Origin of the sequence: Bradyrhizobium ottawaense (genome assembly GCF_900099825.1) — a bacterium.
Lineage (GTDB): Bacteria > Pseudomonadota > Alphaproteobacteria > Rhizobiales > Xanthobacteraceae > Bradyrhizobium > Bradyrhizobium ottawaense_A.
In genome coordinates, this window is sequence record NZ_LT629693.1 from 1,707,915 (window position 1) to 1,765,585 (window position 57,671).

General features: G+C 60.5%; 54 protein-coding genes and 2 pseudogenes (2 of these 56 cut by a window edge). 21 read left to right on the top strand and 35 right to left on the bottom strand.

Annotation, left to right across the window (positions count from 1 at the left end):
• Positions 1–138, top strand: partial view of a hypothetical protein gene (locus BLR13_RS07985; RefSeq protein WP_074825693.1) — the final stretch only. 405 nt of this gene lie to the left of the window's left edge; the window shows 138 of its 543 coding nt (coding positions 406–543); its start codon lies beyond the left edge, outside the window; it ends in the stop codon at positions 136–138.
• Here the strand turns inward: BLR13_RS07985 and BLR13_RS07990 are convergent.
• The 3 genes from BLR13_RS07990 to BLR13_RS08000 form a co-directional block, all read right to left on the bottom strand.
• On the bottom strand, positions 44–973 hold the full coding sequence (locus tag BLR13_RS07990) for a LysR family transcriptional regulator (protein WP_074825691.1): 930 nt from the start codon (positions 971–973) through the stop codon (positions 44–46). The genes BLR13_RS07985 and BLR13_RS07990 overlap by 95 nt on opposite strands.
• A gap of 127 nt (positions 974–1,100) precedes the next feature.
• Positions 1,101–1,745, bottom strand: a complete 645-nt coding sequence (locus BLR13_RS07995; RefSeq protein WP_074825688.1) for an FMN-binding negative transcriptional regulator — start codon at positions 1,743–1,745, stop codon at positions 1,101–1,103.
• Positions 1,723–2,091, bottom strand: coding sequence for a hypothetical protein (locus BLR13_RS08000; RefSeq protein WP_079586527.1), 369 nt, complete (start codon positions 2,089–2,091; stop codon positions 1,723–1,725). Before BLR13_RS08000 ends, BLR13_RS07995 begins: the two co-directional genes overlap by 23 nt.
• Positions 2,092–2,204: 113 nt before the next feature.
• Here BLR13_RS08000 and BLR13_RS42545 point away from each other — a divergent pair.
• The 4 genes and pseudogenes from BLR13_RS42545 to BLR13_RS42205 form a co-directional block, all read left to right on the top strand.
• Positions 2,205–2,336 (top strand): annotated as a pseudogene (locus BLR13_RS42545) (SDR family NAD(P)-dependent oxidoreductase); the annotation flags it as partial.
• Positions 2,327–2,590: pseudogene (locus BLR13_RS41620) on the top strand (SDR family NAD(P)-dependent oxidoreductase); the annotation flags it as partial. The pseudogenes BLR13_RS42545 and BLR13_RS41620, both read left to right, overlap by 10 nt.
• Positions 2,591–2,709: 119 nt before the next feature.
• Positions 2,710–3,969, top strand: a complete 1,260-nt coding sequence (locus tag BLR13_RS08010; RefSeq protein ID WP_244525118.1) for an epoxide hydrolase family protein — start codon at positions 2,710–2,712, stop codon at positions 3,967–3,969.
• Between the two features lie 1,101 nt (positions 3,970–5,070).
• The gene (locus tag BLR13_RS42205; protein WP_256379182.1) at positions 5,071–5,193 is read left to right on the top strand and encodes a hypothetical protein; all 123 of its coding nucleotides are present in this window, start codon (positions 5,071–5,073) and stop codon (positions 5,191–5,193) included.
• A gap of 122 nt (positions 5,194–5,315) precedes the next feature.
• Here the strand turns inward: BLR13_RS42205 and BLR13_RS08020 are convergent, their stop codons facing one another.
• From BLR13_RS08020 to BLR13_RS08065, 10 genes are all read right to left on the bottom strand, one after another.
• Complete coding sequence (locus BLR13_RS08020; protein ID WP_074825679.1) at positions 5,316–6,317, bottom strand: formate dehydrogenase subunit gamma; 1,002 nt, start codon at positions 6,315–6,317, stop codon at positions 5,316–5,318.
• Positions 6,318–6,362: 45 nt separating this feature from the next.
• On the bottom strand, positions 6,363–6,959 hold the full coding sequence (gene fdh3B, locus BLR13_RS08025; RefSeq protein WP_074825676.1) for a formate dehydrogenase FDH3 subunit beta: 597 nt from the start codon (positions 6,957–6,959) through the stop codon (positions 6,363–6,365).
• 12 nt (positions 6,960–6,971) lie between these two features.
• Positions 6,972–9,923, bottom strand: a complete 2,952-nt coding sequence (locus BLR13_RS08030; RefSeq protein ID WP_074831787.1) for a formate dehydrogenase subunit alpha — start codon at positions 9,921–9,923, stop codon at positions 6,972–6,974.
• A gap of 11 nt (positions 9,924–9,934) precedes the next feature.
• Complete coding sequence (locus BLR13_RS08035) at positions 9,935–10,144, bottom strand: twin-arginine translocation signal domain-containing protein (RefSeq protein WP_074825672.1); 210 nt, start codon at positions 10,142–10,144, stop codon at positions 9,935–9,937.
• A 29-nt stretch (positions 10,145–10,173) separates the two neighbouring features.
• Positions 10,174–10,944: a molecular chaperone TorD family protein gene (locus tag BLR13_RS08040; protein ID WP_074825670.1), complete on the bottom strand. Its 771-nt coding sequence runs from the start codon at positions 10,942–10,944 to the stop codon at positions 10,174–10,176.
• Positions 10,945–11,060: 116 nt separating this feature from the next.
• Positions 11,061–11,717, bottom strand: a complete 657-nt coding sequence (locus tag BLR13_RS08045; protein ID WP_074825668.1) for a DUF3306 domain-containing protein — start codon at positions 11,715–11,717, stop codon at positions 11,061–11,063.
• Complete coding sequence (locus tag BLR13_RS08050; protein WP_074825666.1) at positions 11,714–12,229, bottom strand: DUF3305 domain-containing protein; 516 nt, start codon at positions 12,227–12,229, stop codon at positions 11,714–11,716. Before BLR13_RS08050 ends, BLR13_RS08045 begins: the two co-directional genes overlap by 4 nt.
• Positions 12,226–13,233 carry a DUF6352 family protein gene (locus BLR13_RS08055; RefSeq protein ID WP_074825665.1) on the bottom strand — a complete coding sequence of 336 codons (1,008 nt, stop codon included), beginning with the start codon at positions 13,231–13,233 and terminating at the stop codon, positions 12,226–12,228. The genes BLR13_RS08050 and BLR13_RS08055 overlap by 4 nt, the downstream gene beginning before the upstream one ends.
• Positions 13,230–13,769: a DUF6505 family protein gene (locus BLR13_RS08060; RefSeq protein WP_074831785.1), complete on the bottom strand. Its 540-nt coding sequence runs from the start codon at positions 13,767–13,769 to the stop codon at positions 13,230–13,232. The genes BLR13_RS08055 and BLR13_RS08060 overlap by 4 nt, the downstream gene beginning before the upstream one ends.
• Positions 13,766–14,473, bottom strand: a complete 708-nt coding sequence (locus BLR13_RS08065) for a biotin/lipoate--protein ligase family protein (protein WP_074831784.1) — start codon at positions 14,471–14,473, stop codon at positions 13,766–13,768. Before BLR13_RS08065 ends, BLR13_RS08060 begins: the two co-directional genes overlap by 4 nt.
• A 208-nt stretch (positions 14,474–14,681) precedes the next feature.
• Here BLR13_RS08065 and BLR13_RS08070 point away from each other — a divergent pair, with 208 nt between their 5' ends.
• Both BLR13_RS08070 and BLR13_RS08075 read left to right on the top strand, forming a co-directional pair.
• On the top strand, positions 14,682–16,652 hold the full coding sequence (locus tag BLR13_RS08070) for a 4Fe-4S binding protein (RefSeq protein WP_074831782.1): 1,971 nt from the start codon (positions 14,682–14,684) through the stop codon (positions 16,650–16,652).
• Positions 16,653–16,741: 89 nt separating this feature from the next.
• Positions 16,742–17,044: a hypothetical protein gene (locus BLR13_RS08075; protein WP_244525119.1), complete on the top strand. Its 303-nt coding sequence runs from the start codon at positions 16,742–16,744 to the stop codon at positions 17,042–17,044.
• A 6-nt stretch (positions 17,045–17,050) separates the two neighbouring features.
• Here the strand turns inward: BLR13_RS08075 and BLR13_RS08080 are convergent, their stop codons facing one another.
• A complete protein-coding gene (locus BLR13_RS08080) occupies positions 17,051–18,346 on the bottom strand; it encodes a c-type cytochrome (protein ID WP_074825663.1) in 1,296 nt (431 codons plus the stop codon).
• Between the two features lie 495 nt (positions 18,347–18,841).
• Here BLR13_RS08080 and BLR13_RS08085 point away from each other — a divergent pair, with 495 nt between their 5' ends.
• Positions 18,842–19,081 carry a hypothetical protein gene (locus BLR13_RS08085; RefSeq protein WP_074831779.1) on the top strand — a complete coding sequence of 80 codons (240 nt, stop codon included), beginning with the start codon at positions 18,842–18,844 and terminating at the stop codon, positions 19,079–19,081.
• A 142-nt stretch (positions 19,082–19,223) separates the two neighbouring features.
• Positions 19,224–19,481, top strand: coding sequence for a DNA methyltransferase (locus tag BLR13_RS08090; RefSeq protein ID WP_079586524.1), 258 nt, complete (start codon positions 19,224–19,226; stop codon positions 19,479–19,481).
• A gap of 1,153 nt (positions 19,482–20,634) precedes the next feature.
• Here BLR13_RS08090 and BLR13_RS08100 read toward each other — a convergent pair.
• The 11 genes from BLR13_RS08100 to BLR13_RS08150 form a co-directional block, all read right to left on the bottom strand.
• Positions 20,635–21,726 carry a hypothetical protein gene (locus tag BLR13_RS08100; protein ID WP_074825657.1) on the bottom strand — a complete coding sequence of 364 codons (1,092 nt, stop codon included), beginning with the start codon at positions 21,724–21,726 and terminating at the stop codon, positions 20,635–20,637.
• 34 nt (positions 21,727–21,760) lie between these two features.
• Positions 21,761–23,155, bottom strand: coding sequence for a Dyp-type peroxidase (locus BLR13_RS08105; protein WP_083387628.1), 1,395 nt, complete (start codon positions 23,153–23,155; stop codon positions 21,761–21,763).
• A gap of 202 nt (positions 23,156–23,357) precedes the next feature.
• Positions 23,358–24,206, bottom strand: a complete 849-nt coding sequence (locus BLR13_RS08110; protein WP_074825656.1) for a hypothetical protein — start codon at positions 24,204–24,206, stop codon at positions 23,358–23,360.
• Positions 24,207–24,225: 19 nt separating this feature from the next.
• Complete coding sequence (locus BLR13_RS08115; RefSeq protein WP_143039778.1) at positions 24,226–24,471, bottom strand: hypothetical protein; 246 nt, start codon at positions 24,469–24,471, stop codon at positions 24,226–24,228.
• A gap of 84 nt (positions 24,472–24,555) precedes the next feature.
• The gene (locus BLR13_RS08120; protein ID WP_074825653.1) at positions 24,556–24,840 is read right to left on the bottom strand and encodes a hypothetical protein; all 285 of its coding nucleotides are present in this window, start codon (positions 24,838–24,840) and stop codon (positions 24,556–24,558) included.
• Between the two features lie 103 nt (positions 24,841–24,943).
• The gene (locus tag BLR13_RS08125) at positions 24,944–27,391 is read right to left on the bottom strand and encodes an arylsulfatase (RefSeq protein WP_079586520.1); all 2,448 of its coding nucleotides are present in this window, start codon (positions 27,389–27,391) and stop codon (positions 24,944–24,946) included.
• A 165-nt stretch (positions 27,392–27,556) separates the two neighbouring features.
• Entirely contained in the window at positions 27,557–29,266 is a 1,710-nt protein-coding gene (locus tag BLR13_RS08130) for an arylsulfatase (protein ID WP_244525121.1), read from the bottom strand.
• Complete coding sequence (locus tag BLR13_RS08135; RefSeq protein ID WP_074825649.1) at positions 29,263–30,237, bottom strand: formylglycine-generating enzyme family protein; 975 nt, start codon at positions 30,235–30,237, stop codon at positions 29,263–29,265. The genes BLR13_RS08130 and BLR13_RS08135 overlap by 4 nt, the downstream gene beginning before the upstream one ends.
• Before the next feature lie 544 nt (positions 30,238–30,781).
• Positions 30,782–32,623, bottom strand: a complete 1,842-nt coding sequence (locus BLR13_RS08140; RefSeq protein ID WP_171944986.1) for a sensor histidine kinase — start codon at positions 32,621–32,623, stop codon at positions 30,782–30,784.
• A gap of 205 nt (positions 32,624–32,828) precedes the next feature.
• Positions 32,829–33,194 (bottom strand): response regulator transcription factor, encoded by a 366-nt coding sequence (locus BLR13_RS08145; protein ID WP_074831774.1) that lies wholly within the window; start codon positions 33,192–33,194, stop codon positions 32,829–32,831.
• Between the two features lie 244 nt (positions 33,195–33,438).
• On the bottom strand, positions 33,439–34,095 hold the full coding sequence (locus BLR13_RS08150; RefSeq protein WP_171944985.1) for a hypothetical protein: 657 nt from the start codon (positions 34,093–34,095) through the stop codon (positions 33,439–33,441).
• 370 nt (positions 34,096–34,465) lie between these two features.
• On the opposite strand from BLR13_RS08150, the gene BLR13_RS08155 reads away from it, so the two are divergent.
• The 12 genes from BLR13_RS08155 (at position 34,466) to tnpA (ending at position 45,716) form a co-directional block, all read left to right on the top strand.
• The gene (locus BLR13_RS08155; protein ID WP_074825641.1) at positions 34,466–34,807 is read left to right on the top strand and encodes a DUF3302 domain-containing protein; all 342 of its coding nucleotides are present in this window, start codon (positions 34,466–34,468) and stop codon (positions 34,805–34,807) included.
• The gene (locus tag BLR13_RS08160; RefSeq protein WP_074825639.1) at positions 34,804–35,985 is read left to right on the top strand and encodes an HlyD family secretion protein; all 1,182 of its coding nucleotides are present in this window, start codon (positions 34,804–34,806) and stop codon (positions 35,983–35,985) included. The genes BLR13_RS08155 and BLR13_RS08160 overlap by 4 nt, the downstream gene beginning before the upstream one ends.
• Before the next feature lie 70 nt (positions 35,986–36,055).
• Positions 36,056–37,705 carry an efflux transporter outer membrane subunit gene (locus BLR13_RS08165; protein WP_244525122.1) on the top strand — a complete coding sequence of 550 codons (1,650 nt, stop codon included), beginning with the start codon at positions 36,056–36,058 and terminating at the stop codon, positions 37,703–37,705.
• 255 nt (positions 37,706–37,960) lie between these two features.
• A complete protein-coding gene (locus tag BLR13_RS08170; protein ID WP_079586517.1) occupies positions 37,961–38,326 on the top strand; it encodes a response regulator transcription factor in 366 nt (121 codons plus the stop codon).
• Between the two features lie 631 nt (positions 38,327–38,957).
• A complete protein-coding gene (locus tag BLR13_RS08175) occupies positions 38,958–39,230 on the top strand; it encodes a hypothetical protein (RefSeq protein ID WP_143039777.1) in 273 nt (90 codons plus the stop codon).
• A 152-nt stretch (positions 39,231–39,382) separates the two neighbouring features.
• The gene (locus tag BLR13_RS08180) at positions 39,383–40,747 is read left to right on the top strand and encodes a TAXI family TRAP transporter solute-binding subunit (protein ID WP_074825636.1); all 1,365 of its coding nucleotides are present in this window, start codon (positions 39,383–39,385) and stop codon (positions 40,745–40,747) included.
• Positions 40,748–41,157: 410 nt separating this feature from the next.
• Positions 41,158–41,901: a DUF4239 domain-containing protein gene (locus BLR13_RS08190; protein WP_074825634.1), complete on the top strand. Its 744-nt coding sequence runs from the start codon at positions 41,158–41,160 to the stop codon at positions 41,899–41,901.
• 169 nt (positions 41,902–42,070) lie between these two features.
• Positions 42,071–42,265 carry a hypothetical protein gene (locus BLR13_RS08195; protein ID WP_074825632.1) on the top strand — a complete coding sequence of 65 codons (195 nt, stop codon included), beginning with the start codon at positions 42,071–42,073 and terminating at the stop codon, positions 42,263–42,265.
• A 1,244-nt stretch (positions 42,266–43,509) separates the two neighbouring features.
• Positions 43,510–43,836: an acyl-CoA dehydrogenase family protein gene (locus BLR13_RS41625; protein WP_074825625.1), complete on the top strand. Its 327-nt coding sequence runs from the start codon at positions 43,510–43,512 to the stop codon at positions 43,834–43,836.
• 78 nt (positions 43,837–43,914) lie between these two features.
• Positions 43,915–44,130, top strand: coding sequence for an acyl-CoA dehydrogenase family protein (locus BLR13_RS42210; RefSeq protein WP_074825622.1), 216 nt, complete (start codon positions 43,915–43,917; stop codon positions 44,128–44,130).
• On the top strand, positions 44,114–44,281 hold the full coding sequence (locus BLR13_RS42215; protein ID WP_283806843.1) for an acyl-CoA dehydrogenase family protein: 168 nt from the start codon (positions 44,114–44,116) through the stop codon (positions 44,279–44,281). Before BLR13_RS42210 ends, BLR13_RS42215 begins: the two co-directional genes overlap by 17 nt.
• Positions 44,282–45,182: 901 nt before the next feature.
• Entirely contained in the window at positions 45,183–45,716 is a 534-nt protein-coding gene (gene tnpA / locus BLR13_RS08210) for an IS66 family insertion sequence element accessory protein TnpA (RefSeq protein ID WP_074825620.1), read from the top strand.
• 322 nt (positions 45,717–46,038) lie between these two features.
• Here the strand turns inward: tnpA and BLR13_RS08215 are convergent, their stop codons facing one another.
• From BLR13_RS08215 to BLR13_RS08265, 10 genes are all read right to left on the bottom strand, one after another.
• Positions 46,039–47,445, bottom strand: a complete 1,407-nt coding sequence (locus BLR13_RS08215; protein WP_074825618.1) for an amidase family protein — start codon at positions 47,443–47,445, stop codon at positions 46,039–46,041.
• Between the two features lie 103 nt (positions 47,446–47,548).
• The gene (locus tag BLR13_RS08220) at positions 47,549–48,247 is read right to left on the bottom strand and encodes a cyclase family protein (RefSeq protein ID WP_074825616.1); all 699 of its coding nucleotides are present in this window, start codon (positions 48,245–48,247) and stop codon (positions 47,549–47,551) included.
• A gap of 2 nt (positions 48,248–48,249) precedes the next feature.
• Positions 48,250–49,008: an ABC transporter ATP-binding protein gene (locus BLR13_RS08225; protein WP_074825614.1), complete on the bottom strand. Its 759-nt coding sequence runs from the start codon at positions 49,006–49,008 to the stop codon at positions 48,250–48,252.
• The gene (locus BLR13_RS08230; protein WP_074825612.1) at positions 49,005–50,792 is read right to left on the bottom strand and encodes a branched-chain amino acid ABC transporter ATP-binding protein/permease; all 1,788 of its coding nucleotides are present in this window, start codon (positions 50,790–50,792) and stop codon (positions 49,005–49,007) included. Before BLR13_RS08230 ends, BLR13_RS08225 begins: the two co-directional genes overlap by 4 nt.
• Positions 50,789–51,664, bottom strand: a complete 876-nt coding sequence (locus BLR13_RS08235; protein WP_074831770.1) for a branched-chain amino acid ABC transporter permease — start codon at positions 51,662–51,664, stop codon at positions 50,789–50,791. The genes BLR13_RS08230 and BLR13_RS08235 overlap by 4 nt, the downstream gene beginning before the upstream one ends.
• Before the next feature lie 177 nt (positions 51,665–51,841).
• Complete coding sequence (locus BLR13_RS08240) at positions 51,842–53,023, bottom strand: ABC transporter substrate-binding protein (RefSeq protein WP_074831768.1); 1,182 nt, start codon at positions 53,021–53,023, stop codon at positions 51,842–51,844.
• A 661-nt stretch (positions 53,024–53,684) separates the two neighbouring features.
• Positions 53,685–55,190, bottom strand: coding sequence for an amidohydrolase family protein (locus BLR13_RS08250; RefSeq protein WP_074831767.1), 1,506 nt, complete (start codon positions 55,188–55,190; stop codon positions 53,685–53,687).
• Between the two features lie 21 nt (positions 55,191–55,211).
• Entirely contained in the window at positions 55,212–56,300 is a 1,089-nt protein-coding gene (locus BLR13_RS08255; RefSeq protein ID WP_074825606.1) for an ABC transporter ATP-binding protein, read from the bottom strand.
• Between the two features lie 31 nt (positions 56,301–56,331).
• A complete protein-coding gene (locus BLR13_RS08260) occupies positions 56,332–57,126 on the bottom strand; it encodes an ABC transporter permease (protein WP_074825604.1) in 795 nt (264 codons plus the stop codon).
• A protein-coding gene (locus BLR13_RS08265) for an ABC transporter permease (protein WP_079586509.1) crosses the window boundary here: on the bottom strand, positions 57,123–57,671 show its 3' portion. The gene runs 327 nt beyond the window's last position; 549 of the gene's 876 nt are visible here — the last part of the coding sequence; its start codon lies off the right edge, out of view; its stop codon occupies positions 57,123–57,125. The genes BLR13_RS08260 and BLR13_RS08265 overlap by 4 nt, the downstream gene beginning before the upstream one ends.

A 57,671-nucleotide genomic window follows, 5' to 3' on the forward strand; every position in this document is an offset into this window, starting at 1 on the left:
GAAAAATCGGTAAAGGCAATTGAGGCCCGAAACAGTTCTTCGGTCAAGCGCGTTCAGTCTGGCGATCAGGCGTCTTTAGCTCCGCGAGGACCCGCTTTAGCCGTGGCGCCGCGAAATCGAGAAAGGCGCGCACCTTGATCGGCAAAAACCGATCGGCTGTGTAGACCAGGTTGACCGGCAATGTCGGCGGTTGGAACTCATCCAGCAGAGTTATCAAAGACCCGCACCTCAGTGCCGCGTGGAAGTGGTGCGAGAGGGCGACCGTAATTCCGATGCCCGCACACGCCGCGTCACAGGCAGCCTCGGTGTTACTAACAATGAGCCGCGGGTGCATTGGCACCGCGACGGGCGTCTTGCCGACCACCAATGTCCAAACATCGGGCGACGCAATAGCCGGATAGCTGATGCAGTCGTGGCCGGCCAGATCATCTGGCGTGCGCGGTGTTCCGCGAGCCGCGAGGTAAGCAGGACTGGCGCAAACCACGGGCCGTGTCGTCCCCACCCTCACCGCTATCAGGCTGCTGTCCGGCAGCGTGCCGATGCGCAAGCCTACGTCGACCTGCTCTTGAAACAGGCTCAGCACACGATCGGTCAGGATCAAACTGGTCTTGATATCAGGGTAGGTCTTGAGAAAGTCCGCCAGGATGGGGATGAGGTGCGTACGCCCAAGGCTAACCGGAGCCGTCACCGTCAGCTCGCCCGTTGGCGCGGTATATTCGCCAGACGCCATACGCTCGGCCTCGGTTACGTCCGCGAGGATACGTTTGCAGGCAGCCAGATAGGAGCTGCCTGCATCCGTGAGCGCCAACTGACGGCTCGACCGGTTGAACAGCTTGATCCGCAGATGCGACTCAAGCTCTGAAACCTTGCGGCTGACCGTTGTGAGCGGCGTCCTCATTTGACGCGCCGCAGCCGACAGGCTGCCGGCCTCCACCACAGCCAGGAAGGTCGACATCGCTTCGAGCCGATCCATCGAACACCTCTTCCAAAATCCGGAAGGAAAGGTCTCAACTCTGCCATGTCTCTGCAATTTTTGTAAGACCGTTTCAGAGACTTCCTAGGTAGCCGTTGAATCCGCGCGGCGAATGGCTTGATGGACGTTACGGGCGACGTGACGCCCCGGCAGGCTGAATGAGCGTGGCAACCTCCCGGTCCTGCGGGTCCTCACTTGCCGCAAGCCCAGCCATAACGCCGACACGGTCAACCTCAGTACGGTTTTGGCTCATCTTGCGCTTGCCTTCAAACCGCGCGACTGGGATCCGCACGCCAACGATGCCTCGCAATTGCGCGGCGATGTAATCGGCGGGCGCGTCAGCAACAACCCATGGATTGGCCCGCGGCCGCTCATGCTTGTTGGTCAGGCGCGTCACCACATCTCGCAGACGTTCGGACTCCTGGAAAAACTCGACTGGGCCGTAGGCATGCACTGCGACATAATTCCAGGTAGGCACGACTTTTCCGGTTTGCTGCTTCGTTGCGTACCAGGATGGTGTGACATAGGCCTCCGGCCCCATGAAGATCGCCAAACCGTCGCCAACTGGCGGAAGACGCCATTGCGGATTGGCCCTCGCGATGTGCCCATACAGAACCCCGTGCTCACATTCGTTTTCGTCGAGAAAGAGCGGAAGTGGTGTTGCAATCGGGCCGTCAGCGGTTGCCGTTACTAGATTGGCCAGGCGCGCGGCATGAATGGTCGCACGGATGCTCTCAACATCATCGTTCTTAAATGCGGGCGGCACGTACATCGCGTTTCTCCGTCACGTCTCCGGAGAGAGTCCAGAACCGGCACACAGTATGAGACAATATGTAGCTATCCAGATCGAGAGACAACGGGTTGCTTTCTTTCCTGGAGGGGCAGGTTTCGGCGGCCCCCTCGGTAAGGATTCGCTTCGCCGCGGCGACGGAGAAACGACCGCGTCGGTCGGTACTAGTACGCGCCTCGAGCGATCGAATAGCTTGGTCCGAAGCTGCGCTTCGAGGTCCCAGACCGTCCGGCTCATGGTTGCGAGCGACGTTTTTGTGCGCGGCAGCGTACAGGCTGTCAGCCTCAGCAACCGCCGGCATCGTCGACGTTGCTTCAAAACGATCCATGTCTGTTTCCGTTTTTTGGAAGGATACATCTCGATTTTGTCAGATACCGAATAACTGAGCAGAGTCTATCTCCAGCCTCCACAACGTAGTCGCTTAACGCACGGGAGACGGACATGAACACGACAGGAACGAAGGGCATCGCACTCATTACCGGCGCATCGAGTGGTATCGGGGCGGTCTACGCCGACCGGCTGGCAAAGCGCGGCCACGACCTCATTCTGGTTGCTCGCAACATGGATCGGCTTGCATCGAATTTTGGGACATTGCCGGCAAGCCGGTTCACCAACTGCCCGCGGAGATCGTGATGTCAGCTGACGACATGGTCGACGCAGCATTGGCAGGCCTCGATCTCGGCGAGACCGTGACTATTCCCTCGCTGCCCACGCAGGCGGAATGGGATCGCTATGAGGTGGCTCGCCGCACCATGAACGGCAAGCTTTCGAGTGCAGTCCCGGCGCCTCGGTACAACGTGCGCCAACACGAGCGCCTAAACGTCTAACCAGCACTCCGCGTATTCACACCAAATATTGCTATTGAAATCAGGAGCGTGTCATGAAGAACATCATAACCACTGAAGTAATCGACCAGGATCGTCGCGGACTTTTGGGTGCGGCTGCGATGGGCATCGTCCTTGCCGGTACCGCAAGCCTGCTTCCGTCGCCCTTGTCCGCAGCGCCCGCCGACGCCATCCGTCCCTTCCACGTCAATGTGCCGGAAGAGCGACTCTCTGATCTCCGCCGACGCGTCTTGGCGACGCGATGGCCGGATCGGGAGACGGTCGGCGATGCGTCGCAAGGCGTTCAGCTTGCGACGACAGAAAAGCTCGCGCGCTATTGGGCAACCGAATATGACTGGCGCAAGGTTGAGGCGCGGCTCAACGCCCTGCCGCAATTCGTCACTGAGATCGACGGCCTCGATATTCATTTCATTCACGTTCGCTCGAAGCACGAAGACGCGCTGCCGCTCATCGTCACGCACGGCTGGCCGGGCTCGATCATCGAGCAGCTGAAGATCATCGAACCGCTGACCAATCCCACCGCTCACGGCGGCAGCGCCTCCGACGCCTTCCACGTTGTGATTCCGTCGTTGCCCGGCCATGGCTTCTCGGGCAAGCCGAAGGCGCCTGGCTGGACTCCCGTCACCATCGCCCGTGCTTGGGCGACGCTGATGCAGCGCCTCGGTTACGCGAAGTATGTCGCACAGGGCGGCGACTGGGGGAACGCTGTGTCGGAGGTGATGGCCCTGCAGCGGCCAGCAGGACTGCTTGGCATCCACACCAACATGGCAGCCACGGTTCCGGCCAATATCTCAAAGGCGCTTGCGTATCACGAGACGCCGCCCGCCGATCTCACCACGGAGGAACGCAAAGCGTGGGATCAACTGGCCGATTTCTACGGAAAGGGGCTTGCGTACGCCTTGGAGATGTCAAACCGTCCGCAAACCCTGTACGGCATCGCGGATTCGCCGGTTGGGCTCGCCGCGTGGATGATCGATCACGACATCCGCAGCTATAAGCTCATCGCGCGTGTCTTCGACGGAGAAACTGAGGGCCTCACGCGTGATGACATCCTCGACAACGTCACGCTCTACTGGCTGACGAACACCGCGGTCTCGTCTGCGCGCCTCTATTGGGACACCACGCAGATCTCGACCGGAGGGGGCTTCTTTGATGTCCGGGGCGTCAAGATCCCCGTCGCTGTGAGCGCCTTCCCCGACGAGATTTATCAAGCCCCGCGGAGCTGGGCAGAGCGCGCCTATCCGAACCTGATTCACTACAACAAGCTCGAAAAGGGCGGCCACTTTGCGGCGTGGGAACAGCCGCAGGTCTTCTCGGCCGAACTGCGCGCTGCGTTCAAGCCGCTGCGGCAAACCCAGTAGAGCAGCCGCCGGCGCATGCACCGCCAGCACCGGCTTTTCATGACGGGCGTAGTTGAACAGCCGAGGGGTTGAACATGAGCACGATCCAAGAGCAGAGCGGAGCTGCAACCAAGACTTCGCAGGCACGGAAAGCCGATTTGAAGCTTGAGGCCGTTGTCATCCCGGTGTCGGAGGTCGATCGCGCACCCTTGGGAGATCGGCTATGCCGATGGCGCAAAGGATCATCACACAACTCTCATCATTCCAACGCGTGATAGCGCCGGCTCGACACACGGCAATGAGTATCTTCAGCTTTATCGGCGTATCGATGATGCTCAGGGAGGTGAATATGCGCGTTTGGGCAGGTGGCCATATCGCATCGGCAGCGCTCTTATGGGCCTTGTCGTCCGCGCGTCCGGATACGACAACTGTCCCAACGGTCTCTTGCTGGCGGGCCTTGGACGCAGTATCGCGAGATCGCGCGGGACGACAGGGAGACCTTAGACGACGAGGACGGAGAGGCTCTGGCTCCTCGCTGGGGACCAGCGCAGGTTCAAATCTGGGATGCGCAACCACCGATACCGACACTCGCTGGCCGTGGAGATTTGAACTCGAGACCCCCCGATATTCAAGTTAGATCCATAAATTATGAGGCCGCCTGACACGCGGGTCCGCAATGGCAAGGAGATGGCGCTTGCCGCCCAAAATCGAAAAACTTCCGGAGCGGGTGTGAGACAATTCACATCGCCGTGGCGCATTTCGGCCTAGTCCAATTGTCTGGGGGGACGACCTGAAACGTATGGAGATGACGCATGACGCGCCTTGTCCCTTCCGTGATTGCCGTCCTGGTTGCGATAGGTGCGGCGACCAGTGTCCTCAAATCTCACTCGCTCTTCCCCTTCGGCGGGACAGGCATGCCCCCAGTCCAAGAGATCCGAAACACGGATCAGTTGGGCAGGCTTCCGGTCCAGGACTTCGATGACCGCTCGTTGGTCTTTCCGAGGGACTCCACCCAATAGCCAGGGACGACACAACCCGCAGCGAGCCTCCCGCGACCCCTGTTGTGCGCGCGGCCAGCCATCATATAATTGCGATGGTGACGTCGTGTACCGGGAGATTGCCATGAAGGCGTTTGTGCTGGCTTGCGCGGCTGCCATCGTTATCGCGTCCGCCGGCGTGGTGGTGCTCAATGGGCTGCAAGAGCCTGTTCAACAGGCGTTCTCCACGTCGGCAGTCCGCCTGTAATCGAATCCGGCCCAGCGCAGCTTCGAGATTCGGAGCAGGATGCAGATTTTTTGCGGCTTGAACGTCCGCCGCCGCGATGGGCGGCGCGGTCGGCGGATCGTCGACGTCTTGCAGTCCGGCTCTTATTCCGCTGCCGTCGCCGGTTGCGGTTGGGCGTCATTGGGCCCGGTTCGGGCGCTCTGCTCTTCGAACCACAGGCTGTGGTGCTCCTTTGCCCAGTTCACGTCGACGGTGCCGGTGCCCATGGCTTCGAACGCACCTTCCATGCCGATGGTGCCGATGTAGATGTGCGCCAGCATCACCGCGACGAACAGTACGGCCACGGTCGAGTGCACGACCTGGGCGAGCTGCATGCCCTCGATGCCGGACACGTAGAACGGAAACATCAGCTGATAGCCGGTGACCGCCACCGCCGATCCGCCGATCACGACGATCCAGTAGACCGCCTTCTGGCCGGCATTAAATCGATAGGCCGGAGGATGATCGTGGCCGACCATGCCCCCGCCCTGCTTGAGCCACTGGATATCCACCTTGTTTGGAATGTTGCCCCCGATCCACATTAAGAAGATCAGCACGACGCCGATGGTGAAGGGGAAGCTCAGATAGTTGTGGGCATATTTCGCCCATTGCGACCATTCGGAGAACGCTTCGAAGCCGATCAGCGGCAGCAACAATGGACGGCCGAAGGTGATGTTCAGGCCCGAGACCGCCAGGATGATGAAACAGGTCGCCGTCATCCAGTGCACGAAGCGCTCAAAGGCAGAAAAGCGCTCCACCGTGCGGCCGGATCTGCCGCCCTGCAGCCGCACCATGCCGCGGCTGAGGTAGAAGACGACGAGCAGTGCCAGCATGCCGAGGATGGCGACGCCGCCGACCCAGCGCAGCGTCACGTTGCGGAATTCCCGCCAGTCGCGGCCCGCCGGCTGCTCGAGCACGCCCGAACGCTGATCGGGTATGCTGACGCGGCCCTGGATCCGGCTGAGTTCCTGGAGAAGCTGCTGCTCCTTCACCGAGCTTGCGGTCGGGTTGACCTGCTGCGCGGCCGCCGGCATCGACACGGCAACGAGCAACACGAACGCCCAGGCGCCGAGTGCCAGGCGGACATATCTTCCAAAAGACGCCATCAGCCTCCTCCTCCTCGATATTGCCGCGCCCTGCCGCGCCGATTGTCAGGACTCGATCGTCTCGCGGTAGGCGGTCTTCCAGCCCCAGGCGCCGGAGCCGTAGCCGCGCCTGGTGACACGCTCCTTATAGATCTGGGCGATGATTTCGCCGTCGCCGGCCAGGAGCGATTTGGTAGAGCACATCTCGGCACAGAGCGGCAGCTTACCCTCGGCAAGGCGGTTGGCGCCGTATTTCTCGTATTCCGCCTTGCTGCCATCGGGCTCCGGGCCGCCGGCGCAGAAGGTGCACTTGTCCATCTTGCCGCGCGAGCCGAAGTTGCCGATCTTGGGATATTGCGGTGCGCCGAACGGACAGGCGTAGAAGCAATAGCCGCAGCCGATGCACAGGTCCTTGGAGTGCAGCACCACACCGTCGGCGGTGGTGTAGAAACAGTTCACCGGACAGACCGCCTGGCAAGGCGCGTCCGTGCAATGCATGCAGGCCATCGAGATCGAGCGCTCACCGGGCTTGCCGTCATTGATGGTGACGACGCGGCGCCGGTTGATGCCCCAGGGCACCTCGTGCTCGTTCTTGCAGGCGGTCACGCAGGCATTGCACTCGATGCAACGGTCGGCGTCGCAGAGAAACTTCATCCGAGCCATGGTCGTTGCTCCTTATGCCGCTGCGATCTGGCAGAGAGTAACCTTGGTCTCCTGCATATTCGTCGCAGGATCGTATCCGTAGGTGGTGATCGTGTTCGCACTCTCGCCGAGCACGATCGGATCGGTGCCCTTCGGGTAGTTGCCACGAAGATCCTTACCCGCGAGCCAACCGCCGAAGTGGAAGGGCATCCAGGCAACGCCCTTGCCGACACGCTCGGTGACGAGCGCTTTCATCCTGGCCCGGGAATTGTTCTCGGCGCCCGTGACCCAAACCCAGCCGCCGTCCTTGATACCGCGCTCGGCGGCATCGGCCGGGCTGATCTCGATAAACATGTCCTGCTGCAATTCGGCCAGCCACGGATTGGTGCGCGTCTCCTCGCCGCCGCCCTCATATTCGACGAGACGTCCCGAGGAGAGGATGAGCGGAAACTGCTTGGCGATCCCCTTCTCCACGGCTGCCTTCTGTACGGAGAAACCTATGTTGGGTATTCGGAACTGCTTGGCATCCGGCAAGGTCGGATATTTGGAGACGAGATCGACGCGTGGCGTGTAGATCGGCTCGCGGTGAACCGGAACGGGATCCGGCAGTCCGAACGCATTCATGCGCGCCTTTCCGTTGCCGTATGGCACGCAGCCATGCTTCAGCGCGACGCGCTGGATGCCTCCGGAAAGATCGAGCGACCAGGACACCGTATCGGGGTTGGCGGGACTGATCTTCGTGATCGTGGCCATTTCGGCCTCGGTGAGATCCGTGTCCCAGCCGAGCTTCTTCAGGCTCGCCAGGGTGAATTCCGGATAGCCGTCCTTGATATCGGAGTCCTTCGAATAGGAGCCGTCGGCGAGCAGGCTGACCTTGCGCGTGGTGCCGTCGGGAAGCTTCTCCTCGCGCTCGATGCCGAAACGGGGCCGGAACGTCCCGCCTCCGTCCATCACCGGGAGATTGGTGTTGTAGAGTAACGGCGTGCCGGGGTGCCGCACTTCGGGCGAGCCCCAGCACGGCCAGGGCAGACCATAATAGTCACCGCCGACTTCAGGATCGTCCTTGGGCGCCCGCATCGTCAGCATGTCGAACTTGGCCTGGTTCTTCATATGCGCCTTGAGGCGCTCCGGCGACTGCCCGCAATAGCCGGTCGACCAGCTGCCGCGGTTCATCTCGCGGAGCACATCTTCCGCTTCAGGCAGATTGTTCTCGACCTTGATGTTCTTGAACATCTGATCGGCGAAGCCGAATTTCTTCGCCATCAGATAGATGATCTCCAGGTCGTCCTTCGACTCAAAGATCGGCTTGACGATCTGCTCGCCCCATTGCAACGAACGGTTCGAGGCGACGCGCGAACCTTTGCACTCGAACTGCGTGGCAACCGGAAGGATGTAGACGCCGTCCTTGCGCCCGGCCTCTACGGCAAGCGATGCCCAGGTGGTCGGATGCGGGTCCGCGATCACGAGCAATTCGAGCGCCTTCAGACCGTTCAGGGATTCGGGAATGCGGGTGATGCTGTTGCTGGCGTGTCCCTGCACGAACACCGCCCGCACATTGTCCTTCTGCGCGACCTGATCTTTCGGCAACGTCACCGCCTCGAACCAGCGCGTGAGCGGGATGCCGGGGGTTTCCATGGTCTGCTTGGATTCGAAGTGCGACTTCAGGAAGTCATAGTCGACCTCCCAAACCCGAGACCAGTGCTTCCAGGCGCCCTCCGCCAGACCGTAATAGAACGGCAGCGTGACGATATCGAGCCCGACGTCGGTTGCTCCCTGTACATTGTCGTGGCCACGGAAGATGTTGGCGCCCATGCCCTCTCCGCCGACATTGCCGGTCAGCAAAAGCAGGATGCAACTCGCCCGCACGTTGGCGGTGCCGACGGTCTTCTGGGTCTGGCCCATGGCCCAGATCAGCGTTGACGGCTTCTCCGTGGCGAACGTCTTGGCGACGCGCTTGAGCTGTTCGCCCGGAATGCCGCTCACACGCTCGACTTCTTCCGGATTCCATTTCTCGACTTCCTTGCGGAGATCGTCGAAACCGTAGACGCGCTGCTTGATGAACTCCTTGTCCTCCCACCCGTTTTGGAGGATGTGCCACATCATGCCATAGAGCACCGGGATATCGGTGCCCGGCCGCATCCGCACATATTCGGTCGCGTGGGCCGCGGTGCGCGTCAGGCGGGGGTCGATGACGATAAAGTTGGCCTTTTGGAGTTCCTTGCCCTCGAGCAGATGCTGCAACGATACCGGATGCGCCTCGGCCGGATTGCCGCCCATGATCATCTGGGTCTTGGCATTGCGGATATCGTTGAAGCTGTTGGTCATCGCGCCGTAGCCCCAGGTATTGGCCACGCCGGTAACGGTGGTCGAATGGCAGATACGCGCCTGATGGTCGGTGTTGTTGGTGCCCCAGAATGCGCCGAGCTTGCGGAACAGATACGCGCCTTCATTGGTCATCTTGGCCGAGCCGAGCCAATAGACGGAATCTGCGCTCGATTTCTCGCGAATCTGCAACAGCTTGTCGCCGATCTCGTTGACCGCGGTATCCCAGGAGACGCGGGTCCATTTGCCGTCCACAAGCTTCATCGGATAGCGAAGCCTTCGGTCGCTGTGGACGAGCTCGCGCACCGAGGCGCCCTTGGCGCAATGTGAGCCACGATTGATCGGCGACGCCCAGCTCGGCTCCTGTCCGATCCAGACGCCGTTGAGGACCTCCGCCGTCACGGTGCAGCCGACGGAGCAATGCGTGCACACGCTCTTGCGGACGGTCGCCCCCGAGGTGAGTGGACCGGCCATTGCCGCTTCCGCTTGGCGCACGCTACCGACCGGCAGCGTGCTCAGTGCGGCGAGACCGCCGCCGACGAGGCCCGATCGACGCAGGAAGGCACGGCGGTCAAGACCGCCGCCTTGCGCCGAAAGCGACTCGGCGATCGATCCGCGGGATTGCGCTTCGGAACGCTGGCGTTGTGTTCGCTTGATCAGCACGGCCGCCTCCCTCAAGCAGGATAACGATTGACGCGGTAGTACTCCTTCACGTCATCGGTCTCCCGATAGCGCGCCTTTCGTTTCTCATCCTCGCTCTCGCTGTCCGCCTGCGCGGATGAGATCAGCGGCGTCGCCAGCGTCGCCCCGGCCCCCACCGTGCCGACGCCGACCTTGCGCAGGAAGTCACGCCGACCGAACTTCGCTTCCTTTTCGTTGCTCATCGCATCTCTCCCGGACTATCCGCCTCAGGTCAGTTCGCGATCGTAAATGCCTCAGCCTCGATTTCCATAAACAGACGGCCGAGCGCGCCGACCGACCGATAGAATCTTGCGTTCTCCGCAGTCTCCATGTCGGCAAACAGACGGCCCATCCACGGCGACACATGTTTCTCGAAGAAGGCGCGCTGCGCGTCCGCCGACGCATCGAACCGCCCCTCGGCAAGGCCCGCCATGATTTCGCACAGTGTCGCCGCGTGATCCTCGGGCTCGAAATTGTCCTCGACGCGCTCGATGCCGAGTGCTGCGAGGTCATCGCGCAGGCGCGACAGTGGACGCGCGTTGAGAAAGCCGGTCAGATAATAGGATGCATAGGGCAACAACTCGCCACGCCCAAGGCCGACGAAGAGATCCGAATATTCGCGTTTGACGTCAGACGCGATGGCCCTCGATGCGGCCTCCGCCACGGCGGCGTGGGCACGTCCAAGTCGCGTCGCATTGTCGGAGAGCCGGGCGATCTGGTCGAGCAATGCCTTCGGCGGTGCCGATGACAGCAAGGCGGCGAGCAGCGCATATTCCTGGCCGCGCGCGGCATCGACGGGATCGTCCGGCATGGCGCTTTCGCCATAGAGATCGGGCCGCAATTCCACGCGCGATACGCCGCTCGCCGTTTCGACGGCAATCACTCGCTGGGCAGGTACTCGGCTCCAGTTCGATACCGACGGCTGCGCAACGCCGATTTTGCGGGCCAGCTGAGCTACACCGCCTGCCGCATCGATAGCACGAGTAAGGCCCGCATCGCGCAACTGGACCTCCCATCCCTGGTGCCAAAGCGCTCATTTTTGAACTATTCAAAGACTAGACCTCGGCGGGGAACCGGTCAATTGATCGCATAGCCTGAGGCTATCGCGTTTGGTCGGGGCTAACGCGGCAACGCACCTCCATGGGTGCGGCGCCCCTTCGTGCCGTCGCTGCTCGCGACTTCGTCGGGCGTTTCCGATTGCACCGCAGCAAGAGCTTCAGGCAATTCGCGGGTCGAAGCTTCATCGGAAGCGCCGTGCGCGGAAATCGCCTCCGGCTGCTGCGGCGGCGTGCGCTCGGAATCGTCCGGTTGTCGGCTGCTGCCCTGCCCGGCCGGTGCATCCACAAGGTTCTCGGCAACGCTGCGCGCGCTGCCGATGACGCGGCCGATCAGGGCCTGAAGTTGCTCCGCTGAGCAATCCAGCGGCCCGAAACCCGGCATCGCATTTGGATCGTTGAAGTCCCACGCGTTCTCCGCGAGGCCTATGAAGTCGCGGATCGCGGGATCGGCGCTCCAGGCGCGGCGAAGCGCCGCACGGCTCAATTCCTGGGGAATGCCCTTGCGCAGGAACGCCGTGATGTCGGTCGCCGCGTCAATCGAATCGATCGGCGGCAGGCTCGCCAGATCCACTGCCTCCGGCGCGGGATCTACCGCCGCAGCCGGCGGCGGTGCTGCAAGCTGCGGCTCGGCCTGCGGGGATGGCAGTGAGGCGTCGGCAGCGCCCCTCGCCTCCCGCTTGCGGCGGGACCAGCGCGCAAGGAATTCCTCGTCGCTCATTCGTGACCACCTTCATGCGTGCGCCGTGCCAGCGCCTCCGGATCGGCGCGGCGCCGCTCGCGTTTGACGAACTCCCGTTCGACGTGGTGCTCGGCAATGAAACTTTCAATCGTTTCGCGCAGCGCTTCCGGCATCGGCACCGCCTCGACCAGATTGGTCCCCGACTCGGTGAACGCCTCGCCTTCCGCCGGATCGGCGGTGACAGCCGAGACCACATAGGGCCAGGCGCCTTCGGAAGGACTTAAGACAATCCAGATGCCGGGGCTGCCGGACGCCATGTTCTCGCGATAACGCTCCGTTTCGGAGCGGTAGAGATCGACCACTGCACGACCGGCATAATATAGCGTCGCCTCGTATTGCTCGCGCAGCACCGTCCACGGCGCCATCTCCGGCTCGTCGGGCAACACGCCGACGCCGCGCCAGACGAAATCGATCCAGGGCGAATCCGCCTTGCGGCGCTCGACCACGACGCCCACCGGAATGCGCAGCAAGGGAACGGCGGCGGGACTCAAGTTGCAGCCTCCAGATGCTTGATCGGCAATCCCGTCAGGAGATTCTGCGGCTTCATCCGCAAGCTTTGATCCGATGAGAGCGCCATGATGAGATATACCGGCTCCTGCCCGACAGCATCGGCGAGCACCGCGGGATCGGAAAAGTCGAGATGGAACAGCGCCAGCAGGCGTCCCGCGGTCCTCTCGTCGAGCGTTTCGCCATGCCAGAGGCGGTCGCCAATACGCGTGCCTTCCGCGTCTAAACCAACATACCAGCTGAGCTTTGCGTCGCGCAATTGGCTCAGAGGCTCGATCACGACCTCGATCCCGAGCAAGTGGGAAACCCAGCGTCTCATCGCCTCGCCGAGCGCTTTCGCGACCCTCCGGCCCTCGCCAAGATCGAGCCCCAGGTCGAAATGATCGCTGCGTTGCCAATAGCTGTCGGCGTTCTCGTCCGACAGGATATCGATTTGGGCCTCATTGGGTGCGTCCAGCATCGACATCAACGACAGCACCGGCGTCGGACTGAGCCCGCCAAGGACTTCCTCATCGCCGAGCAGCAACAAGCGCTCGTGCGGTATGATGCGCTGCGGCCGGAAGAACAATTCGGCCGCGCGCAGCACGAACGGGTCGTCGCAGCCGTCCAGCGCGTTGCGCAGGATCACGTGGACGAGTTGGTTGACGAACAGCGGCGGCAGATGGATGGCACCGGAACGGACCAGCGCAAGATAGGCGGCCTCCAGCGTCGGATGGCGCAGCAGGAGGTCACGAAATGCCAGCACGAATTGCCAGTTCTCCCTGGCATCGGCGTCGGCCATCTCAGCAACTTCCTGCGCGCCGACCGGCCGACGCGGATCGGCGAGCAATTCCCGGTGCAGCCTCAGTTCAATGGCGCAGGCGTCCGCCGGCGGCATCAGTTCGGGACGCGCGAAATAGGCTTTCAGATACTCGTCGGTGACCATCAGCCCGCCGTTCGGATTGCGGTCGAGCAGATGGTGGCCGCAGGATATCCAGAAGTCCTTCATCGGCGCTCCGGCTCCGTGCTCAGGTCAGCAATATTGACGTGTCCGTCAGGCTCGGTGTCGTCTTCAACCTCCATGAACGAGAAGGCCTTGCTGTGTCGCTGCCCTTCGCGCAGTCGCAGCCTGCGGAATGATTCCCGCACCTCGCCGTCACCAGCCGAGCGATGGACCGCAACGAGCGTGCTGACCGGATGGGTGCAGAGCTGCTCCGCAAAGGCGACTTCTTCCTCCGCCGCGAGGCGCGCACTTGCAAGATCCGGCGCGCCGAACCGCTCCATCAGCTGTGTGGACAGAAGTTCCACCAGCGTCCGCCGATCATCCTCCGTGGCGTGCACGATCTGCACCAGGGTCGACCAGCCCCAAGACCGCACGCCGAGAAAGCCGCTGCGAAAGGCCACGCGGTCCTTGCCCGTCAGCATGGCCGGGTCGCGGTCGCAGAAGCGGAACGCGCCCGACACCGCCCATTCGCCGGGTTCGGCGGCCACGTCGAACACGAAAGTGTCGGACGGATCGAGCGCGATGGTGCGCAGCAGCTTCACGGCCACGGTCCTCCTGTCTGTGGATCGAACCAGGAAGGCGTGGCCAGCGCCTTTACGAGCTCGCATCGTTCCGTGTTGCCGGTATCGACGCGATGCAACAGGAGATCGCCGTTGTCATCGATCCGGCGGCTGACCTGCCGCTCACGCGCCGTCCTGCCGAGATATTCGCGCGCCACCGCTTCGAAGCCGTCAGACTGCCAAAGGTCGGTCACCACCATCAGATGCCGGGAAAAGCTTTCCGTCACCTGAACGGCGCCGGCATCGCCAAAGCCCTCCTGCTCCAGCGCGGAGGAAAGCGGATGGATGCCGGGTTCGGCATCGGTCACCGAGACGGTCCGGATCATGGCGCCGAACACCAGCCAGCGCGGCGGCTCATCCTCCGGCGCCGCGGACGGCCAGCCGAGCCGTCCGCCGCCGACGAGACCGCCATCGATACGGATCGCATCCGGCCAGTCGATGGTCACGGGCTTGTTCGGCGGCGCATAGGCGCGGAGCGCATCGGTCAAGGCCACCATGCCGGCGTAGAAGGCGCGGCGCGCGCGGCGCAGGGGCTCGTCGGGTTCGAGCACCACCGCGAACTCGGCAAGGTCAAAGCGCCCGACATAGACCAGCGTGCCGGCTCCGCTCGCGTCTGCGAGGCCGAGCGCATGGTTGAAGGCGTCACCGCTTTCACGCAGCCGCACCAGACGATAGGGCGGCGGCAAAACGAGCGGCCCCGATACGAACGCATGCGTACGCAAAATCGGCGACAGGTGGTCCTCCCATTTCCCTTTCTTCCCTATTTGGAATAAATATACGAGCAGGACGGTCGGCGCGAGTCCGCTCGCCGCCGCTCCGTTAGTCTTTAGGAGTGCGTAGCCAGGCATGGCCCATCCACCAAAGACGATCCTGATGTGCTCGTGCGAGGACACGATGCGACTCGATCCGGCTGCGGTTCAGCGTGGATGCCGCAACAGCGAGATCGCCACGTTCCGCCAGCTCTGTCGCGCCGAACTCGATCAGTTTCGCAACGCGGCAAAGGCGGGGGGATCACTGGCAGTCGGCTGCACCCAAGAGGTCGCGCGCTTCACCGAGGAGGCCGGCGAACGCCCGGAGCGGATCGATTTCGTCAACATTCGGGAAACCGCTGGCTGGTCCAGCGAAGGGAGCGCGGCGGGACCGAAGATGGCGGCGCTGCTTGCCGCCGCGGCCGAGACGGCCCCCGATTTCCCGCTCGTCACGCTCTCGAGCGAGGGCGTGATCCTGATTTATGGCCGCGACGAGCGCGCGATCGAAGCCGGCGGGCTGCTGGCCGATCATCTCGACGTGACCGTGATGATCCGCCGGCCGACGCAGATCGAACCGCCGGCTGCGACCTCGTTCCCGATCGTCCAAGGCACGATCCGCAACGCCCAAGGCCATTTTGGCGCATTCGAACTCACCATCGACGACTTTGCTGCGCCCCGGCCTTCCTCCCGCGACCATTTCGTCTTCGAGGCGCCGCGCAACGGTGCGACCTCGCGCTGCGATCTCGTGCTCGATCTGTCGGGCGATGCACCGATGTTTCCCGCGCATGATCTGCGCGATGGCTATCTGCGGGCCGATCCGCGCGATCCAGCGGCGATGCTGCGCGCCGTGCTGAAGGTGCGCGATCTCGTCGGAAGCTTCGACAAGCCGAAATACATCAACTTCACCACCGAGCTTTGCGCCCATTCACGCTCGAAGCTGATCGGGTGCCACCGCTGTCTCGATCTGTGCCCGACCGGAGCAATCACGCCGGACGGCGATCATGTCAACGTCAACGCCGAAGTCTGCGCCGGATGCGGGCAATGCGCCGCCGCCTGTCCAACCGGGGCAGCCTCCTATGCACTGCCGCCGGCGGATACACAGTTGCACCAACTGCGCGCAATGCTGCTGGCCTATCGCGACGCCGGCGGAGACCGGCCCGTCCTGCTCGTTCATGACCGCCAACACGGCAGTCCGCTGATCGACGCGCTGGCGCGCCATGGCGGGGGTTTGCCTGCAAACGTGCTCCCCTTTGCCGTCAATGAAGTGACGCAGCTTGGGCTCGAAGCCATCGTGGCGGCCTTTGCCCACGGAGCGGCGAGCGTGCGCTTTCTGTTGCGGGCAAAGCCGCTGCACGACCTGACCGGGCTGTCGCAGACCATCGCCACGGCCGATGCCATTCTGGCCGGCCTCGGATTTAACGGGGATCGCGTCGCGACGATCGAGACGGACGATCCCGATGCACTCGATGGGCATTTGCGAACCATTGCGCCATTTGCAACCGTCACTCAACCCGCAACATTCAGGACGGTCGGCAAACGGCGCGATCTGCTGCGATTTGCCTTGAGCGAATTGCACCGCATCGCCCCGAGCCCGACCGACGTGATCGCCCTGCCCGAAGGCGCACCACTTGGCGCCGTCAGCGTCGACACTGACGGCTGCACGCTGTGCCTGTCCTGTGTCTCGGTCTGCCCTACCGGCGCACTGCGCGACGATCCGGAGCGTCCGGTCCTCAAATTCGTCGAGGACGCCTGCGTGCAATGCGGATTGTGTCAGAGTACCTGTCCCGAAAAGGTGATCACGCTCAGGCCGCAGATCGACTTCCGCGCGGCCAGGGCGCCGGCGCAGGTGATCAAGGAGGAGGAGCCCGCACTTTGCGTGCGATGCGGCAAGCCGTTCGGCGTCAGGAGCACGATCAATCGCGTCGCAGCAAAGCTCGAAGGCCGGCACTGGATGTATCCGGCCGGCGACAAACGCCTCGACGCCTTGCGAATGTGCGCCGATTGCCGAGTCATCACGATGAGCGAGCAGCAGTTCGATCCGTTTGCCGGCGTGCCCGAGCGCGCCCCGCCGCGTACGACTGACGACTATTTGCGCCAACGAGACGACAAGAATTAGACTGTTTGCGTTGGCGCGCGACATAGCTCGTCACGTGCGCATGTCCAAACCATGTATTTTCGCCAGGTATCAAATCAAGGAACTTGCCTATGTCTCGTTTCGTTACCGGCCTGATGACGTGCATGATTGCCATGGCCCTCACCATGGGCGCGACATTGACCGCCGCGTCGGCGAGGATGACCAGGACGGAAAAGGTTGCCCTGAAGCAGGCGGTCGTCGCCTGCAAGGCGGAAGCGAAAGGCAAGAAGATCAAGTGGCTCGCGCGCTGGAAATACGTCAACCAGTGCGTCGTGGCGGCGCTCAAGGACCATCCCGGCATGGATATCCAGCGCATGCTCAAGGAGCACCCCAGGATGAGAGATCTTCCGGCCGAACAATGGGACGCATTCTAGATCCGCCTAGTTCGCCGTCGCCCGTGCCAGAAAATCCGTGAGCGCGCGGCGATCTTCGGCCGAGCCGATGCGTTGCTCCGGCATCTTGGTGCCGGGCGTATAGGCATTCGGTCCGATCTCGAACAGCTTTGCAACCGTCTCGGGAGTCCAGATGATATTCATTGTCTTCAACGCATCGGAGAAGCGGTAGCCGGGCAGCGAGGCGATCTTTCGGCCGTACAATCCGGCGAGCGTCGGGCCGGCGCGCCGCGGTTCCTTGTCCGACAGCGTGTGACACGCGATGCAGGCCCTGAACACTTCGGCGCCGTGATCTCCTGCGTAAGCGGCGAGCGGATCTGCCGGCCCGCCAGGCAGGTCGGAGCCGACAGGATCGCCGGTGAGTACATTCCACCGCCGGACTTTCCCGTCAGCGCCACCAGTCAGCAAGGTCTGGCCGTCCGGCACGAAGGCGACCGCCCAGACCGGCAGGCCCGAACCGGCGAGCACGCGCAACAGCGCGCGCGCCTTGCGGTCAACAATGGCCACGGTGCCGCCAATGCCCGCAGCAGCGATCAGCGTTCCATCGTTGGACTTCGCCAATGCCACGACCGGTGTCGGGGCCGCCTGGACTTCGCCACTTTCGATTCCGTCGGGACTCAGCATTCGCAACTTGCCGTCAGCGGCGCCGGTCACGATTTCGCCGTCCGGCGCGACCGCAACCGCGTTTTGCGGCGACGGCAACGCGACGACGACCTGGGGCACTCCCTCCGGCAGTCGCCAAATTCTCAGCGTCAGGTCATAGCCGACGCTCACGACCGATTTCCCGTCCGGCGTGAAAGCAACACCGTTGACGTTTTGCGAATGGCCTTCCATTACGCGCTGCATACCGTCGGCAAGCGACCAGAGCCGTACGGTGTGGTCCCAGGATGCAGAGGCGAGCATCGCGCCGTCGGGCGAGATCGCGAGTGCGGCGACGGGCGCTCGATGCCCCTCCAAAACGTGATCCGGCTGTTGCCGGCCTGTCGTCCAGATTGCAATGCGCCCGTCCGCGCCGGCCGTAACCATCCTCCCGTCCTTCAGGAAAGCAACCGCATTCACCGCATCCGAATGAAAACGAAGCACCTGCTCCGCGGATTCGGTTGCGAGCGACCACCGGATTGCCGCGGTGTCGAAGCTCCCCGACAGGATCGTCTTGCCATCGGCCGAGACCGCAATCGCGCGCACGGGACCGCCGTGGCCCGTCAGTTGCGCTTGAGCGGGCTGCGGCGTCGATATCAGCGACGTGACCACGGCAACCGCGCGGATGGGCAGGACCAGGCGCATGAGCACTCCGAAGCAGCCCGGAGGAGCAATATGCGATTCATTCTGCCCGAAATGGCCGTCAGAACGAAGTCATTGCTCGTCGCGAACCGAGCTATTTGTCCGGAGCGACGACCGTCCTGTTTGATCCTTCCGGTGCGGCTCGCATGCCCGGCGGACTTTGGCCGTGCGGATTTTCGACGGGCGCACCGCCTGATTGCGTGTCAATCGGCTCCGTCCAACCCCTGGCGGCTGCAATTGGCCTTTGTCCTCATGGGAACCGTTCGTCTGCGGCCGGTCGGAGCCGGGCTCGGGCTGGGTTGACTCGATTGTGCGAGTGCGAACCCGGAGCTCGGAAGAACTATCAAAGCTGGAATCGCCCGCGGTCGCACCCAATTTCCCATTCGATTGATCCATCTCAACGAAGGAAGATCCACCCAGTTCCAGGAATTCCAAGTGGCGCCTTGAAACGACGCCCACCTAGTCCTAGGCTGCAGGTGAACATCGAAGGCGATGGGCATGCAAATACGATCCAAGACGTATCTGCAGGTTGTTTCGCGACTACGAGCACTGCGCGTTCTGCTTTCGCGTGGCGAAGATCCGGCGGCCCGAGAAGCGTCGCCGCTACTCACCTACATCGCGGTGGTGCTTGCGCTGCTGTTAGCCATGCTGGAGGTGGATAGTCACAGCATCGAGTTGCAGTCATTGGGGCTGACAGGGGGCGCCTTTCCCGTCGATCCTCTTTTCAAGAGCCCTTAGCCCTGTCCTGCAGTTGTGTGTACTGAAAACCGCATCCGAGTGTGATGCCGCGATGGAATCGCCTAAGCTGGCGGGATGATCGAGCTGACACCAGTACGCTGGTGCCAATGGTTTCGACGGTCGGAAAACGGATGAGGGCCACCTGCTCGCCCTGCATCCTACCGTCAAGCCGGTGCAGATGCTGGCTGATATCATGTTGGATTGCACTGCCCGCGGAGAACTTGTCCTCGACCCATTTCTCGGTAGCGGATCTTCACTGATTGCTGCTGAGCGAGTTGGAGGGAAGCTGCGGGCGATCGAGAGGCCGCGTTCGGATCGGACAGGATGGAAGGCGGCTGCGACGAACGCCCCGATGTTCGCGCACCCCACCGAAGCATTGATATCGCGGTTTCCACTGTGAGGCTAAGCGCCCCCTCTCCGGGCCTGATTCCAAACTGATAGACTCTCTACTTATTCCTTGTCAGAGCTCAAAAATATACAGGTCACTAATTCCAACCCTGATTAGGCTGTTTCCTCCTTGCGCGTATGGTTAGCTGCCGGAAGCGGACCTGAGCGCTGGCGCAAACCGTTCAGAAAACGTGGCCGCTTTGGCGTCCCTAGCTGCAGCAAGCGAGGCTGAGATCAGTGTGTGAAATCCTACAGTGGCGACTGCGAGTAAAACGGCGCCGAATATCAGAGTACGCATATCACTCTCCATCGTGATGATCCGAGGAGAATGGAAGGGCATTGTTTCAGGACCTCTTCATGCGACCGGAAAAACGGTTTCGTTCAACGGGCTGTGATGTAGAGCTAGCGCAAGGCAGGACAAGTCACTCTGGCGGACGCAGGTTTAAGGCGAGGGCGAGCGGTGAATTGGTCAAGGGGCGTCTTACCGAATATGAGGACACGGGAGACCAAATTCGCTACCAGCCCTGGCACGCAGTGGACTTATTCTTCGGTTTCTAGGGCGAGTCTCCAGAAAACGGGAGTTTTCCTGGATTCGGCTGGAGACTTTCGGGAATTTTTGCCCGGTAAAGTGCGAACGCCGGTCTCCAGAGACTTTTGAGAATGAAAAAAGCCCGCATTTGGCGGGCCTTTCTCGTCAAGAAAAGAAAATTCTCCAAAAGCCGGAATGCGTGGCTGGCGACGCAGTACTGATCGCACCGGTCTCCGGCCAATTTCCCTGCAAACAGGGAATTTTTCAGGGAAAAACGCGATCTTGCGGTTCCTCGGAACGATTGCGTGCCGAAAAATGGCTGTGCCGCTTCAGTTTTTCGCGCAATGCCCTAAGCAAATTAACAGGGAAACTATTTCGAAGAACAGGGAACTTCTTGGCAGGAACAGAGAATGTGATCGACCAAATCGCCAGCACATCACAGCCTCGCTTTTTCGCACGAAAACTGACGCCGCTCAGCAGCCTGTGCAAACAGACATCCGATCGGCCGCCTAAATGTCTCTGAAACTTTTCGAAGTAGGTCCAAATCGGGGAGGCGCAACCACCGATACTGACATTCGCTGATGGTGGCTATTTGACGGACTGGTTTCGGGAACAGCGGCGCGGTCCGGGCTTCCCGTCAATGGACCGCGGAGCATTGTCCGCCCGTGTGCGCGCGCGCTTTCCGGCTGGCAACCTCTGCTGGCCAACGGGCACGGTTGATGCTCCCAACAGGTGTGCTGTCAGGCGTCGCATTTGCAGTGACGTCGAAATACACTGCTTCGCTTGCTTCCGGCGAAAGCTGCGAACCAGGCAACAGGGTAAGCCGCGCGACCGTGTGGAAGGGCGCTTCGGCTTCGTTCCACTCGACGCTCGCGTTTTCGATCCAGAAATCGGATTCGTAATGTTTGCCCCAGTATGTCATCGCTTCGGCGTCGAGAAACTGGACCGCAAAATCGAACCCGCTCATCTTGCCGTCGTCCCTGAGGTGTCGGATTAACTCGTCCTGCAGGCCCTTCGGGTTGCCCTTTTGCAATGGCCGCGCCGGATTGTCCGGCAAGGGTATGGCCGAAAACTTCACGACATCGGTCGGTCCGTGACGAAACGGCACGGTACTCCAGTAGCGCAACTGCTGATAAGGCTTGATGGCCTGGCGTGCCTGCATTTCCGCCAAAGCGAGCGTCCTCACCACTCTCAGCTTGTCCCGAAACGGCAGCGACCACAGACCGAGGACTGGATTTGCGGCCGTCAACACACTGATGGTCGCCACAAAAGCGGGCGAGTCGTTGATAGGCAGGGTCGTTGCATTTTGCATCGAGAAATCTTGCCGACTAGGCTTTGCGTCAGGACCTTTGGGACCTTCCCGAGCAAGCTCGACCGAGAAAGACAACGACCTTACGTCGGGCTTGAAGTCCGAGTTTACACTGGCGTCCGCGTTGGCAAATCGCACCACCGCGGCATAAACGCCAGGCTTTGCGAAAATTCCCTGCGCAAGCCGCCTCGCCAGCGCAGCCTCGCGTCCGTCAGTTGCGTCAAACACTTCGAATTGGGCTCGGGCGCAGACACCCTTTGCATGGGTTCCGCGACACAGCGATCTCTGCTGTTTCGCGGCGGCATTCGCCTGCATCAGGAGAGATTTCTCGACAATCGCCTCGATGTCGGCCTTTTCGCGCGCGGGGTCCCGATCCGCATCGCTCTCGGTCACGCCGAACCACCTGGTCAGGAACACCATTGGAAGTCTCCCACGAGATGCCGGTTCATGGGCCTTAGCCCAACCCGGCGATAAACTTGATCGCGGTGACGCTTGGCAGAAAGCAGTACGCAGCGGCTTTCGTCGCAACGAAGCTTGAGAATCCCGTGAGCTTGATTGGCGGCGCGCCCTCCGCCTGCGGAATGACGAAAATGCTCTCCGCCGGGTCTTGGGTACCGATCAACGGGTCTTTGGATTTGGGAGCAAGCCTGACTGCCCCGGCAAACTCACTATCGTTGACCCAGTTTCCGAGCACGAATTCATACTGGTTCTCGATGCTGGAGTTGATGAAATAGCCAAGCAGTCCCCGCTCGATGCCGTCGTAGGGTTGCGACGGATCATAGGCTGGGCCGTATGGCAGGCCGCGGCGGATCAACCGGTGGGTATTGTTGCTGCCGCCGGGTTGACCCTGGCCCGTGACCGGCTGGCCTCGTGGATTGATGCGGCGCATGTGCGCGCCGACCGGGCAGCGCAGACCCCTGGGATCGCCAGAACCGTCCGCGTTCACATATTCGAAGTCGTTCAACTGCTCCGGTGGAATCCCGCCCGGGGGGCTGTCGGTTTCCGGTGACAACATGAGAGGAACGCCGTTGCGCCAGCGTCCGCAGATCTTGGCGGCAAGCCGCTCGGGATCGATCTTGTCCTTGTTCGATTGAAGGTAGTTCTCGAATTTGACGACGTCCGTCTCGATCATCTTGAAGACGGCAAAGCTGCCGTTCAATCCGAACTCACGGGGTTCCGGCACGAAATAATTCTCGGCTTCGTCCCGCAGCACGAACAGCCAGGGTTCGCAGGGCTGTTGACGATCAGGCGGATATCGCTCCGGCCCTCCGCGAATGGTGGTCATGCTGATGCCGTCGGTGTAACCGAAGTGAACCTTGAACGTAGGAACGGGCTCGCCGTCCCTCATTTCCATCAACGCCATCCCGTCGCCGCGCCAGATCTCCCGAAAGGCGCCGCCTTCGGCAAACAGAGCAACCAGCCGATCGCTGTAACTTGCCATCGCCTGTGGACTCATGGCGTGCAGCGTCACGAGAACGTGGTCGCTTCCCTTGCCGAATCCGCCGATCCAGTGCTGCGGGTCGTTCTCGCCGGTATCGCCAACCAGTTTCGCGCGTTCGGCGGCGCCGGCGACGAATGCGCCAAACGATTTGAACGAGAGGCTCGGGACGCGCTGCTTGATTTCCAACGCGGCCAGCCCTGGCCATGTGATGCCGAGGTTCAGGCAATAGTCGGGCTTGCGGCGTGGTGCGTCAGCGGGATTGTCGCCCGGTCCCGGCTCGAACCCGACGTGCCAATCTTCCGCGGTGGTGATTTGCGGCGCGTCGGTTTCGTTGCCACTGACGAACCGTCCGAGCAACTTTCGCGCCGCCGCGGGAACGCCGACCGTCAATAGGAAATGCCGCACCATCGGCATCTTGTAACCACGCAGGATAAAGCCTTGAATATCACCGAGCTCGAGTAGTTGCTCTGAACCGGATCGGGAGCGGGAATCGCTTCGAGGCGCTTCGTGCTTCACGCGCCCGAACAGACCGCGGAAGAAGCCTCCGCTTTCCTTCCCAGCTGGTGCTCCGGCCTCGTTGTCCTCGCTCACTCGGCGCCGCCTTTCATGATCAGGCCGAGACGGATTGCGGCTTGCTGTCGGCGATCAGGGCATGGATGTCCTGAACCGACAGGCCTGGATAGGCCTGATAGAAACCGATCGGAGCGCGGTTTGCGCCCGCCGCAAAGTCGATGAATTCCTGCAAGTGCTTTCGGCAAGGCGACGGCGGCGGGTTCTTCGTGAACTTGAAAATCAGATCGAAGACCTCGCCTATGTTCTTGGTGAAGTCGGCGATGTATTTGTCGAACGAGCCGTCGTAGACGGTGAAGAAACCGATCTGGTTGTCCTCCAGTGGAACGAACTGGGCGAAATGCGGCGTTCCGACCTTGTCCAGATCCTTTGTCGTGCCGCTGCCGCGAATGCGCAGGATCAACTTGACCTCGATAAAGGCAAGCTTCGATTTTATGGGCAGTATTACCAGGAACGGATTTAATTCGCCGCCGCCCGTGACGTCAGCAGCGGAAGCCAGCGCCTTGATGTCCTTGGTAGATACAGAAGGATAAGCGCTGTAGAGATTGACGGCGTCGATCAGTTGGGAGGCTGTCCATTCGACAAAGCGATCTACGTTGTCAGCGACCGGGCTGGACGGTGGATTTTCGACGTGCTGGAAAATGGCGTCGAATACCGGTCCCGCCTGCCTGGCGAGATCGGCCATGAGCTGACCGAACTCGCCGTCGAAGTCGCCAAGAAACAGCAGGGTCTTTTCGCTCAGCACGGTAAAGCGTGAGTAATGAACCGTGCCGATCGCGTCGTTCGCCCGAAACAGCCCCGGCATCAGGGGTGGAAGTTGTTGCGCGAGCAACTTCGCATGAACCGGCGACTTCAGGGGAAAGCTGAGGGTGAAGTGGTTCTGGCTCATGACGAAACTCCCCTCCTGCTCACGGGATCATGCCGCAATCGTACATCTTGTTCAGAACGGGGGCGGCGATCTTGTTGATGAAGAAAACTCGCGCTTGCGAGTCGTTGCGGAGAAATTGGATGGCTTCCTTCTCCTTGTCCGTCCGCGGATCCTTCTTTTGCGCCTTCAGTTCATCGCAGGTTGCCGTCTGGTACTTCTTGATCACCTTGTCCGCCGCAAAGTCCAAAAGCATGCCCTGAGCCGACGCTGCGCGTGCGCCGATCAAGGCTGAAATCAGCACGGCTGCACATATTGATTTGTTCACGTCGAGCCTCCTGTCAAGTTAAGCGGGGTCAGATCTGCTTGAGGATCATGGAATGATGTCGCATTCGAACATCTTGTTCAGAACCGGTGCCGCGATCTTGTCGATGAAGGCTACCCGTGCCTTCGGATCGTCGCGCAGCAAATCCAGCCCTATCTTTTCTTTCTCCGATGGCGGCTCGTTCTTCTGCGCCTTGAGCTGGTCGCAAGTCGCCGCCTCAAACTTCTTGATCACCTTGTCGGCCGCGGCGTCCACGAGTAGGCCTTGGGCAGCCGCGGCGCCCGCGACGACCATGACTGAAGCAAATACTGCCGTACCGATTGATCTGTTCATGTCGCGCTCCTCATGATGCTGAATGGTTCAGGCGTCCTGAAAGTCGCCGATGCATTCCCGGTGACGCCGCATTTCCGGCCGGCACCTGCTTGTCAGGCCGCTCCTAGTCGTGCGCTCGGGCGGTCGCTTCTCGCACCTTCATCTCGTCCGCAGCGGTGAGCTGGGTCGGTCCGAGGTTGAACTTCACGTTGTTGATCTTGCCGTTGAAGCGGAACGGCACCTGATAGTCGAGGTCGTTCACCCCGGTGCGGGTATCGATCCCGACGTCGAAGGTCTCGTCCGCCGGCAGCAAGAACGGAATCGTCTTTGGCACCTGCAACGTGCGAACCTCGTTGCCATCGACCTTCAGCACGCCGGTGCCGCCCTTCGCGATCCCGGGACCATCATATTTGAAGTCGAACACGATCGTGTGCTTGCCTGCACCGATTGGCTGATCGGCTGCCCATCGGGCCTGCAACAGCGCCAGCATGTTGTAGTTGAACACGGGCACGCCCTTGAGCAGGTACAGCCCATAGCCGCCCCAGCGTCCGCCCTCGGTGACGATCATGCCGTCGCCACTTGCCGGGACCTCGACCTCGGCGGTAATCGTGAACGACCGGTTCAGGATATGCGGTGCGTTTCCGTCGGGAATTCCGGGCATCTCACCCGAATAGGTGAAGACGGTCTGTCCCGCGGTGGCACTCGGCCGCGGCGCGATCGCCCGTGCGAACTGCGCGTTGTCCAGCGGAAGCACGTTGTATTTGCCCGCCTCCTGCAGAAATAGCCCCTGCATTTGCTTCAGCTTGTCAGGCATTTTCGCCGCGAGATCGTTGGCCTGGGAGTAGTCGGCGGAAAGGTTATACAACTCCCATTTGTAATCGTTGATGGGGGGCAAGGGCGCGTTCAAGATCCACGGCCCATGCGGCGGCGTCGTGTTGGCGTACCAACCTTCGTTGTAGATCCCGCGATTGGCGCCCATCTCAAAATATTGAGTCTTGCGTGCCGAGGCCGCCGTGGTGTTCGCCTTGTCGAAGGTATAGGCCATGCTTACGCCTTCGATTGGGCTTTGCTTGATGCCGTTGACCGTCTGCGGCGCTTTGATACCCGTGGCTTCGAGGATCGTCGGCACGATGTCGATCATGTGGTGGAACTGGCTGCGGATGCCGCCGGTGTCCTTGATACGGGCGGGCCACGAGATCGCCAGGCCTTGCCGCGTGCCGCCAAAGTGCGACGCCACCTGCTTGGTCCACTTGAACGGCGTGTCGAACGCCCACGACCATGCGACCGCCATGTGCGGATAGGTCGCCGCCGAACCCCAGGTGTCGTAAAACTGGAGTTGCTCTTCCACCGGAACCTTCAAAATGCCGTTGTAGGCGGTGTACTGGTTGGGCGTGCCGAGCAGCGTGCCTTCGGGGCTGGTGCCATTGTCGCCGTCGATGTAGATGATCAGCGTGTTGTCGAGCTTGCCCATATCCTCGACCGCCTGGATGACGCGGCCGATCTCGTAGTCGGTATAGGCTGTGTAGCCCGCGTAGACCTCGGCCTGGCGAGCAAAGAGCTTCTTTTCATCGGCCGAAAGCGTTTCCCATTTCGGCAGGTCGTCCGGCCACGCAGTCAGCTCCGTATTCGCGGGAATGACCCCCAACCGCTTCTGATTGGCGAAAATCTGTTCGCGCATGGCATTCCAGCCCATGTCGAACTTGCCCTTGAACTTGTCGATCCATTCCTTCTTCGGCTGGTGCGGCGAGTGGCTGCCGCCCGGAACGTAGTAGACAAAGAACGGTTGCTCCGGCGATGCAGCGTTGAGATTTCTCATATGCCCGATCGCCTCGTCCGCCATGTCGGTGATGAGGTTGTAATCGGGCTTTCCGATCCACGGGAAAATCTGGGTGTGATCGCGGAAAAGATAAGGCGTCCATTGGTCGGTCTCGCCGCCCATGAAGCCATAGAAATACTCAAAACCCATCCCCGACGGCCATTGATCGAACGGGCCTGCCACGCTGTACTGGAAGCCCGGCGTGTTGTGGTTCTTGCCGAACCACGAGGTCGCATAGCCGTTGCCTTTGAGGATCGTGCCGACGGTTGCCTTGTCGGGAGTGATAATCGAGTCGTAGCCCGGAAAACCCGTCGACAGCTCCGCGATCACGCCAAAACCTGCCGAGTGATGGTTGCGCCCGGTGATCAGCGCCGCCCGGGTCGGCGAGCATAGCGCGGTGGAGCAGAACTGCGTATAACGCAACCCCGCCTTTGCGACGCGATCCAGCGCCGGCGTCGGGATCACACCCCCGAAGGTACCACTCACGCCGTAACCCTGATCGTCGGTCATAATCAGCAGCACGTTGGGCGCGCCCTTGGGCGGCACCACGCGCGGCGGCCACCACGACTTGGAATCCTTGGCAGTCTCCTTGATCACTCCACCGAATTTCGGCGGTGGCGGCGGCAGTTGTTTGCCGTCGATTGTTGTGGTCGCGCTGGGCGAACCGGGCACGCCGTTGATCTGTTGGGCCATCACTCCGGGCAAATAACTTGTTCCGAGAAGAAAGCCCAATGAAAGGGCCGTCGTGATCTTCATGGCAACGTCTCCCTGATGACGATCAACTGCAACCACGCGATGAGCGACCTGATTTCTTCCCTGCGCGCTTTGCGCGTGAGGCGATCTCTCCTTCATCGTCACCAAGCGCACACTGACAACGGACGGCCCACACGAAGGCCGTCCGCCATGACGATCAGGAAATCCTTATTTAGCCATTGCCGCCCTCGCGGCCTCGATTTTCTCTTTCACGGCACTCAGGTTGAAGCTCGCACCCCTTTGCATCGGAGGGAACTCGATCGCCGTCATCGCCAGCTTTTCCACCTGCTGCTGGACAAATACGAAGCGCCAGAATTCGAATTTGAACCAGTCGAAGTATTGCTGGGCGCCGTCCTTTGTCCCGTTATTCGGCCAGCCCGTGCGCTCGAAGGGATCGAGGCGAAGGTTGATCAGGTAGGGCACGTCGGGCTTGGTTTTGTCACCAAGCCAGCCTCCAGGCTGGTCGATGAAGCGATATTTGTAGTCGTCGATGCGCACGGCGCCCAGTTCGCTTTCGCCGAAATACCAGATCTCGTGCCGGTTCGACGGCCCCTTGCCGGTGATCATGTCCATCTGGTTATAACCGTCCAGATGACACTTGTAGCTAGTGTCGCCGATCTGCTTGCCCTTCTTCAATTCTTCGACGATGTTCGGATTGCCGGCCGCGGCAAGGAACGTCGGGAACCAGTCCAGCCCGGAGATGATGCCGTTTTCGACCTTGCCGGCCGGCACTTTGCCCGGCCATCGGACCATGCAGGGCACACGGAAACCGCCCTCGAATACCGTGCCCTTGCTCTGCGCGAACGGCGTCTGCCCGCCATCAGGCCAGGTGAAAACTTCAGTGCCGTTGTCGGTGGTGAAGACGACAATGGTGTTGTCGTCGACGCCCATGTCCTTGAGTTTCTGCATCACGATGCCGATGTCATCGTCGAGCTGCGCCATGCCGGCTTCATGAATTGACCAGCCGTTCTTGGAGTTGCGTAACGCTTCGTACTTCGGCGACAGGTGTGTGACGATGTGCATGCGGGTAGGATTGAGCCACAGGAAGAATGGCTTGTTGTCGGCCTTGGCCTTGTCGATGAACTTGAGCGCAAAGTCGCGGATTTCGTCGTCCACGGTTTCCATCCGCTTGGGATAGAGCGTTCCAGCGTCCTCGATCCGCTGCTTGCCGACCTTGCCCCAGCGCGGATCCACGGTGGCATCGTCGACATTGGTCGCATACGAATGGACCATGTTGCGCGGACCGACGGTGTTGAGCAACTCCTGAGGATAGGCGGGATGCGCTGGATCTTCCATCGCGTCAAGGTGGTAGAGGTATCCGAAAAACTCGTCGAAGCCGTGCACCGTCGGCAGAAATTCGTTTTTATCGCCAAGGTGGTTTTTGCCGAACTGACCGGTGGCGTAGCCCATTCCTTTAAGCGCGGTAGCAATGGTAACTGCCTGCGCGGGTATCCCTGTGGGCGCACCGGCCTGGCCGACCGTGGTCATGCCGGTGCGGATCGGAAGCTCACCGGTGATGAAGTTGGCGCGGCCCGCCGTACAACTCGCCTCCGCGTAGTAATCGGTGAACAGCATGCCTTCGGCGGCAAGCTTGTCGAGGTTCGGCGTCCGGCCAGCCATCATGCCGCGGTGGTAGGCGCCGATATTCCACATGCCAATATCGTCACCCATGATGACGACGATGTTCGGACGTTGTCCGGCTGCCGCTGGCGCCGCCGGTTGTTGCTGCGCTTGCGCAGTGGTTGCCAGCCCGACGGCCGAGAGCGCCGAAGCGGCGACGAGCGAACTGCCGCTCAACAAGAGATCGCGGCGTTTCAATCCTCCGCCATTTTGCGCGACGCCATCCTCTGGCTTTCCAAGTTTTTGGTCCTCACTCATGACGCACTCCTCTTCCTGGTGATGCACCTGAAGCCGACATGGCTTGCCGAGGTGTCGATCGGCTCCGCGTGCCGTGCGGCGGGCCGGTAGCGGCGGCAATAGTTCGGCGCGCAGAGATGCGAGCCGCCCTTAAGCACCTTGCGGGGAATCCGGATCTGCGGCTGGCTGGGATCGAAGCTTGCGTCCTCGCGTCCGCCGCGTGGATTTTCCGGAATGCAGCACGCCTTCGGCGCGTCCGCTTCATGTATTTGCGAATACCAGTCGGACGTCCATTCCCAGACGTTCCCGATCATGTCGTGGACGCCGTAGCCGTTCGGCGGGAAGGCCGTGACAGGCGAGGTGCGATCGAAACCGTCGCTGCAGAGATTTTGCTTCGGGAATTCGCCCTGCCAGGTGTTGGCCATGTGGTTGCCGCCGGGCACGAACTCGTCGCCCCAGGCGAACTCCGCACCATCAAGCCCGCCGCGGGCGGCGAATTCCCATTCCGCTTCGGTCGGAAGATCCTTGCCGGCCCAGCGCGCATAGGCGAGCGCGTCGGAATAGGCGACGTGCACGACAGGATGATTGTCGAGCGTATTGATGTTGCTCTTGGGGCCGTAAGGATGGCGCCAGTCGGCGCCCTTCATGAATTGCCACCATTGGCTCCAGTCGCGGAGATCGACAGCCCGCGCGGGCGGTGTGAAAACCAGCGAGCCGGCATAGATCATGTGAGGGAGCGCGCCGGGATAGTCCTTCGGGTCGGGCGGGATTTCGGCAAAGGTGACGTGGCCGGTCGCCTTGACGAATTCCTTGAATTGCCGGTTTGTGACAGGTGTGCGGTCGATATGGAATTCATCGACGGTCACGCGATGAACCGGCGCTTCCTCGGAATAGTGCTGGTCCGATCCCATGCGGAATGTGCCGCCGGGAATCCGCAACATTCCGTCAAATGCAGCAGCATTTTGACGATCGATCGCCGCAGAGCCGTGCATCGCCGCACTCCATCTGTTGATGTGATATGCTCCGAAATTGCCGAGGGTGACTATGCAAAAACGAACATCTGACAGCAATTTGCGGCCGGCCAGCTCTGTCGGAACTTATTATGGCCGACCGAGCTAACCCTACCGGCGAAGTTGGACCATAGCGCCGGGCCGATGACGATGCTACATTGAGCAATTATGAGGGCGAAAGAAGCAGCGGCCCCAATCATTTGCGCGGTTCTCTGCCTGTACGCTACGGTTGCTCAAGCCGGTCCTTGCAGCGAAGACATTGCCCAATTTGAAGCAGCTATGCGCCGGTCCGCGGGAAATCCAAGCGCGGGATTGACGGCCCCACAGTCGGTTGGCGCTCAACTCGATCGGCAGCCAACACCGGAATCTTTGAAACGGGCCCAGGAGCGCCTGCAGGCAAAATTCTCAGCGACAATGGCCCGCGCCAAACGGCTGGATGCGAGGGGTGATCGCGCCGGCTGCAATCGCGCACTTACTGCAGCCAAGCGAATGTATATTCTTTGAACGGACGATATTCGTCTGCTGCCTACTCGGCTTGCATTCTAGTTAATGGAAGCCTGAACGAAAACACCGCACCGCGCTGGCGATTCTCGGCCCAAATGTCACCGCCGTAGCGTTCGAGTATCGTCCGCGCGATCGGAAGCCCCAGGCCCGTGCCTTGCGGTTTCGTCGTGACGAACGCATCGAAGATGCCGGTCAGATCACCCTTGGGAATGCCCTTGCCGGAGTCCGAGATGCGCACTTCGACGACGTCGGACTCCGCATTCCGGCGGGTCCTGATCGTCAGATTATGCGGTCTCGGCTCGCCGTCCATGGCGTCCATGCCGTTCATGACGAGGTTCATGAGCACCTGCTGCAAATGAATCGGATCGCATCGCACCGTCAGGGTTTCGGCGGAAAGCAAGGTACGCAACACAACTCCGCGCCTTTCCATCTCAAGAGCAACAATCTTGACCGCGGCCCGCACCGCGTCATTCAGATCGACCAACCGCAGATCGGCCTCGGTTCGATTGTTCAACATGTTCCGCAAGCCGAGGATGATCTCGCTCGCGCGCTGCTCGTCCCTGACAATATCGGAAAGGATTTCGCCAATTTGCCCAAGGTCAGGTGGATCAGCCTTTAGCAGCACTTGCGCGGCTTCGGTGTTGCTCAGGATGGCTCCCAACGGCTGGTTGAGTTCATGCGCGATGGACGACGACAGCACATTTGCCGTCGTCACCCGGTTCAAACGGACGACCTCGCGGCGACGGTTGCGGGCTTCGGTTTGAGCAAAATGGCGGCGCCGCCGCTCGACCAGCAACCAGGAAATTATCGCGGCCTGAAGCAGCAGGGCGGCGATACCGGCGCCGATCTGGAGGCGATACTGTTCCCATGGGCTGGGGGAGCGGAAGTAAATCTCGCTCCCGGCAGGTAGCCGACTTTCACTGATGCCCCAGCGCTGCAACTCCCGCCAGTCGTATTTTGGCGTTCCGGGCCTGATTGCAGGCGTATTGATGCTTGCCGGCGATTCCCCGCCCAATATGCGCACGGCGGCACCGGAAGCCTGCTGGCCGACAGACGAAACAGAAATTAACGGCCCCCCGACGATCCCCTGTCCCAAAAACACATCGGAATAACCAAAGATCGGCACGTTGGTAACTGCGCGAAGACGGGCCATCGCCTTTCCCTCTTCATGCGGGACGCCGGCTGCATCAACAGACAGCAGTACGAAGAAGATGGCGGTGTTGGGCGGGAGCATGGTGGCCCGCCGGAGCACCTCTTCGAACGACAATTCGTTGAACCATGTAAATGCGACTCGGTTTTCGAACGTTTTCAACTCGGCGTGCATTTGCTCCGACCAATATCGTTCATTGGGAGAACTACCCAGTACCATCGCAATATTCGTGACATTGGGAAGCAGCTTCAGAATGTTCTCGATGATCAAGTTGAAATCAACGTCGCTCGCGATCAATGCGTCATGCCTTGTAAGATCGATCCGCGAAATTCTGCGCTGGTCCACCCCCATGAACACCGCGGGGACGGATGGAAAAAGCTGCTCTCGGTGCTTCTGGATGAAACTGATTGCCGGGCTACTGATGGCCACGACCAGATCCGGCTTGCGCTTGGCAAAAAGAGCCTGCACATAATCTGCAAACGGCCCCTCTTCCCCGTCGCCGGAACGCGCGGAGACGAGTGAAGTCTCGTAGAGGTCGACACCTTCCGGCAATTGGCGGAGCAATTCCTCGCGAACGGTCTTTCCATACTGGCTCCACGGCACAAAGTCGCGTCCGAAGGGATGCAGAAGCAGCACCCGTTTCGGCTCGGAGAGGGCCGCACCAGTCGTGGCAAGAAGCAACACAACCGTACTGAGAAGGATCCGGAATCTCATATCTTGGCGAACCCCGTATGAGTGTTCGCGGGATTGAATCATTGCGCGCCGGTTGCATCCATTGTAGCCTGAACGCTGGCATTGCGGGAGGTCTAATTACGGGAATTCGGTCAATGCGCTCGCACAGCAGGTGTACCGTGATGAAACAATGGAAATAGTCCAGTCGCTTCACCGCGGACCCCGGCGGCTCCTGGTCACAAGGCTCTCACGGGACCTTATTGATTGCGTCGATAAGCAGATTTGCCAAAAACGGCTTTCGAAGATACGCAACGCAACCGGCATCAAATGCCTCCTGACGGGTGGCTTCATTATCGATCGCCGTCATGAAAATAACCGGCAGATCGGTGCCTGATGACGTCAGCCGCCGTTGCAGATCGATGCCTGAGATCCCACCGAGGTGAATATCCAGAAGAAGGCAATCCACCTCGCACGCTGGGAGGTTTTCGAGAAATAATTCTGCCGAAGTAAACGTCCGGACGTGGAAGCCATGTGCTGACAGGAGGCGATCAAGACCTTTTAGCATGCTCGGATTGTCGTCAATGATAGCTATGGTGCGCATGCGATTGCCCATCCGGGTGGACCGGCTGAAGATGTTCTTGAGCAATGGCAAACGATCATTTTTGATTCTTGAGCACACTCCACTAGAACGACTTCGCCAAAGGTCCACTCCGTGTTGCCTCCATCAATTCCTGGCTTGGCCAAGAGTTGAGAATGTCGGCGCCTAAGCGCCGACACCTCAGTTCCTCTTGCTCAGCAACGCGATAGAGTTGTCACCTGCAATCCGGGAAAGCGCGCGCCTTCCCGTCTCATTCGTCTCAGTAGCAAGGTGGATAGGGGTAATAGCCGCAAGCCGGGCGGCCGTAGGCGCCATATGCTCCATACGCCACAGCTCCGGCCGCGCCGGCATACATCGCGCCGCGAAACGCCGAGCGCCGCGCGACGCCTGCAAACGACATCGGCGTGAACGGCCGCCCGATAATGTCGATGAAGACGGCCGCCGCGCCGTCGGCGCCGGTGAGATCGCCTTCCAGGGTCTGGACAGCGAAGGTCAGCTTGTCGCCCTCGAGCTTCGGGTTCTTCAGCACCACCACGGCGTCTTTCACCGAACCATCCTTGTTCAGGACGGACACGGTGGCGTTCGGCGGATTCTTGGTAAAGCTGTCCTCGCCCGATCCCCATTCCGCGATCACGTCTGCGGTGGGCTGGTGGCCTGCGGACCTGACCGGACGATCGGCAAATATGATGGAGTTCGGCGTTACGCCTGCCAAAGTCAGGGTATCGCCCTGCAGCGTCGCCCCGCGCGAATTGAGCACGAACAGCGAGGGCACGATGTCAGGCTTGGCGGCGGCCGTGGGAGCCCCGATCGTCTTCATGGCCGGCGGAGCGGTTTGTGCGATGGCTGTTCCCGCCCCGCCCAGCATCGCCGTTACGGCCAGCAGCCCTGCGATCTGAACCAGTCTTGCGCGCTTCATGTCGGCCTCTCCTGTTGGAAATTCGGGTGCACGTTTCTCGCGGAAGGTCACGCCCATCCAACTTATGGGAAAGCCCCGCAGCGTCGACTATGCAAAAACGAGCAGCGAGCAAAATTTAAGAAAGGCTCAGAGATAAGAGACCTTCGACGCGCCGATTTTGCATAGCGCGGGCGGACAAAGTCTTCCAAATGGACGTTTGGCATCGACGAAACGACGGGGCCCTGCCGTGCTTGTTATCCTGTGCCTGTAGATTGTCGCGTACGGCTCGCACTACGAACAGGCATTCGGCACATTTGCTTGAACAGCAAATACCTAGGTTAACTATTGCAGAGCGTCCCGCTTCATTTGTAAACCTTAGGGAGTGCCGGCAGTGGATTCCTCATTCGGCGTGTTGGACGCATTCGCCTTTGTCGTATTCGCGGTTCTGATTTTTGTTGGAGTGATCATCGCCGTTAGTTTGGGGAAGCTGCCAGGCCAGCTCGCGCGTAAATGGGATCATCCGCAAGCCGCCGCCATCAATGCCATGAGCTGGGTCGGGATCGCGACGGGTGGTCTGCTCTGGCCGATCGCATTTATTTGGGCATTCACGAGCCCGTTCGGCGCCAAATCCGCAATCAAGGACGATCGGCAAGGCCCGGTTGAACCCGACGCAACTGCAATACGCGGGAGCGCACCACGCCAAGCTTCCAGCGACAAGGAAATCCGGTCATGATCGCATTCTTGGTCATTGTCTACGTTGCCGTCGTGCTCGTGCTGTTCAAGGTCCTGCGCATCAAGCCCACGGCCTATCTGATCGCGTCCATGATTGTCGTCGGCGTGTTCATGATCGGGGGCGTTGTGGTGGTCTGGACCCAAGCCGCGCCGATCACGGACAAGATGGTGACCAGCCAGTACGTGGTACAACTCGTTCCTTATGTGAAGGGGCAGGTCAAGACAATTCATGCCCAGGCGAATCAGCCCTTGAAGAAAGGTGACCTGCTCCTGGAGATTGACCCGGCTCCGTACGAATACACGGTGAGGCAGGTCGAGGCGCAGCTGGCTACGGCGAAGGCAAACGTCAAGCAAGCCGAAGCGGCGGTAGCAACGGCAAATGCGGCCGTGCCAAATGCGCAAGCCAATCTCGAAAAGGCGAAGGCGGCAGACGAGTTGGCCAAAACCCAGGAGCAGATTGCCCTTAACATCCAGCGCGCGGACAAGGCCGCGATCAGCCAGCTCAACGTGGCCAAAGCGACGCAAGAACGCCAGGAGGCCGACGCCGCCGTCCAACAGGCTAATGCTGGCGTCGCGCAGGCGCAGGCTTCTGCGCAACAGGCAGCCGCCGCTTTGCAAGTAACCCAAAGCAATGTTCCTGCCGTCGAAGCTCAATTGGATGACGCGCGGTTCAACCTCGCCCAGTGCAAGATGCTGGCGCCCGGCGAGGGCTACGTAGTCAACTGGCAGGTGCAGATCGGAACCATGCTGGTGCCCGCGCCACTGGCCGCAGCCGGAACGTTCGTCAATGTGTCCGACACCGCCGTCGCCGCGGTATTCCCGCAAAATTTCCTCTCGAACGTCGAACCAGGCAATGACGTGGAGATGGTGCTCAACCCATATCCCGGACGTCTGTTCCTTGGAAAAGTGGACTACGTGATTCCGGCCTCGGGAGGCGGTCAGTTCACGACCAGCGGCACCATCCCCAATGCGGCCCGGATCGGATCTGATGGGCTTTACGCAGTGCGGATCAATTTCACCGACAACGCTGTGGCCCGCAAGCTGTCTCTCGGGTCAGGTGGATCGGCGACGATTTACACGAACAAGGGCAAGGCCACGCACGTCATCTCGAAGGTCGCGATCCGGATGAAGAAGTGGCTGTTGTATGTTATGCCCTCGGTGGACAAACCGTCATCGTAGGGAGCAATATGGGAACAACGCGACACACGAGTTAGGCTCCAATTCGCTTGCGTGGATGGGGGACGGAATAGTGGTTACGCAGTATCAAGCGCGGTTTGGTCGCCGGTGCAATTCAGCCGGTGCTCCGGGCGGCATAATTCATTGGATACTTGCGGCGGCATTTCTTCTGCCCACGGCAGCTTGTACCGTTGGGCCGGATTTCACGGCACCTGTTGCCCAGCTCGCCGACAAATTTCGTGGCGTAAACAATCGCTCGGTCAGGTCTGGCACCCTTGAGTACCAAAAATGGTGGGAAGGCTTCCGGGATCCGACGCTCAATAGGCTGATCGAAATTGCGTATACTCAGAATCTGACATTGCTAAGCGCGGGGACGCGTGTGTTGCAGGCACGTGCGGTGTTGGGAATAGCCATTGGCATAACCTATCCGCAGGTGCAGCAAGGTACGGGCTCGGTAATCTATAACAGGACCAGCGCCGCCACGCCGCTGTCGGGCCCAAATGCGACACCTTCATATTTCTGGACCGATGCCCTTGCGGCGCAAGCGGCTTGGGAACTCGACTTTTGGGGCAAGTTTCGCCGAGGGGTAGAATCCGCCGACGCCGTTTACCTGGGGTCAATCGCGTCCTACGATGGCGTTTTGGTGTCACTTCTGGGTGATGTCACCGCGACCTATATTGGCATCCGCACGATAGAGCAGCTGATCGCCATTGCGCGGGACAACGTTCGACGGCAGGAGCAAGCGCTCAGCATCGCAAAAGCAAAATTTCAGGGCGGCGGTACCTCGGAGCTCGACGTTTTCCAGGCCACAAACGTCCTCGAACAGACCAGGGCGGCGATACCCCAGTTAACGATTCAGTTACAGCAAGGAGAAAATGCGCTCTGTGTGCTGCTTGGTGTCCCACCGCAGTCGCTCGGGATGTTGCTGTCGCGGTCGGCGGGACGGATACCATCGCCGCCTCGTACGATTGTCGTCGGTATCCCTGCGGATCTGCTGCGTCGAAGACCAGACGTGCGCGCTGCCGAACTTGCCGCTCTGGCACAGAGCGCGCAGATAGGCGTAGCCCTGACGCAGCTTTATCCAGCGATCAGCATCACGGGCACGTTTGGCGGTACGGCGAGCACTGCCAACGGCCATACCCTCAGCGAGGTCGTCAACTGGAAGGGTGTAGCCTATGCCGCCGGTCCGTCATTCCAATGGAATCTCCTGAACTACGGGCAAATCACCAACAACGTCCGTTTGCAGGATGCCAAGCTCCAACAATTGCTGGTCGACTATCAGAACACCGTGTTGAGCGCTCAGCAGGAAGTGGACAACGGGCTTGTGACGTATTTGCAATCGCTGAACCAGGCTGCGTTCCTGCGGCGCAGCGTCCAGGCGGCAAATGGTGCCCTCCGAATTGCGATGGAGCAGTACGAGCAGGGCGCTACGTCATTTACCACCGTGTTGACAGCGGAGCAGAACCTTCTTCAAGCGCAAAACAGCCTGGCCGGTGCCTCGGCCAGTGTGCCGCTGGGCCTGACTGCGGTGTTTCGGGCGCTCGGCGGCGGATGGCAGATACGAGTGGATGGTAACTTCGTGACCGCCGCAACTCTCAAACAGATGCGTGCGCGCACGGACTGGGGAAACTTGCTTCCGCCCGCAAACGAGCCGCAACCTCTGGCCCCAGGTCTGCCTGGTCCTGAGGATATCGGGCCCACTGTTCGGCCGCCTGAATGGTGAAATGAGCCGCGACTCGCTTCGGCTGGGAAATGTCCGAAAAATGCCACGGCATTTGCCGAAAATGCCGGCGTTATCGGGGCTCCTTTCTTCCATTCTGGTCTGGATCAGCGCCTACACCGCTGACCGGTAGCCGCGACATCGCGCCCGGCTGCCAAACACCGGCGTCGACGGATCGCGCGCGCCTGGACTATTTTGCATGGTCAGCGTTGGGATTTCCAAGCTTAGGCGTCCACCTCGACAAAGGTGAGCACGAAAATGGCCGGCGCCCCCGTGATTCATATCGTGGACGACGACGCATCGTTTCGGACCGCGATTTCACGCGTATTGAAGGCCTCCGGCTATGAGGCTGCAGCCTACGAGTCTGCTGCCTGTTTCTTGTGCGACATCGAGAAGGCTAGTCCAGGCTGCATCCTGCTCGACGTTCGGATGCCGGCCTTGGGCGGTTTGCAGCTCCAGGAAGAACTCGCGAAGCTGCAGCGCGGCTGGCCGATCATCTTCATGACAGGTCATGGAGATATTCCTACCAGCGTGCGCGCGATCAAGGCCGGCGCCGAGGACTTCCTCACCAAGCCCGTCTCCCCATATCGTCCATACTATCGTCACGAATTGTTTGGGCGGTAGCCTCCACCTCGATACCGCGGTGGGTAAAGGACAAGCGTTCAGCTGATCCTGCCACGGGTGGCGCCGAAACAGGCCGGGGCCGGGTAACCCGCTTGGCTCTGACGACCGGACACGGGCAGAGCCGAACATTCCATCGCTGCTTGGTGGAAGACAGTGAACCTGCCGATTTCGCATAGACGAAAGCCCACGAGCGGAGATCCAATCAGGCAAGCCAACTTCAACCCCCGATACGATTTCAAAGGGGACACCAAATGAAATCGAATATCGCTTATTCCGTACTCGCCGCCGCTTCGCTGCTGGCGTTGACACAGCCTGCCGCGGCCCAAGGTACGTCAGGTGGAACAGGGGCCGTTGCATCCATTCCTGGTAGCGTCGTCAGGGGCCATGAACAAGGGCCCGGCCTCATCAGCATTATGACCGGTGCGACCGTACCGGACTCCAGTGTCGATTCGAAACGAAGGACAGTGAGCTGGGGCCAAGCTGAGCGGCTCTCCAGGCGTAAGGCTGACAAATGACCTGATTTCAGTTTCTGGCTTTGCTGATAGCGGCCCGTCCTCAACCCAGACAGCCACCGGCCGATACCCATTTTGTATCCAGGGTGCTGACAATCCTGGCTGGGGCGGCCGCTCGTTTGACGCCGACGATCCGGATGTGCGCGAGGCTTATCGCCAACGGGCCGGCGCCGATACCGACGGATGGCAAGACGGCCGCGGCAAGCATTCCCGACATAGGCGAAGGAAGCTTGAAGAGCATCTTTGTTGTGGGGCTTATGATGTTCGTCGTTTTGATTCCGTTCTTTGCACTGAAAGAGGTCGGCCGGGCCATCGGCGAGGATAGTTTGTATGAGCTATTTCTTTGCGACGAAGCAGGTTTATGCCGCCATAATCCTAATTTTGCCTCGTGAGGCGTTCACCACGTCGCTCTCAACTCGCTTTTCTCTCCACCTGCCGGTTTTCGCATAGTAGGCCGGCGTGGCCTTCAGTATTTTACGGTTGCATGCATTGCAACTAACGCCTGCGGCGGCAGGCAATCGGCAGCGCGTTGGGAGGGACGAGCATGACATCGACGAAATTGCCGATTTGGCTGCGTTTTTTCCTGCTTGTCGGCGTCGCCGTTTTTGCGGCAGGCGCAGGTCTCCTTGCCTATCGGTACTACACTCGCCCGGCAACGCTGACCGTGGCGGTCGGCTCGACCGACGGCGAGGCCGCCAAGGCAATGTCGGCGATAGCAAGCGAGCTCGTTTCAACGAACGCGCCGGTACGGCTCAAGGTTATCGACAGCGGCACAGCACTTGAGGCCGCTAACGCATTCTCCTCGGGAAAAGTCGATCTTGCCGTGGTTCGCGGCGATGTCGGCGACTTGTCGCAGGCGCAAGCCGTCGTCGTTGTCAGCCATGTTGTCGTACTGATCATCGCGCCGCCGGGATCATCCATCGACAGCATCGACGGCCTGAAGGGACATACAGTCGGCGTAGTGGGCGGAGCAGCGAACGCCAAAATTGTCGATGTGTTGACCAGGGAATATGATCTGGCGAGCGCAAAAGTTGCGTTCACGAACCTTGCCTTGACGGATGTCCGGCAAGCCATTCTGTCCAAACAGGTCGGTGCCCTGCTTGTCGCGATCCCGCTCGCCGAAAAATACCTCGCGCTCGTTCGCGGATTTTTTCAGTTGGATCACAAAAAGGCGCCGGTACTGATCCCAATCGAGTCTGCGGGAGCAATTGCAGAGAATGAACGCGCCTTTGAAAGTTTCGACGTCCCCAAGGGCACGCTGCGGGGGGCGCCGCCGGTCCCGGAAGACGACCTGACAACCTTGAGGACCTCGCTATACCTGGTTGCGCACAAGAAGCTCGGCACTGATCTTGTAACCCGCCTCACGCAGGCGATTATGAGCGTGCGCAGGGATCTTCTGCGCGAGCAACCGATTTTCGCGCAGATCACCGCGCCAAGCACCGACCAGGATGCCTACCTTCCGCTGCACCCTGGGGCGGCAGCCGTCTACAACAGCACCACGCAGAGCTTCATGGATGAATACGGCAACTGGATCTATTTGACGCCGATGGTGCTAGGTGGCGCTGCCACCATGCTTGCCGCGGCGTGGAAATTCCTGGGCATCGGCAACCGCGCGACCGAAGGCCCCCTGGATTCTCTCTATGCCCTGGCGCGCCGGATCCGGAAAGTCGAAGCAGAGGCCGAGCTGTCGGATATCGAAGAAGAAATCGACGGCATTCTAAAGGCGGAACGTGCCAAATCCGCTGCCGGAGACGAGAGCGCGGTGGATGATGCCACACTGAATGTGGCAGCCCACCGGTTGGAGAGCTTGATTCACGACCGACGCACATTAATCGCTAAGGGACCCGCAGTTGCCTCCGCGGCCTACGCGACACACCGCGGCACCGCGATTGCCGGAACCACAGAATAACCACCCAAGGAGAGCTGTCATGAAACATCTGATGATTCCCGTATTGCTGGCAGGAAGCCTCATCGCCCTTAGCACGATGGAAGCGGGGGCCGTCGTTTGCGCTCGTGGGGTGGTTCGCGCAGGCTGCGTCGCCGCCGGCGGGGCTGCCGTCGTGACGACGGCGCCCGTGGTGACAGCGCCGGTTGTCCGTCCTGCCGGTGCAGTTGTCGCGCCGCGGGCGCCCGTTGTTCGGCGCAGGGTGTACTGACAGGCCACGACGCGTCAGGATGCCCCGTCAACGATACGCGGCAGAGACCGAGCTTGCGCTCAGGCGAACGAGCTTGAAGCTGCGGCCTATCAAGCTCGTCGCTCTGTTGCTAAACTGGACGACCAACAGAGAGGCGGCCACTGCCTCGCGACACTGGTGAATCATGAATGCAATCGCGTTATCGTGCATCACGTTTGTATGCATCTCAGGCGGCGCCCTGGTCGGCATGTTCCTTCCTGGGCATCACCTGAGCACAGATGACAAGGATGTGGTCAGGCTGGGCACGGGCCTCATCGGGACGATAGCCGCGCTTGTTCTTGGCCTGCTGATCGCCTCGGCGAAGGGCTCCTACGACACGCAGAGCACTCAAGTCACGCAGATGACGAGTAATGTTGTCCTGCTCGACAATCTGCTGGCGCAGTACGGACCGGAGACGAACGACGTACGTAATCTGTTACGGCGCGGCACCGTTGTTTTAGCCGATCGAATGTGGCGCGAGAAAAGTTCCGAGGTTGCCAAGGCGAACCCCTTCGAGGCGAGCACCGCAAGCGACGCATTCTTTGCGAAGCTTCAGCAGCTTTCGCCGCAGAACGATTCCCAGCGCTCGCTGCAAGCCCGGGCCATACAGATCGCCACTGACATTGCGCAAACCCGCCTGCTGCTGTTCGCGCAGCGGAACAACTCAATCCCTATGCCGTTCCTGGTGGTGCTGATTTTCTGGCTCACCATCATCTTTGGGAGCTTCGGCCTGTTTGCCAAACCCAGCGCAACCGTTTTCGGCTCGCTGTTCGTTTTTGCACTGTCGGCCGCCGGGGCGATCTACCTAGTGCTGGAGCTAGGTCAGCCGTTTTCCGGCCTGATGCAAATTTCCAGCGCGCCACTGCGCAACGTCCTCACGCCGCTCTGAGCTATCTTGCGAAAGGACCCGATCGACGAGGCAACCGCGAGCGAGCCGTCATTTCGCCATCTGATCCATGTGGAGGCACGTCAGCAGACTAATTGGCGCAGCTTGGTGTGCCACCAATGGCCTCCATGCTGCTACACCGTGCTCTGTTTGCGGCGGAGAATGTAGACCATTGGCTTTCGAGTTGCTCGTGCGCTTCTTGCTCATCATTCACGCAGCTTTTTACGGGCTGACCGTCAGCGAGACCGGTGGTGCCGGCAACATCGAGTTTGCAACCCCGCGAAATATCAAATTTCGGCACTTGGTCCGCCTTCACCGCGGCTGGAAGATTCAAAACCCCGGTCCGGAACGTCCGCCAAATCGGTGAGCCGCACCACTCGAAGCTACGATGGGTCCAACTCCGAGAAGCCAGCAACAGGTGGCGTCACGGCAGCCAAGGGAACCAAAGGCGGACGGTAAGTCTTAGTCATTGTCCGAATGCCTATCCAAATCCCTGGTACCAGGCCAGCGTTAACGCTGCGGCACCCGTTCCTGACGGCAATCAAATCGGAGCAAATGCGCCGCTTCCCGTTGGTCCGCCGCCGCACAAATTCGGATTGATGCGGGCTTGATGTTAGTAGGCTGCGAGTTTGTCATATCGGGCCCGCCCCGCCGACATTGCTAGATCTTGTTGAAGAGATCGATCAAAGTTGCGCGCGCAATAAAGATGCGGACTAAGGCAGATCGGGTCTTTGCGACTATTGACGGGCAAGCCAGTCGGGCCCGGTCCAATGTTGGCCTTGCACTTGTACCGTCATCGCAACCAACGGCGAACACCGGAGCACGCTGGGCCGGGGATCAACGCCGTTATTCGATCCTCATCGCGCTCAACATGGCGCTTCTGTGCGCTGGCGACGCACGGCTCGTTGCTATCCCGCACGATTGAAAGCCGACGCGCGAGAACGTCTGTCAACTGCAGCAGGCAACTTGTCAATTCCTCTTGGGAGTTCATATAGGTGCTCCTGTTTCTGGCGCGGCGACGTCGCGCCGTAGAGACGAACACTGACGGGTTCGATCACGTGGGCCGGCGCCGTCTCTACGACTTCGCGAGCCAAGCTGGGAACGTTATACGCGGCCGTGCCTCGCTTGATCGATAGCCCAACAGCGCGCCTGTCAATATCGACGCACTGCAACACCTCCTCTGCGGTATCCATACCTGCCTGCTCCAACAGCCGCGCATCCCCGCGGCCCGCAGCCAGCCGCTGCACAACCCCTTGGCCCACATCCCGCAGCACCAGCTCTATAGTACGCTTCACTCCGACCGCCACCAAAGGTGACGAGACCGAGAATTACGGTGAGACTTAAAGCCATGACACGATTAATCAGTGACATCATCTTCTCCGTTTTCGCACATGGTACTGATCAGGCTTGACGGATATTGCAGAAGTCTTCGTAGCATCGACTATGCGAAATCAGTCAGTGAGTAAAAATTCGCGGTACTCCTTGGTCATAGCGGTGCCGGGGGCCGGGCCGAGAACCAGGGTGGCGATCGTGGGGTCGGGACCTGCTGCGCCTGTCACGCGGCTATGCCTCGGTTGCCGACCAGTGCGGCGTCGTCGAGCTGATTGGCCCTTGCTGGCGCACTACGGGACCCAGAAGCAGCGTTTGCGGCATCCGCCTGACGTCCTGGCCGCGAAAACCCGGATCGCCTACTGCCTGACCGAGGCCGAGGCCGGCTCTGACCTCTCCAATGTCCGGACCACAGCGCGGGAGACTGCCGATGGTTATATCATCACCGGTGGGAAGCCGTGGATCCACAATGCGCCGGTTGCCGATCTTGGTTTTGTTCTGGCTTCGACCGATCAGACCGCGAGCCAAGTAGGTGCGCTGAACTTTGCGATGCTAAAGTGCCACGTCAGGCGCTGCTCGGCCCCAAGGGGCGCGGCTTCGACATTATGATGAGCGTGCTCGAAAAGGGCCGCGTCGGCATCGGTTCACCGTCTGTCGGCATCGTCCAAGCGGGGGCTCGAATCCGCGTTGGGTTACGCCCGCGAACGGCGTCAGTTCGGAAAACCGATCCTGGAGAACCAGGGCCTGCAATGGATGATGGCCGACATGGCCAAAGATATTGCCGCCGCCCGCGCCCTCGTCGAGCGCGCCGCGCTGATGATCGACCGAGGCATCCCCGCAACCGCGGCTGCCTCGATGGCGAAGTGCTTCGCCATCGACATGGCCGTTGCACAGACCCGCTAACGCAGTCCAGATTTTCGGCGGCTCCGGCTACATCCAGGGCTTCGAGGTAGAGCGCCTCTATCGCGACGCTGAGATCACCCAAATCTATGAGGGTACTAATCAGATCCAGCGCACCATCATTGCTCGAGAATTAATGAAGAGCGGCGCATAGCGGTTTTTGCCTGGCCACGGATCCGACCTGGTGATCCGCTTTGAGCCCAGAAGCGGCCGTTCCATAACCGCTCAGTACGCGAATCTCTACTACTAGGAGAATCACTACCAAAACATGTACGAGTTGGGGGAACACCTTGTTCGCTCATCGATTAGGGCGTGGATGATTCTAAATGAACAACTCCGCCAGACGAGCCCCGGGCCGTCAAAAACTATCGAAAACGCCCCCCTCAGATCTCGGCGCCGAAATCTGGGTCCGCGTTCAGCTTCACCGGATCAAGGAGAGAATTCGAACTGGAAAAGCGCCTTCCGTCGCGCAAACTTGCCGTGCCCTAGCCGCCGCCGGCGGAATTCAATCCTTTGTTGGAGGGAACCCCCGAATCCTTAGCGCGAGAGAATCAGGCGAGGAGTCTCCGCTCATAGTCTCCCCAAAACGGGAATATTCGCGGAGAAGGCCGGAGACTTTCCGCAATTTCCACCTCAAGTTCGGCAAAGCGGGAGGCCAGAGACGGAATCGAATGCGCGAAAAGCCCGGATTTCCCGCCCATGCTCGCGTCTCTTGGGAAGCCCGGCAGAACGCCGCACTGCCTGGCTGGCGACGCAGTGCTGATCGCGCCCGTCTCCAACCGGATTCCCTGCTAACAGGGATTTTTACAGGGAATTTTGCGATTTTGACGCTTAAGGGCCCGATTCCGTAGCAAAAACCCGCTGTGCTGCAGTAATTTCTCGTACAATTCCCTACGCAAATTAACAGGGAAAATATTTCACGGAACAGGAAATTTTTATTGAGTAACAGGGAATTAAACCCGCAACTATGTAAGCGTCCATTTCTCACACACTTGTCTCTTTAAGGTTCGGACGAGATCTGTTCTCACCGACAAATTTGCAAGTGAGGACGCAAGATGCCCGATAAACTTCTATCCCGTGAGCGTTACGGTGAGGCTTTTTGGCGAGCCCACCATAAGGCGTGGCGCCATAGCGAGTTGAATCAGCCAGAGTATTGCGAGGCTCAGGGGATTCCGCTCAAGGCGTTCGGCAACTGGCGGTCGAAGTTCAAAGACGAGCCCCAGCCGCCGTCGCCCAAGCTGCTCTACCGGCGCCGCAACCTAAGTCACACCCTTGGTCACAGCCTAAGTCATAGGCTTAGTCATATGACTTACGGCTCGCCGGTGTCAGGTCCCATCGTGCCGCCGGCACGCGAGGGCCATCGGCGGAGGTTCAACGAGGCGGACAAGCGCCAGATCCTTGAGCAGGCTGTGCAGACGGGTGCGAACCTCTCGGAGGTAGAGCGCCGCTATGGGATAGCGGCGCCTGTTCTATTCCGTTGGAAGCAAGGACTGACGCCGTCGGCCGCGCCGGTGTTCGTCGCGGTGCAGATAACTGATGCGAACGCACCCTCTGATGCGGCGCTGAGCAACGAGGAGCGCGCGCCGTGACGCTGCTTCCTCCGGGCGTGACGGCGCCGGGCGACATCGTACTAGTCTAGATCAGCCCGGTCAAAGACTGGCGTTTTCTCAATCTTGCCGCGACCATCACCAGCAGGTGTATCTTCGGCGGCGTGGCGTAGCGCCTCTGCTTTAGCGCCCAATCCATCATCGGTCTCGTTCCAATGTCGGCTTTGCGCGGCGGCCATTCGCAGAAAGTCTGTTTTGCCCCATCTGCGACATTCGAGGCCGGCTTGCTAACAGGCCCGAATTTCCTCCCGCCGGTAGTCGCCAAGAACTCATAAGCTTTCGAACGCCTAACACGGCAAAAATTTTAGATTCCGAACTTTCTAAAGTTGTAGCCACTAGGCTGCGTGAATTCGAAAGCTGCAGCAGCGCGCACCACATCGTCCTCGCAATAAGATCGTCCGACGATCTGAAGGCCCACCGGCATGCCGTCCGGCGCGATGCCCGCGCAAACCGATGCGGCAGGCTGTCCGGTCAGGTTGAACGGATACGTATAGAAAACCCATGAGACCAGGTTTCTATCGTCCAAAGCATCGGGAATATTTTTTCCTACATTGAGTGACGTCACTGGAAGAACGGGCGAGATCAGAAGATCGTAGCGCTCGAAGAAGGTACGGATATTCTCGCGTAAAGCGTAGCGGGCAAACACCTTGGTATAATAGTCGCGCATGTCTTGCGACAGCGCCGGTTCAAGCACTTCGGCGACCGCCGGGTCCAGAAGGTCACGCTGATTCTCCATGAAGGATCGCAACCGAATGCCAACTCCAGCATAGAATTCCGCCGTCCAAAGATCGGCCGGATCGGCTTCAAAGACGCTTTCAACGAGTTCCACGTCGCAACCGAGGTCCTCAAATATCCGCGCCGCACGGTCAGTGAGTTTCACCACTTCAGGATCCGGCCGCGCGTACCCCAACGTCGTGCTGTACGCTATTCTCATGTTGGTCACAGATGCGCGTGCAGCGCCCAATACATCCGGCACAGGCCCGGCGACTCCGAACGGGTCACGGCGGTCCAGACCGGCGATGACCGAAAAAAGCAACGCAGCGTCCTTTACAGATCTCGCAAGGGGGCCGACGTGAGCGAGCGTCGGTGTTGCGGATGTCGGCCAAACAGGGACACGACCGAATTGTCCTTTTAACCCCACCAATCCCGTGAATGCAGCCGGGATACGGACTGACCCGCCCCCATCCGTGCCGAGTGCGAAGGGCGTGATGCCGGCTGCTACCGAAGCTGCCGCCCCTGCACTCGAACCGCCCGGCGTTTTGGCTAGATTCCATGGATTGCGGGTGATACCTGTGAGCGGACTGTCTCCGACTGGCTTGCACCCGAACTCGCTCGTCGTGGTCTTGCCGATCAAAATGCCCCCAGCGGCTTTGGCGCGCTCCACTGCGGGCGCGTCGACCGTCGCAACATTGGATTTCATCGTGCGCGAGCCGGAGGCGTAACCAACGCCTTTGACCGCCATGAGATCCTTGGCGGAAAATGGAATCCCGTGGATGGCGCCGAGCGGCGCACCTTTCATAACGGCATCTTCCGCAATTTTTGCCGCAGCGAGAGCTTGCTCCGGCATGAGAAGATAAAACGCGTTAAGTGTCGACTGCGTTGCTTCGGCTTTCGTCAACGCACGTCGGGTCAGTTCGACCGGCGATATTTCCCTGGCCGCAATGCGACGGCGCATCTCCATCGCGCTCATGGTGTCGAATTCAGCCGACATTAGATGCACCTCCTTGGCCGGAAAAAGAATTCCGGACAGCCTTCGTGCAAGGCTGTCCGGAAGAGCCTTTTGAGTGACTGGGTGCGCCTTCGGCGTGCGGGCGTTAGTTTAAAAGGGCGAAAGCCCGAACAGGTGAACCGGAACCGCCCTTGAACTTGAGCGGCACACCGAAGAATTGGAATTCACCTTTACCGAGCAGTTCCTCGAGATTGACCAGCCATTCCCAGTGACTGATGCCGAGATCACGACACAGCCGATGCTGCGCAAAGATGTTGTCGGTGGGCTTATCGGTCGACGGTCCCTCCACGCCGTGCATCTTCGATCCGCGATCGTAGAGCCACTTGGTAGCCTCGACCGTCAGCAACGGATTTTTCCAGACCGAATCCAGTCCCGGATAGTTGCGCTTGTGAAAGCCGGTGCACAACAGAACGATGTGGCCGTCGACCTTCACGCCGGCCTTCTTCTCTGCGGCTTCCATATCCGCGACGGTGATGTCGCCGAGATCGGGAATGTGCTGCAAGTCAAAGCAAAGCGCCTTGCCCATGAAGGTCTCAAGCGGCATTTCATCGACCGGGGCTCCCTTCGGATTCACATGGCGATAAGCGTCGACATGTGTTCCGACGTGGTCGAGCATGGCGATGAAATTGGTTTGAAATGTCATGGGGTCGCCGGGTACGCCAAGGCTTTGCGCCTTGGTGCTTTCATGGCTCATGTGCAGCGCGACCACGGGCCGCTGGAAGAGCTTGTGAGCCGGCATGTTATCTTCGATAGTTAGGCTGAGATCGATCACGCGTTGAGCCATGGTTACTCCTTGGGCTTCGGGGTTGAACTTGTTGACTTCTTCTTGCCGAGGAACGATTCCATCACCTCGGGATCGCGAGACAGCACCGAACTCGGTCCTTCACGCGCAATTCGACCGTTGGCGATGACGAAACCGTAATCGGCGATTGCCAGCGCGTATGATGCAAGTTGCTCGACGAGGACAATGGTGAGCCCTTCCTTGTTGAGATCGCTGAGCGCCCTTATCAATTGATCGACGATCTTCGGCGCGAGTCCTAGCGAGAGTTCGTCAACGATAAGCAACTCCGGTTGAGCCATCAGTCCGCGTGCGATGGCGAGCATCTGCTGCTCGCCCCCCGACAGGCTTCCTGCCTGTTGATGCAGGCGCTCTTTCAGGCGCGGAAACAGTTCAAGAGTTTTTTGCAGAGTTGATCGCGACGCCTTATGCTTAAGGCCGCCATGCAGGTAGGCGCCAAGGACCAGGTTGTCTTCGACCGTCTGATCCGGAAACAGCAGACGTCCCTCGGGCACCATGACCAATCCGCGCGACACCTTGCGATCGGCGCTTAGTCCGGTGGTGTCCTGGCCCCGAAAGAAAACCTGTCCGCGTGACGGGTACACAAGACCGGTGGCGCCTCGCACCATCGAGGACTTGCCGGCGCCATTGTTGCCGATGACGGCGACGAGTTGACCGCGTTTGACGCTCAGCGAGATATCCCGCACGGCAATAGCGGCGCCGTAGCGCAATTCCATCTTCCGGATTTCGAGCAGAACTTCACTCATGCGGCGGTCTCGGCCCGTTCCGGCGGCGTTCCGAAATAAGCCTCGATGACGCGGGGATCGTTCTGGATAGCCGCGGGGGCGTCGCTGGCAATCACCTGGCCGTAGTCCAGCACCGTGACCGTATCCGCCAGAGCCATAATGAGATCGACATGATGCTCGATCAGCAGCACAGAGATGCCAAGGCCCGCGATCTTGCGAACTATCGCTTCGAGGTCGTCAATTTCCTGCGTCGTCAGCCCGGCCGCGGGCTCATCGAGCAACAGAAGTCGCGGCTTTCCCGCCAACGCACGCGCAATCTCGAGACGCCGTTGCAGACCGAAGGGCAGGAAACGCGCGGCCTCGTTGGCATACTGGGAAAGACCGACGAAGCCGAGCAGACCGATCGCGGCCCGGCGGCATTCGAATTCCTCGCGCTGCATGCGCGGGGTGCGCAGCAGGGCATGAACGAGGCCATAGGACAGGCGCTGGTCATAGCCCACCATGACGTTTTCAAGCACGCTCAGCTCACCGAATAGTTCCGTGTTCTGAAACGTGCGCGCGAGCCCAAGCCGCGCGATCTCAAGCGAACGCCGACCTGTAAGTTCGACGCCGTCGAGTTCGCAACGACCTTCATCGGGCTGATAGAAACCCGAAATCGTGTTGACGAAAGTGGACTTGCCCGCGCCATTCGGCCCGATCAACGCGTGGATCTCACCGCCTTTCACGCGCAACGAGACATTCGACAGGGCACTCAATCCCCCAAAACGGACGGTAAGAGCATTGGCCACCAACTCGGCAGTCCACGTTTGCTTATCGTGGCGTAGCGTTGTCTCAACGGGTAGACCTTCCGCAACATCAGGAACCGGGTCAGCGGGCCGCCATCGATCGAATGCCAGCCGCAAGGTGCCGAGAACGCCGCGCGGCAACACGAACATCACCAGCAGCAGCAGCGCACCATAGGCAAAGTTTTGCCAGAGTTGAAATTGCTGCAGATATTCCGGCAGGTAAGTCAGAATATACGCGCCGATCACCGGCCCAAAGGTCGATCCGGCTCCGCCGAGGATCACCATCAGCAAAAAACGCACACTGTCGGAGAATGTGAATATATCCGGCGATATGTAGGAATTCAGAAAGGCGTAAAAGGTACCCGCGATGCCAGCCGTCACGGACGCCACCACGAAAGCCAGCGTTCGCATGGCGGTAGGATTGATTCCGAGAGCGCGCGACGCTGTCTCGCTTTGTGAGACAGCGAGCATCGTCCGCCCGTAACGCGATATTTTCAGATTGTGGATGAGCAGCGTGAAAACAAACAGCGTGACGGCCAGCACGGCGTAGAAAGCAAAGCCTGAGAGTTTGATGCCGAAAACATTTGGCCGCGGAATTGAACTGAGACCCGTGGTGCCTCCGGTCAGGGATTGCCACTCGATGGCGACGTTCTCAACAATAATGCCGAAAGCGATCGTGACGACAGCGAGATAGACGCCTTTGACCCGCACCGTCGGATAGGCGAGCAGCACGCCGAACGCCCCGGAAAGGATTGCCGCGCCGATGCAGGACGCAACGATGTCAAAGCCGAGCCGCGTGGCGAGGACCGCTCCTGTATAGGATCCCAGCGCGAACAGGCCCGCCTGCCCCAACGAAACCAGGCCTGTAAGACCCACCAGAACATTCAGACCCACTGCAATCAGGCCGTAGATCAGAAACAACATGAAAAGCCGCAGCGCATATTCGTTAGCCGCCATCAGCGGGACGGCGGTAAGGATGAGGGCAAAGACGAGAAAGCCGAGAGGAACGAGGTATCTCATACCTTGAGGACCTCGCGTTTGCCGAACAGACCCTGCGGAAAGACCAACAGCACCAGGATCATGACACCGAAGCCGATGATTTCGCGGGCAGCCGTCGAGATATAGCCTTCGACAAATTTCTCCATGACCCCGAAGCCCAGCCCGACAATGACGATCCCGGGCGCGCTGGTGATGCCGCCGATGATCGCGACCGCGAAGCCCTTGAGTCCCAGCAGCGCGCCCATACTCGCGGAGACCTGAATCACGGGCGCCACCAGCACACCGGCAGCCGCGCCGAACAGCGATGCCAGACCGTAGGAAAAGGCGACAATGCGGTTGACGTTGATGCCCATAAGGGCTGCGGCTCGCTTGTCGTGCGCAACCGCCTGCATGGCGCGGCCGATCAAAGTATGCCGCTGCATAAGCCTCAAACCGACCATCACAAGGATTGCCACAACAGGAATCGCGAGTTCCTGCGGATAGACGCCGGCGCCGAAGATATGAACGGCACTCTTCACGCCAGGCGATGACAAGGGTCGTGAAAAGCCGCCAAACTGCAGCGTCGCCAATGCCTCGATCATCACGCCGACGGCGATTGTGGTCAGCATCCAGCCGATCGAGGTTGAAGTCGCTGCGAATGGCCGCACGGCAAAGCGCTCAAGCAGCACCCCGAATATTCCACCTGCGATAATCGCCAATAGACAGGCAACCGCCAGCGGTATTCCTACATCCACGCCAAGCACGGCGAGAACGGCACCAAGCATCAACGTGTCGCCATGCGCAAAATTCACCGCCTTGGCTGCCGACCACATGATGTGAAAGCCCAAGCCTACCAGCGCGTAGATGCCTCCGATGGCAAGGCCCGACAGGATGTATTGAATTGCTGCTGTCACGATCTCAGTCAATCACTCGAAAATCTCGGATCAGGGTAATGTCAGCGGACGTCCAGGATGCGGAAGACGCGTCCCGAAATTCCCCTTGCGCTTGGTGGCCGCTCCAGGCGCGCGCCTGCCGGCGCTGCCCATTATTGATGATGGCTGCTTCGCAGCCGCCGACCGGCTCAACTGCTGTCAGTTGGTCTTGGCGTAAGAGGTTTGCTCAATCGGAAGCAGCTTGCTGTCGGTCCAGACCGTCAGCTTGTAATATTTGGGAAGGATCGCGTCCTGGCGTTCTGGATCGGAAGCGTCGAAGGCCGGCTTATAATCGGCAACGAGACCTTCGTAATTCACGCTGTAAAGCGCTTCGCGGACTTTCGGCCAATCGTAGGAACCAGCCTTTTCGATCGCCTTCGCGATGATGTAAACAGCGTCATAAGCATTGGCGACGCCCGATCCCATTTTGATCTCCGACGGATCCTTGACGCCGTACTTTGCCTTGAGCTTGTCCCACAACGCCTGCTTCTTCGGATCCATGGCACCCATGAATGTATAGGTCTGGACCACCTGCACGCCGTTGGCGAGCGGTCCTGCCAACTCACCGAGATTTCCGGCGAGACCCCATGCGCTGATGATCGTGGGCTTCCAGCCTACTTTGTCCATCGATCGCAAGATCTGATTGCCTTCGCGATCCAGCGCCCACACCAACACCAGTTCCGCACCGGCATCACGGGCACGAATGATCTGAGGGGTCATGTCCTGATCGCCCCAGTTGAAAGTCTCCGCGGCGACGAGATCCTTGCCGGCCTTGGCCATCGCGTCCTTCACGTCCGGCAACGCTCCATTGCCCCAGCCCGTGTTCTCATAGAGGAACGCGATCTTTCCGGATTTTGAAGATTTGAGCGCCTGTTCCACGAGGAAGCGAGCGACCCATTTGTCCTTTGCAGACACGCGGAACATGAAGTTCGGGTTGTGGCCGTTTTCGATGGCCTTGGTGTTGGCAGCCAACACCCCGACATAGGGAATGCCGATTTCGTTCACCGGCTCCGCCTGTGCGACCGCGACCGTGGAATGATATCCGCCGAGAATGGCAACGCATTTGTCGGAGAGCGCAATCCGGCGCGTATTGTCCACCCCGCGCGGAGGAGCGCCGGCATCATCATATTGGACCAAGCGAAGCTGCTTGCCGAGCAAGCCGCCCTTGGCATTGATTTCGTCGATAGCGGTCTCGGCCCCCATCTTGATCGCCTGGCCGCCAAATGCGGCGGGGCCAGTGATTGCTGCTGAATTGCCGATGCACGGCTCTTGCTGGGCGAAGGCAGTCGTCGAACACAGTCCGAGCACTGCTGCTCCGGCAACGATTCCGCCGCGGAACATATTCTGCGAAAACATATCGAATTCTCCCGCTTGTTCGATGACCGAAACTTGCCTTTCTGGCTTGTTTCTGCGGGCGAGCTAACGGCAAAGGAATTCGCAGAACAAAGACCAAATTCCAATGAGCGGTATAGGTAAAACCTATTGGATTTGGTGTGATGGCATTTAATGCAGACCACACCTATGTATCTATATGATCTTTATGGATTATTTTTTTAACTAGGCAATAGGTTTTCATGAATGCACATTTTGAAAGCACATTGTGAGTGGCCGCTGCCTGCAAATGTTTGGATCAGGAACGAACGCCGATGGATTTGCGCCAGCTCCAAATACTTCGTGCCGGATCCTTCAAGAACTTGATGTTGATGAAAGCCAGGCAAAGAGAAGCACGTGCTCAACTCTGTTTTCTGAAGCACATCCACGAGCGTCGCGACGTCGGCTTCCCGTTTTCACACGACCTGGACCAACTCCGGACGTCCGAACGGCTTGCGCCACGGATCAGCGAATGGCGGTGACCGCGAACGCTCAGATGAGCGTGCTGCGCGGTCGAACCAATGAGACCAGCACCGCGAGCGCACTCTCACGGACGCGCTGCGCGAATTCCATCGAGGTCCGGTCGGCGAGGCGGATCGGCTATGATGCTGATCTCCCGGCTCGTCGGGACTCACCCGGCGTCGGACGCCCAACGCGTAAAACCGAGGTCGGTGCCATAGCAGCGCCGGATGATGTCCGCGAAGGCGGGCTCGAACGGCTGGTTCGCGGCTTCAACGCCACGGGTATACGCTTGGAATTCCGGCATCAGGGCGCGCAACTCGGCCAGGAGCGCCTTTTCATTCACCTTAGTGAGCCGGCCGTCCTGCACCACGACCTCGCCGTTGACCATCACCGTCTCGATCGACGACCCGTTCTCGCAATAGACGAGATGGTTCCGAATATCGTTCAACGGCGCGAAGTTTACCGTCTGCATGTCGAGGATGAGCAGGTCCGCCTTCTTGCCCACCTCGAGCGAGCCGATCTCCTTCTCGATTAAGGCCGAGCGCGCCCCGCCGAGCGTGCAGGCGTGGAGCACCTTGGACGCGGTCAGCCAACGCGACCAATCCGGGTTGTTGATCTTATGCGCGAGGCCAGCCGCCTTCATTACATCGAACATGCGGGGCGTATCGTTCGAGCAGATGCCGTCCGAACCGAGCGCCACGTTGACGCCCGCCTCGAGCAGCCTGCGGACGGGCGCGATCCCCGCCCCGAGCTTCTGATTCGAGATGGTGTTGTGGACGACCGAGACCCCGGCTGCCCCCATCAGCGCGATATCGTCCTCGCTGACCCAGATCGAATGGGCGATCGTGGTCCAGGGGTTTAGGAGGCCGAGGTCGTTCATGTAGCGCATCAGCGATTTGCCGTAGAGTGCCGGACCAGTGACGCCTTGGACCTTGGTTTCCACTACATGCGTGTGGAACGGGATCCCCCACTCCTTGGCGAGATCGTTGGCCGCCAGCATGAGCTCGGGCGTGCAGCGCTGTGGCGCCGATGGGGCGAGCATGAAGCGCAGGCGGCCTGAGCGGCCGTGATAGCGATCATGCGCCTGTTTGACGAAACCCACATAGTCGTCGACGGTGGGCGGCGACAGCTTGTTGACCTCGTCCTGCAGATGTTGCGGCACCGTTTCGCGGGTGAATGGGATCGTGTCGAGAAAGTTCTTGTCGACCACATGGGCCGAGACGGTGGCCCGGATGCCGATGTCGTCATAGGCTTGGAAGGCCGCGCCCAGGAGCTCCATCTCGGCCTTCGGGCTCTCGTAGAGGTCATCCGACAGGCAGGTCACGCCCGTCTTCAGCGACTCGATCGCGACCAGCATGCTGCGCAGATAGACGAGCCGCTCGGACAGGCGCTTGGCCGCGAGGATCGGGTACGAGTACAGCATCCAAACTTCGAGCGGCATGTTGTCGTAGCGGCCCTTGAACAGCGCCTCGTTGGAATGGAGATGCGCGTTCATGAGGCCCGGCATGACCAGCTTTCCAGCGCCGTCGATCACCGTCGCATCGGTGGGCGCCTGGACGGCGGCGCCGATCGCCGTGATCCGGTCGCCCTCGACTAAAACGTCGCCCGTGAACGGCTCAGCGCTATGTTGTCCTCCCATGGCGAGGATAGTGGCACCCTTGATGAACGTGGTCATGCTGATCTCCGGTTTTCGCATTTAAGGATCGAGAAAGTAGCCGTCGCGCGGCGACCAATGCGCCAGCACCGCGTCGCCCACCGCGAGCGGCGCGGCTTCGAGGTCGCGCAGGCTGGTCTGCGCCTGCAGCACGAAGCCATTGGCGGCATCCAGGAAGACCATGACGGTCGAGCCGATGAATTCCAGCGTTGCGACCCGCGCCGCGACTATGTTGGCGGGCTCCGGCGGTTGGGATCGAGTGATCGCGATCCGGTCGACCGCCACCACCAGAGTCGTGGATTGGCCCACCGAAACCGGGATTGACCCTTGCGGCTCGGCCGCGATCAGGCCGACGCCGGTCTCGATCACGACGTGGACGCCCTCGACCGACCGCACGGCTCCCGGCAGGATGTTGTTGCCGCCGATAAACTCCGCAACGAACTGGTTGCCAGCCCGGCGGTAGATGTCTCGCGGCGTTCCGACCTGCTGCACCCGGCCCTCGTTCATGATGACCACGCGGTCCGCCATGGCGAAGGCCTCGGAGTGGCTGTGGGTCACGCAAATGAAAGTGATGCCGAGCTCGCGGTGCAGCCGCACGAGTTCGGCCTGCATCTTGACCTTGAGATGGGGGTCGAGCGCGCTCAAGGGCTCATCGAGCAGCAGGACCTCTGGTTCGGTGGCCAGTGCCCGCGCCAGGGCCACGCGTTGGCGCTGGCCACCGGACAATTGGGCGGGCGAGCGGTCCGCCAGCTCCGTGATCCCCATGCGGCCCATCCAGTCGTCCGCCTTGGCGCGACGCACGGCGGCAGGCGCCCCGCGCTGCTTGAGCCCAAACTCGACGTTCCGGCGGACCGACAGGAAGGGGAACAGCGCGTAGCTCTGCCACACGAGCGGCGTGTCGCGCGCCCATGGCGGATCGTCGATGAGGCTGCGGCCCCACATGCGGATGTCGCCCGCGCTCGGGCGGTCCAGTCCGGCGATCATGCGCAGCGTCGTGGTCTTGCCGCAGCCGGACGGACCCATGAGGGCGACGAACTCGCCTTTGTCGATGGTCAGCGACACGTCCGCGACCGCGATGTGACTATCGTAGCGCTTGGCCACGTCCTGCAGCTCGAACATGGTCACGGCCATAGCGGCGGGTCCTCGGGGAAACAGCCGGACATCAGATTTTCCGTCTCGTCAGAATTTGCGCGAGCACGACCAGTATCGCGCTGACCGCGAACACCAGGGAGCCGACCGCGTTGATGCGAGGGCTCACCTGCCCTTGCAGCATCGCCAGCACGCGCACCGGCAGCGTCTCGTTGAGACCACTTACGAACCAGGCGATCATGTACTCGTCGAACGAGACTGCGGCCGTAATGAAGAGGGAGGCCATGATGGCCGGCAGCGCGAACGGGATCACGATCTCGCGCAAGCTCGTCCAGGCATTCGCGCCGAGATTCCAGGCAGCGGGCTCCAGGTCACGGTCGAGATCGGCGAGCCGCATCCGCACAAGCGCCATCGCGAAAGGCGAGCAGAGCACCACGTGGCCCGCCACCACGCCCGCGAGCGTGCCCGACAGACCAATCCTGCCCTCGAACGTCAGCATGGCGACGCCCAGGATGACGACCGGGACCGTGGGTGGAAGCGAGGCGAGCGCCATGTAGGCCCGCTTGCCAAAAAAGCGGAACCGGTAATCCACATAGGCCGCAGCAAAACCAAGCACGGTCGCGATGGCGGCAGCGGCGGCCGCCACGATCAGGCTGTTCACCAGACTGCGGCGCACGCTGTCATCCGTGAGAACGGCAGCGTACCAAGCGAGGCTGAACCCGCCCCAGGGCAGGCTGGGGAAGCGGTCGGCGTTAAACGAAAACACGACCGTGGACACGATCGGAGCGAACACAAACAGGAACACCAGTGCGGTCCAGCCGCCGAGCGCGGCCGCGCGCGTCCCCTCGCGAAGATCGTGGGCCTTCACGACGCCTTCCTTCCACCGTAGGCGATACGCATCAGGACGCCGAGCACCACCATCAGGGTGACAATCATGGAGACGGCAACCACCGAGGCCCGCGGCCAGTTGTTCCCGGATTTCACCTGATCCGCGATCAGGATGCTGAGCGTCGGCGGCCTCGAACCGCCCAGGAGCTGCGGTGAGATGTAGTCGCCAAAGCACAGCACAAAGGCGAAGGCCGCCGCCAGCACGAGGCCGACGCGGGCTGAGGGCAGGATCACGGTCAGGATGGTGCGGAAGCGGCCGCAGCGCAGGTTGTGGGCGGCTTCGATCAGGTTCTTGTCGATGCCGCCGAGCGCCAGCGTCTGGAGCAGCACCACGAGCGGCAAGGTCAGGGTGAGAAATCCAATCACTGTTCCGGTCGAGGTGTTCAGCACATGGACGGGACCCCACCCGAACGGCTCGATCAGATGGTTGATGATGCCCGGCGGGCTGAAGAACACCTGCATAGAGTAGATGCGGACCGGGAAGCTCGTGAAGAACGGGACGATCAGCGCGAAGATGAGCAGGCG

Bases quoted from the DNA above. Each gene is read 5' to 3' on its own strand.
- BLR13_RS07990 (WP_074825691.1), bottom strand. From the start codon at position 973: ATGGATCGGCTCGAAGCGATGTCGACCTTCCTGGCTGTGGTGGAGGCC.
- BLR13_RS07995 (WP_074825688.1), bottom strand. From the start codon at position 1,745: ATGTACGTGCCGCCCGCATTTAAGAACGATGATGTTGAGAGCATCCGT.
- BLR13_RS08000 (WP_079586527.1), bottom strand. From the start codon at position 2,091: ATGGATCGTTTTGAAGCAACGTCGACGATGCCGGCGGTTGCTGAGGCT.
- BLR13_RS08010 (WP_244525118.1), top strand. From the start codon at position 2,710: ATGGGCATCGTCCTTGCCGGTACCGCAAGCCTGCTTCCGTCGCCCTTG.
- BLR13_RS42205 (WP_256379182.1), top strand. From the start codon at position 5,071: ATGAAGGCGTTTGTGCTGGCTTGCGCGGCTGCCATCGTTATCGCGTCC.
- BLR13_RS08020 (WP_074825679.1), bottom strand. From the start codon at position 6,317: ATGGCGTCTTTTGGAAGATATGTCCGCCTGGCACTCGGCGCCTGGGCG.
- fdh3B (WP_074825676.1), bottom strand. From the start codon at position 6,959: ATGGCTCGGATGAAGTTTCTCTGCGACGCCGACCGTTGCATCGAGTGC.
- BLR13_RS08035 (WP_074825672.1), bottom strand. From the start codon at position 10,144: ATGAGCAACGAAAAGGAAGCGAAGTTCGGTCGGCGTGACTTCCTGCGC.
- BLR13_RS08045 (WP_074825668.1), bottom strand. From the start codon at position 11,717: ATGAGCGACGAGGAATTCCTTGCGCGCTGGTCCCGCCGCAAGCGGGAG.
- BLR13_RS08055 (WP_074825665.1), bottom strand. From the start codon at position 13,233: ATGAAGGACTTCTGGATATCCTGCGGCCACCATCTGCTCGACCGCAAT.
- BLR13_RS08070 (WP_074831782.1), top strand. From the start codon at position 14,682: ATGCGACTCGATCCGGCTGCGGTTCAGCGTGGATGCCGCAACAGCGAG.
- BLR13_RS08075 (WP_244525119.1), top strand. From the start codon at position 16,742: ATGTCTCGTTTCGTTACCGGCCTGATGACGTGCATGATTGCCATGGCC.
- BLR13_RS08080 (WP_074825663.1), bottom strand. From the start codon at position 18,346: ATGCGCCTGGTCCTGCCCATCCGCGCGGTTGCCGTGGTCACGTCGCTG.
- BLR13_RS08085 (WP_074831779.1), top strand. From the start codon at position 18,842: ATGCAAATACGATCCAAGACGTATCTGCAGGTTGTTTCGCGACTACGA.
- BLR13_RS08100 (WP_074825657.1), bottom strand. From the start codon at position 21,726: ATGGTGTTCCTGACCAGGTGGTTCGGCGTGACCGAGAGCGATGCGGAT.
- BLR13_RS08105 (WP_083387628.1), bottom strand. From the start codon at position 23,155: ATGGTGCGGCATTTCCTATTGACGGTCGGCGTTCCCGCGGCGGCGCGA.
- BLR13_RS08110 (WP_074825656.1), bottom strand. From the start codon at position 24,206: ATGAGCCAGAACCACTTCACCCTCAGCTTTCCCCTGAAGTCGCCGGTT.
- BLR13_RS08120 (WP_074825653.1), bottom strand. From the start codon at position 24,840: ATGAACAGATCAATCGGTACGGCAGTATTTGCTTCAGTCATGGTCGTC.
- BLR13_RS08125 (WP_079586520.1), bottom strand. From the start codon at position 27,391: ATGAAGATCACGACGGCCCTTTCATTGGGCTTTCTTCTCGGAACAAGT.
- BLR13_RS08130 (WP_244525121.1), bottom strand. From the start codon at position 29,266: ATGAGTGAGGACCAAAAACTTGGAAAGCCAGAGGATGGCGTCGCGCAA.
- BLR13_RS08135 (WP_074825649.1), bottom strand. From the start codon at position 30,237: ATGCACGGCTCTGCGGCGATCGATCGTCAAAATGCTGCTGCATTTGAC.
- BLR13_RS08140 (WP_171944986.1), bottom strand. From the start codon at position 32,623: ATGAGATTCCGGATCCTTCTCAGTACGGTTGTGTTGCTTCTTGCCACG.
- BLR13_RS08145 (WP_074831774.1), bottom strand. From the start codon at position 33,194: ATGGGCAATCGCATGCGCACCATAGCTATCATTGACGACAATCCGAGC.
- BLR13_RS08150 (WP_171944985.1), bottom strand. From the start codon at position 34,095: ATGAAGCGCGCAAGACTGGTTCAGATCGCAGGGCTGCTGGCCGTAACG.
- BLR13_RS08160 (WP_074825639.1), top strand. From the start codon at position 34,804: ATGATCGCATTCTTGGTCATTGTCTACGTTGCCGTCGTGCTCGTGCTG.
- BLR13_RS08170 (WP_079586517.1), top strand. From the start codon at position 37,961: ATGGCCGGCGCCCCCGTGATTCATATCGTGGACGACGACGCATCGTTT.
- BLR13_RS08180 (WP_074825636.1), top strand. From the start codon at position 39,383: ATGACATCGACGAAATTGCCGATTTGGCTGCGTTTTTTCCTGCTTGTC.
- BLR13_RS08190 (WP_074825634.1), top strand. From the start codon at position 41,158: ATGAATGCAATCGCGTTATCGTGCATCACGTTTGTATGCATCTCAGGC.
- tnpA (WP_074825620.1), top strand. From the start codon at position 45,183: ATGCCCGATAAACTTCTATCCCGTGAGCGTTACGGTGAGGCTTTTTGG.
- BLR13_RS08215 (WP_074825618.1), bottom strand. From the start codon at position 47,445: ATGTCGGCTGAATTCGACACCATGAGCGCGATGGAGATGCGCCGTCGC.
- BLR13_RS08220 (WP_074825616.1), bottom strand. From the start codon at position 48,247: ATGGCTCAACGCGTGATCGATCTCAGCCTAACTATCGAAGATAACATG.
- BLR13_RS08225 (WP_074825614.1), bottom strand. From the start codon at position 49,008: ATGAGTGAAGTTCTGCTCGAAATCCGGAAGATGGAATTGCGCTACGGC.
- BLR13_RS08230 (WP_074825612.1), bottom strand. From the start codon at position 50,792: ATGAGATACCTCGTTCCTCTCGGCTTTCTCGTCTTTGCCCTCATCCTT.
- BLR13_RS08240 (WP_074831768.1), bottom strand. From the start codon at position 53,023: ATGTTCCGCGGCGGAATCGTTGCCGGAGCAGCAGTGCTCGGACTGTGT.
- BLR13_RS08250 (WP_074831767.1), bottom strand. From the start codon at position 55,190: ATGACCACGTTCATCAAGGGTGCCACTATCCTCGCCATGGGAGGACAA.
- BLR13_RS08255 (WP_074825606.1), bottom strand. From the start codon at position 56,300: ATGGCCGTGACCATGTTCGAGCTGCAGGACGTGGCCAAGCGCTACGAT.